The sequence below is a fragment of the Pseudoclavibacter sp. 8L genome, from assembly GCF_902506465.1.
GTDB lineage: Bacteria > Actinomycetota > Actinomycetes > Actinomycetales > Microbacteriaceae > Pseudoclavibacter.
In genome coordinates, this window is record NZ_LR733186.1 from 1,793,780 (window position 1) to 1,838,985 (window position 45,206).

The 45,206-nt window shown below is 69.5% G+C and carries 41 protein-coding genes (1 of these 41 cut by a window edge); 23 read left to right on the top strand and 18 right to left on the bottom strand.

The features are described from left to right. Both GV007_RS15130 and thrC read left to right on the top strand, forming a co-directional pair. A protein-coding gene (locus tag GV007_RS15130) for an amino acid permease (RefSeq protein ID WP_160074354.1) crosses the window boundary here: on the top strand, window positions 1–483 show its 3' portion. 1,008 nt of this gene lie to the left of the window's left edge; the window shows 483 of its 1,491 coding nt (coding positions 1,009–1,491); the start codon falls outside the window, past its left edge; its stop codon occupies window positions 481–483. Window positions 484–545: 62 nt separating this feature from the next. After that, entirely contained in the window at window positions 546–1,970 is a 1,425-nt protein-coding gene (thrC, locus tag GV007_RS15135) for a threonine synthase (RefSeq protein WP_160073848.1), read from the top strand. Between the two features lie 212 nt (window positions 1,971–2,182). On the opposite strand, the gene GV007_RS15140 is transcribed toward thrC, so the two are convergent. The 3 genes from GV007_RS15140 to GV007_RS15150 all read right to left on the bottom strand — a co-directional run bounded on the left by GV007_RS15140 (window position 2,183) and on the right by GV007_RS15150 (window position 5,368). Further along, window positions 2,183–2,755: a YdeI/OmpD-associated family protein gene (locus GV007_RS15140; protein ID WP_160073850.1), complete on the bottom strand. Its 573-nt coding sequence runs from the start codon at window positions 2,753–2,755 to the stop codon at window positions 2,183–2,185. Between the two features lie 184 nt (window positions 2,756–2,939). Next, a complete protein-coding gene (locus GV007_RS15145; RefSeq protein ID WP_160073852.1) occupies window positions 2,940–4,241 on the bottom strand; it encodes an Nramp family divalent metal transporter in 1,302 nt (433 codons plus the stop codon). 191 nt (window positions 4,242–4,432) lie between these two features. Continuing rightward, on the bottom strand, window positions 4,433–5,368 hold the full coding sequence (locus GV007_RS15150) for a dihydrodipicolinate synthase family protein (protein WP_104240141.1): 936 nt from the start codon (window positions 5,366–5,368) through the stop codon (window positions 4,433–4,435). Between the two features lie 177 nt (window positions 5,369–5,545). Here GV007_RS15150 and GV007_RS15155 point away from each other — a divergent pair, with 177 nt between their 5' ends. Further along, the gene (locus tag GV007_RS15155) at window positions 5,546–6,589 is read left to right on the top strand and encodes a LacI family DNA-binding transcriptional regulator (RefSeq protein WP_160073854.1); all 1,044 of its coding nucleotides are present in this window, start codon (window positions 5,546–5,548) and stop codon (window positions 6,587–6,589) included. A gap of 252 nt (window positions 6,590–6,841) precedes the next feature. Here GV007_RS15155 and GV007_RS15160 read toward each other — a convergent pair whose 3' ends face one another. Further along, a complete protein-coding gene (locus GV007_RS15160) occupies window positions 6,842–7,396 on the bottom strand; it encodes a TetR/AcrR family transcriptional regulator (RefSeq protein ID WP_160073856.1) in 555 nt (184 codons plus the stop codon). Window positions 7,397–7,450: 54 nt separating this feature from the next. Between GV007_RS15160 and GV007_RS15165 the strand changes: the two genes are divergently transcribed. Then, window positions 7,451–8,971, top strand: coding sequence for an MFS transporter (locus tag GV007_RS15165; RefSeq protein ID WP_160073858.1), 1,521 nt, complete (start codon window positions 7,451–7,453; stop codon window positions 8,969–8,971). A gap of 192 nt (window positions 8,972–9,163) precedes the next feature. Further along, window positions 9,164–10,192 (top strand): ATP-dependent 6-phosphofructokinase, encoded by a 1,029-nt coding sequence (locus tag GV007_RS15170; RefSeq protein ID WP_160073860.1) that lies wholly within the window; start codon window positions 9,164–9,166, stop codon window positions 10,190–10,192. A gap of 109 nt (window positions 10,193–10,301) precedes the next feature. Here the strand turns inward: GV007_RS15170 and GV007_RS15175 are convergent, their stop codons facing one another. Genes GV007_RS15175 through purS form a run of 3 tightly spaced genes read right to left on the bottom strand, consistent with a single transcriptional unit; the run spans window position 10,302 to window position 11,908 of the window. Then, entirely contained in the window at window positions 10,302–10,808 is a 507-nt protein-coding gene (locus GV007_RS15175; protein ID WP_160073862.1) for a DUF3817 domain-containing protein, read from the bottom strand. A gap of 33 nt (window positions 10,809–10,841) precedes the next feature. After that, window positions 10,842–11,546 (bottom strand): phosphoribosylformylglycinamidine synthase subunit PurQ, encoded by a 705-nt coding sequence (purQ, locus tag GV007_RS15180; protein WP_104240145.1) that lies wholly within the window; start codon window positions 11,544–11,546, stop codon window positions 10,842–10,844. Next, a complete protein-coding gene (gene purS / locus GV007_RS15185) occupies window positions 11,543–11,908 on the bottom strand; it encodes a phosphoribosylformylglycinamidine synthase subunit PurS (protein WP_160073864.1) in 366 nt (121 codons plus the stop codon). The genes purQ and purS overlap by 4 nt, the downstream gene beginning before the upstream one ends. 165 nt (window positions 11,909–12,073) lie before the next feature. On the opposite strand from purS, the gene GV007_RS15190 reads away from it, so the two are divergent. The 3 genes from GV007_RS15190 (at window position 12,074) to GV007_RS15200 (ending at window position 15,694) form a co-directional block, all read left to right on the top strand. Continuing rightward, window positions 12,074–13,477: an AI-2E family transporter gene (locus GV007_RS15190; protein ID WP_160073866.1), complete on the top strand. Its 1,404-nt coding sequence runs from the start codon at window positions 12,074–12,076 to the stop codon at window positions 13,475–13,477. After that, on the top strand, window positions 13,477–14,334 hold the full coding sequence (locus tag GV007_RS15195; RefSeq protein WP_160073868.1) for a hypothetical protein: 858 nt from the start codon (window positions 13,477–13,479) through the stop codon (window positions 14,332–14,334). The genes GV007_RS15190 and GV007_RS15195 overlap by 1 nt, the downstream gene beginning before the upstream one ends. 247 nt (window positions 14,335–14,581) lie before the next feature. After that, window positions 14,582–15,694, top strand: coding sequence for a transaldolase family protein (locus tag GV007_RS15200; protein ID WP_160073870.1), 1,113 nt, complete (start codon window positions 14,582–14,584; stop codon window positions 15,692–15,694). A gap of 323 nt (window positions 15,695–16,017) precedes the next feature. On the opposite strand, the gene GV007_RS15205 is transcribed toward GV007_RS15200, so the two are convergent. Beyond that, on the bottom strand, window positions 16,018–16,731 hold the full coding sequence (locus tag GV007_RS15205) for a TetR/AcrR family transcriptional regulator (protein ID WP_160073872.1): 714 nt from the start codon (window positions 16,729–16,731) through the stop codon (window positions 16,018–16,020). Window positions 16,732–16,824: 93 nt separating this feature from the next. On the opposite strand from GV007_RS15205, the gene GV007_RS15210 reads away from it, so the two are divergent. Further along, on the top strand, window positions 16,825–18,306 hold the full coding sequence (locus tag GV007_RS15210; RefSeq protein ID WP_236558529.1) for an MFS transporter: 1,482 nt from the start codon (window positions 16,825–16,827) through the stop codon (window positions 18,304–18,306). A 20-nt stretch (window positions 18,307–18,326) separates the two neighbouring features. Here the strand turns inward: GV007_RS15210 and GV007_RS15215 are convergent, their stop codons facing one another. The 4 genes from GV007_RS15215 to purD form a co-directional block, all read right to left on the bottom strand. Beyond that, window positions 18,327–18,635, bottom strand: coding sequence for a DUF1905 domain-containing protein (locus GV007_RS15215; RefSeq protein WP_160073876.1), 309 nt, complete (start codon window positions 18,633–18,635; stop codon window positions 18,327–18,329). A 48-nt stretch (window positions 18,636–18,683) separates the two neighbouring features. Further along, window positions 18,684–20,225 (bottom strand): SulP family inorganic anion transporter, encoded by a 1,542-nt coding sequence (locus tag GV007_RS15220; RefSeq protein ID WP_201297719.1) that lies wholly within the window; start codon window positions 20,223–20,225, stop codon window positions 18,684–18,686. A gap of 212 nt (window positions 20,226–20,437) precedes the next feature. Continuing rightward, the gene (locus GV007_RS15225) at window positions 20,438–21,331 is read right to left on the bottom strand and encodes a phosphoribosylaminoimidazolesuccinocarboxamide synthase (RefSeq protein ID WP_160073878.1); all 894 of its coding nucleotides are present in this window, start codon (window positions 21,329–21,331) and stop codon (window positions 20,438–20,440) included. Then, window positions 21,328–22,611: a phosphoribosylamine--glycine ligase gene (gene purD / locus GV007_RS15230; protein ID WP_160073880.1), complete on the bottom strand. Its 1,284-nt coding sequence runs from the start codon at window positions 22,609–22,611 to the stop codon at window positions 21,328–21,330. The genes GV007_RS15225 and purD overlap by 4 nt, the downstream gene beginning before the upstream one ends. Window positions 22,612–22,741: 130 nt before the next feature. On the opposite strand from purD, the gene GV007_RS15235 reads away from it, so the two are divergent. Beyond that, window positions 22,742–23,116 (top strand): sterol carrier family protein, encoded by a 375-nt coding sequence (locus GV007_RS15235; RefSeq protein ID WP_416362270.1) that lies wholly within the window; start codon window positions 22,742–22,744, stop codon window positions 23,114–23,116. Window positions 23,117–23,230: 114 nt separating this feature from the next. Then, window positions 23,231–23,662: a hypothetical protein gene (locus tag GV007_RS15240; protein WP_160073884.1), complete on the top strand. Its 432-nt coding sequence runs from the start codon at window positions 23,231–23,233 to the stop codon at window positions 23,660–23,662. 25 nt (window positions 23,663–23,687) lie between these two features. Here the strand turns inward: GV007_RS15240 and GV007_RS15245 are convergent, their stop codons facing one another. The 4 genes from GV007_RS15245 to purF form a co-directional block, all read right to left on the bottom strand. Beyond that, the gene (locus tag GV007_RS15245; protein WP_160073886.1) at window positions 23,688–24,302 is read right to left on the bottom strand and encodes an energy-coupling factor transporter transmembrane component T family protein; all 615 of its coding nucleotides are present in this window, start codon (window positions 24,300–24,302) and stop codon (window positions 23,688–23,690) included. Window positions 24,303–24,353: 51 nt separating this feature from the next. Beyond that, window positions 24,354–25,055, bottom strand: coding sequence for an energy-coupling factor ABC transporter ATP-binding protein (locus GV007_RS15250; protein WP_160073888.1), 702 nt, complete (start codon window positions 25,053–25,055; stop codon window positions 24,354–24,356). Window positions 25,056–25,106: 51 nt separating this feature from the next. Continuing rightward, a complete protein-coding gene (locus GV007_RS15255; RefSeq protein WP_160073890.1) occupies window positions 25,107–25,739 on the bottom strand; it encodes a biotin transporter BioY in 633 nt (210 codons plus the stop codon). Window positions 25,740–25,883: 144 nt separating this feature from the next. Beyond that, window positions 25,884–27,341 (bottom strand): amidophosphoribosyltransferase, encoded by a 1,458-nt coding sequence (gene purF / locus GV007_RS15260; RefSeq protein WP_104240160.1) that lies wholly within the window; start codon window positions 27,339–27,341, stop codon window positions 25,884–25,886. Between the two features lie 280 nt (window positions 27,342–27,621). Here purF and purM point away from each other — a divergent pair, with 280 nt between their 5' ends. Beyond that, window positions 27,622–28,728, top strand: a complete 1,107-nt coding sequence (gene purM / locus GV007_RS15265; RefSeq protein WP_160073892.1) for a phosphoribosylformylglycinamidine cyclo-ligase — start codon at window positions 27,622–27,624, stop codon at window positions 28,726–28,728. Between the two features lie 656 nt (window positions 28,729–29,384). Here purM and GV007_RS15270 read toward each other — a convergent pair. After that, entirely contained in the window at window positions 29,385–30,326 is a 942-nt protein-coding gene (locus tag GV007_RS15270) for an asparaginase (protein ID WP_236558530.1), read from the bottom strand. A gap of 243 nt (window positions 30,327–30,569) precedes the next feature. On the opposite strand from GV007_RS15270, the gene GV007_RS15275 reads away from it, so the two are divergent. The 5 genes from GV007_RS15275 (at window position 30,570) to GV007_RS15295 (ending at window position 35,928) form a co-directional block, all read left to right on the top strand. After that, window positions 30,570–31,508 carry an ABC transporter substrate-binding protein gene (locus tag GV007_RS15275; RefSeq protein ID WP_160073894.1) on the top strand — a complete coding sequence of 313 codons (939 nt, stop codon included), beginning with the start codon at window positions 30,570–30,572 and terminating at the stop codon, window positions 31,506–31,508. A gap of 152 nt (window positions 31,509–31,660) precedes the next feature. Beyond that, a complete protein-coding gene (locus GV007_RS15280; protein WP_160073896.1) occupies window positions 31,661–33,340 on the top strand; it encodes an aromatic amino acid ammonia-lyase in 1,680 nt (559 codons plus the stop codon). Window positions 33,341–33,386: 46 nt separating this feature from the next. Further along, a complete protein-coding gene (locus tag GV007_RS15285; protein WP_160073898.1) occupies window positions 33,387–34,451 on the top strand; it encodes an ABC transporter ATP-binding protein in 1,065 nt (354 codons plus the stop codon). Continuing rightward, entirely contained in the window at window positions 34,448–35,173 is a 726-nt protein-coding gene (locus GV007_RS15290; protein ID WP_104240165.1) for an ABC transporter permease, read from the top strand. The genes GV007_RS15285 and GV007_RS15290 overlap by 4 nt, the downstream gene beginning before the upstream one ends. Next, complete coding sequence (locus GV007_RS15295; RefSeq protein WP_160073900.1) at window positions 35,173–35,928, top strand: ABC transporter permease; 756 nt, start codon at window positions 35,173–35,175, stop codon at window positions 35,926–35,928. The genes GV007_RS15290 and GV007_RS15295 overlap by 1 nt, the downstream gene beginning before the upstream one ends. 474 nt (window positions 35,929–36,402) lie before the next feature. Here the strand turns inward: GV007_RS15295 and ald are convergent, their stop codons facing one another. Then, complete coding sequence (gene ald / locus GV007_RS15300; RefSeq protein ID WP_160073902.1) at window positions 36,403–37,524, bottom strand: alanine dehydrogenase; 1,122 nt, start codon at window positions 37,522–37,524, stop codon at window positions 36,403–36,405. A 141-nt stretch (window positions 37,525–37,665) separates the two neighbouring features. Between ald and GV007_RS15305 the strand changes: the two genes are divergently transcribed. The 6 genes from GV007_RS15305 to GV007_RS15330 all read left to right on the top strand — a co-directional run bounded on the left by GV007_RS15305 (window position 37,666) and on the right by GV007_RS15330 (window position 44,967). Then, complete coding sequence (locus tag GV007_RS15305) at window positions 37,666–38,148, top strand: Lrp/AsnC family transcriptional regulator (RefSeq protein ID WP_416362272.1); 483 nt, start codon at window positions 37,666–37,668, stop codon at window positions 38,146–38,148. A gap of 328 nt (window positions 38,149–38,476) precedes the next feature. Then, window positions 38,477–39,865: a dihydroorotase gene (locus GV007_RS15310; protein WP_160073904.1), complete on the top strand. Its 1,389-nt coding sequence runs from the start codon at window positions 38,477–38,479 to the stop codon at window positions 39,863–39,865. A 2-nt stretch (window positions 39,866–39,867) separates the two neighbouring features. Next, complete coding sequence (locus GV007_RS15315; protein ID WP_160073906.1) at window positions 39,868–40,710, top strand: IclR family transcriptional regulator; 843 nt, start codon at window positions 39,868–39,870, stop codon at window positions 40,708–40,710. Continuing rightward, on the top strand, window positions 40,703–42,559 hold the full coding sequence (locus tag GV007_RS15320; protein WP_201297720.1) for a urocanate hydratase: 1,857 nt from the start codon (window positions 40,703–40,705) through the stop codon (window positions 42,557–42,559). Before GV007_RS15315 ends, GV007_RS15320 begins: the two co-directional genes overlap by 8 nt. Next, entirely contained in the window at window positions 42,552–43,670 is a 1,119-nt protein-coding gene (locus GV007_RS15325; protein ID WP_160073910.1) for an S-methyl thiohydantoin desulfurase domain-containing protein, read from the top strand. The genes GV007_RS15320 and GV007_RS15325 overlap by 8 nt, the downstream gene beginning before the upstream one ends. Beyond that, complete coding sequence (locus tag GV007_RS15330; protein WP_160073912.1) at window positions 43,660–44,967, top strand: M20 family metallo-hydrolase; 1,308 nt, start codon at window positions 43,660–43,662, stop codon at window positions 44,965–44,967. Before GV007_RS15325 ends, GV007_RS15330 begins: the two co-directional genes overlap by 11 nt. The last annotated feature ends 239 nt before the right edge of the window (window positions 44,968–45,206 follow it).

Below are 45,206 nucleotides of genomic sequence, written 5' to 3' on the forward strand. Positions count from 1 at the left end.
TTCCTCCGCGTCTCCGGAAACGGCGTGCCGTGGGCGACGGTCGCGCTCATGGTCGCGGCGCTCGCGGTCGGCGCGTGGATGAACGCCGTCATCCCCGAGGACGTCTTCCTCGTGATCGCCTCCATCGCGACCTTCGCGACGGTGTGGGTGTGGATCATGATCGTCTGCTCGCACATCGCCATGAAGCGCGACATCGCGCGCGGTGGGCGCAGCGCGTCCGAGTTCCCTGTGCCGCTGTGGCCGTTCGCGTCCTGGGCGACCCTCGGCTTCCTCGTGTTCGTGCTCGGCGTGCTCGGCTGGTTCGAGAGCACCCGCGTGGCGCTCATCGTCGGCGCGGTGTGGCTGGCCCTGCTGCTGCTCGCGTACCGGTTCGCGGTCGGCTCCGCCGGCAAGCGCCGCGCTGAGCTGGTCGACGAGACCACGGCGCTCGAGGTTCAGCCTGGTCGGCAGACGCCGGAAGTCAAGGGCACCTCCCGCGACTGAGCCGCCCCGATACGATGGGAGCGCACATTCCCGGTGAAACACGACGACTGAGGCGAGCGAACTTGCAATACATCTCTACCCGTGGCGGCACGCTCGGTTCCTACTCCGACGTTCTTCTCGAGGGCCTCGCCCCGAACGGCGGACTCGCCGTGCCGGAGCTGCTGCCTCACTTCACGAACGAGGACCTCGAGAGCTGGCGCTCGCTCGACTACGCCGGGCTCGCGACGGCGGTGCTCGGCCTCTTCGCGACCGACATCCCGCGCGAGGACCTCGAGCAGCTCACCGCGCACGCCTACGGGGAGGGCCGCTTCGCGTCCGAGGACGTCGTTCCGCTGCAGAAGCTGGATGCGCAGCTCACGCTCGTCGGCCTGTCCGAGGGGCCGACCCTTGCGTTCAAGGACATGGCCATGCAGTACCTCGGGCAGACGCTCGACTATGTGCTCGGCAAGCGCGACCGGGTGCTCAACGTGCTCGGCGCGACCTCGGGCGACACCGGTTCAGCCGCGGAGCACGCTCTGCGCGGCCGCGAGCGCGTCTCGGTCTTCATGCTCTCGCCGCAGGGCCGCATGAGCGCGTTCCAGCGCGCTCAGATGTACTCGCTGCAGGACGAGAACGTGCACAACATCGCCGTGAAGGGCGTCTTCGACGACTGCCAGAACCTCGTGAAGCGCCTCGCCGAGGACATCGACTTCAAGCGCGGCAACAACATCGGCGCCGTCAACTCCATCAACTTCGGCCGCATCTCCGCTCAGATCGCCTACTACGTGTGGGCATGGCTGCGTGCGACCGATGAGCTGTCGGCGGATGAGCGCGACGGCTTCGAGGTCTCGTTCGCGGTGCCGTCCGGCAACTTCGGCAACATCCTCTCGGGTCTGTACGCGAAGCTCATGGGCCTGCCGGTCCGCAAGCTCGTGCTTGCCGTCAACGAGAACAACGTGCTCGACGAGTTCTTCCGCACGGGCTTCTACCGCCCGCGCAACGCCGAGAACACACTCGCCACGTCGAGCCCGTCGATGGATGTGTCGCGCGCGTCGAACCTCGAGCGGTTCGTGTTCGAGCTGCTCGGTCGCGACGGCGGCCGCACGGCTGCCGCGTGGAGCGAGCTCGCCGAGACCGGCGAGATCGACCTCTCCGTCGCGCAGCACACGTTCGAGCCGCTCTTCGGCATCGTCAGCGGAACGAGCACGCACGCCGACCGTCTCGCGACGATCCGCAGCGTGCACGACGCATCCGGTGTCACCATCGACCCGCACACGGCAGACGGCGTGAAGGTCGCGCGCGAGCACCTCGAGGACGGCGTGCCCATGCTGGTGCTCGAGACCGCGAAGCCGCAGAAGTTCGCCGACACCATCTCGGAGGCGCTCGGCTCGGACGTCGACGTGGATGCGGAGACGCAGGCCCTCCTCGACGCCCCGCAGCGGGTCGTCGAGCTCGACGACGACGAGCAGGCGCTTCGCGCGTTCATCTCGGAGCGCGTGCTCCGCTAGCCGCTGGCCGCTAGCCGCTAGCCGCTGGCTGCTGGCTGCTGGCCGACCCGAACGCATCCGCGATGCGCTCGGGTCGTCGAGCGTGCCGAGAAGAGTGAGGCAGATGCACCCTCCTTGTCCATCGAGGGTGCATCTGGGTGACTCTTGTGGTGGGGAGCCCAGCGCGCGTGCTCGCCCCGCGAGCGTTCGCTCGCCGTGAGCGGGCGGGGCGCCTACTTGTAGTGGTGCTCGCCGCGCGCCGCCTTCTCGACGACATCCTGGATGCGGGCGGCGCGGATCGCGGGTGTCTTGATGCCCGTGATCCGGAAGATCACCTGGAAGCGGGCCTGCTTCTTCATCGCTTCGAAGAAGGCCAGCGCCTCGGGGTTCGCGTCGAGTGCCGCCTGCAGGTCGGCGGGGACAACCGCGTCCTTGACCCGGTAGGCGGCGTCCCAGCGGCCGTCGGCCTTCGCGCGCTCGATCTCCGCGTGGCCGGCAGGCTGCATCCGCCCCTCTTGGATGAGGCGGGCCACGTGCCCGACGTTGATCTGCGACCACGGGCTGTTCTTCCGCCGCGGAGTGAAGGCCTGCAGCATGTAGTCGTCGTCGAATCGCGCCGACTGACCGTCGATCCACCCGTGGCAGAGGGCCACGTCGAGGGCTTCCTGCCAGGTGATGCCCGGCGCTTTCGAGAGCTTCTTGCGCAGCTTCAACCGGACGCCACCGTCGTCGGGGCCGGACGCGAGGAACGCCTCCCACTGCTCGATCGTGAAGTCGTGGATGGGTTTGTCGGCGAAGCTCACCATGCCGTCATCCTAGGAGGGCGCCCGGGGCGACCGGTGCTGTCCGAGTTCCGTGATGGATGCGCCTGCCCGCCCAGGACGACGCCGGGCCCCGGCGAGCGCCGATCGGCCTGGTCACGCAAATCGGCCAGGGTCCTGGCGCAGCATGCTGCCGCGCACGGACCCTGGCCGACGGCCGCCGGAACGCCTATCCGGCGAGGAAGCTCAGGAGGAGCCGAACCGAGAGGGCGAGCACGGCGGCGAGGCCGATGATGCCGAACGCGTTCTGCCACCACCTGTTGCGCATCTCGCCCATGAGCGAGCGGCGGTTCGCCATGATGATGATGAGCGCGGCCAGGATAGGAGCGACCAGGATCGTGAGGGCCTGGGCGAGCACGATGAGCTCGACCGGCGAGGTCTGGAAGATGAGCGTGACGCCGAGCCCGAAGGCGAGGATGAAGCCGCTCGTGAGTCGTGCCGTGAGGGTGTTGGCGGATGCTCCGCGACCGAACGCATCCGAGAGCATCGTGCCTCCGGCGATCGCATTCGGGATCATGGAGGAGAAGGCCGCCCCCGCAAAGCCGAGCGCGAAGATGAAGCCGCCGATGGGGCCGGCAAGCGGCTCGAAGATGGCAGCCAGGCTGGTGATGGAGGTCGCCGTCTCGGACGTCTTCCCCAGGGCGCCGGCCGCGACGATGATGACGAGCCCCGTCATGACGCCAGGGGCGATGATGCCCGGAATGGTGTCGACGATCGTCACATCGCGGTAGTCCTCTTCCTTCCGGCCGCGTTCCTTCGTGCCGTAGGAGGTGTAGAAGGCGGCGTTGATGGAGAAGTTCGTGCCGACGAGCGCCACGATGAGCAGCCATGAGCCTTCTGGCGCCGTGGGGATGAGCCCGCGCCCAGCCGCAGACCAGTCCGGGTTCACGACGAATGCGCTCACGACGAAGCAGATCGCCATGAGCGCGACGATGGCGATGAGCACCTTCTCGATGACGTTGTAGATGCTGCGGATGAACAGCACCGCCGCGACGCCGAGGGTGCAGATGAGGGTCCACATGACGGGCGACGAGCCGTCGACCAGCATGGAGAGGCCGAGCCCGGAGCCCACGGCGTTGCCGACCGAGAAGCACAGCGTGATGAGGAAGACACCGACGCCCGCGACAACTCCGAGGGGCTTCCCGAGGTGGTCCTTGATGGAGGCGATGAGGGAGACCGGCGACTTGATGCCGAGTCGCACGCTCATGTCGGTGAGGAAGATCATGAGCACCGTCGAGACGGCGATGACCCAGATGAGCGTGTACTGGTAGGAGCTTCCGGCCTGCACTGCCGTGGTGAGGTTGCCTGGGCCGAACTGCCAGGCACCCGCGACGAAGGCGGGGCCGATGAGGGCCAGCTGCTGCCAGAAGCGCCGCCGAGTTCGGCGGGATTCGACGATGGTGCGGACTGCTTCGGTCGAGACTCGCGCGTGGCCGGTGCCTGGCGTCGAGTGGAGGCGGGTGTCGCCCATGGGGGTCTCCTTCGTGGAGTGCGGCCGATGGATGGGGTGCATCCGGCCGCGAAGTCGTCATTGACTTGGGGGTCGCACGGGTTCGGGAACCGGTGCTTCCGGTGCCGCGTCTGGGCGGCGTGTGTCGTCGAGCTTGCAGCAGTCGACGCCAAGCGTAGGAGCAGCGACCCTGTTGTCGCTGCCCCTCCCTGCTAGGAGGCGACCGTCACGCGGTCGAGCCCGGCGATGGCGAACGCCTCGGCGATCTCGCGGTCCGCTCCGTCGGCGAGGGGCAGAAGCGGGGTGCGGACCGTGGCGTGGTCGAGGATGCCGCGGTGCACGAGGCCCCACTTCAGCGCGACGGTTCCCTCCATGTGGGAGCCGCGGTGGTAGACGTTCTTCGTGACGGGCAGGAGGCGCTCGTGGATCTCGTGCGCCCTGTCGTAGTCGTGCGCCTTCCCTGCCTCGATGAGCTCGACGAGCGCCTCAGGGGCGATGTTGCCGTAGCCGACGAGCAGGCCGTCGACGTCGAACATGGTCGGGAGCAGGTACTCGTCGTGGCAGGAGAGGATCTGCAGCTCCGGGTATGCGGCGCGCAGCGCCGGGATCTCCGTGTACCACCGACGCATGTTGCGCACGCCGTTCTTCGTCGCGAACACGCCCTCCTGCCCGGCGATCTCGAGCTGCGTGTCGAGGTTGTAGCTGGCCTTGGTGTTGTCGGGGTACTGGAAGAGGATCAGCGGCAGTCCGCTCTCCTCGTAGATGTCGCGGTAGCGCGTCTGCGGGGCGCCGTCCTGGTAGCCGAAGCGCAGCCACCCGTGGGACGGGTAGACGAGGCCGGCGGATGCACCCGCATCCACGGCGCGCTTCGCTTCCTCGGCTGCGACGGCGTTGCCCTCCTGGGTGATGCCGGCGACGATCGGGATGCGCGAGTCGACCGATTCGCGGAAGGCGGTGATGACCTTCGCCTGCTCGGTCTGGGTGAGGAAGGTGCCTTCGCCGGCGTGGCCGAGGACGACGAGGCTCTTGACGCCGTCGACGGAGCCGAGCCAGGAGCCGAGGCGCTGGATGGCGTCGTAGTCGACGGCTCCGTCCTCGGTGAAGGGGGTGACGGGGGCGGGGGAGAGGCCGCGGAGGTCGATCGACATCTTGTCTTCCTTTGCTCATCGTTGAGGTGGTGGGTCCTGCTCGCCGCTGCTCTTCTGAAGTAATGCAAACGTTTGCAGGAACGATTGCAAGTTTTCATGCAAACGTTCCCGATGTCAAGGGTCGAGTCTGGAGATTCCTGCCGGACGGGCGTCGAGGGGCGAGATACACTCCTCCGCATGAGGCGAAACGACAGTGCCGTTGCCCCCGGAGCGGGCGAGCGACGAGTCGTGACCCTCAAGGAAGTCGCAGCCGAGGCCGGCGTCAGCATCTCCACCGTGAGCCGCATCCTGGACGAGCGCACCGCGCAGTCCCAGTCGGCGACCGCAGTGCGTGTCCGTGAGGTCGCGAACGAGCTCGGCTACCGGCGCAACGTCTTCGCATCCCAGCTCCGCCGCGGCTCGACGAGCACGATCGGCGTGCTCGTACCGCGCCTCAGCGACACCGTCATGGCGCTCATGTACGAGGCCATCGAGCGTGCCGCTGCCGCCAGGGGCTACGTCGCCGTCGTCGCCACCACGGGGGACGACGCCGAGGGTGAGCAGCGCGCGGCCCAGGTGTTGCTCGACCGCAACGTGGACGCGCTCATCATCGCCTCGTCACGCCGCGTCGACAGCTTTCCCCAGTCATTGCAGGAGTCGGGCATTCCGCTCGCCCTCGTGCTGCGCACCGACGGCGTCAGCCCCTCGTCGCTGGGTGACGACGAGGTAGGCGGCTACCTCGCCGTGCGCCACCTCGTCGACCTCGGCCACCGCGACATCGCGCTCGTGACGGGTCCCGACTTCACCTCGAGTGCGCGCGACCGCCTGGCCGGCGCCCTGCGGGCGGCGCGCGAGGCCGGCATCGAGATCCCGCCGCATCGCATCGCGGGCGACGGCTTCCGCATCGAGCACGGTGCGGCCGCGGCCGAGCGCATCCTCGCCGCGACCGAGACGCCCCCGACCGCGATCTTCGCCGCCAATGACAACCTCGCGCTCGGGGTCATGGCGGCCTCGCACCGCCACGGCCTGCAGATCGGCACCGACCTCGCGCTCGTCGGCTACAACGACGTCCCCCTCGCCGAGGCGCTGCCTGTTCCGCTGACCTCCGTGCGCACATCGTTCGACCAGATCGCCACGACGGCGCTCGAGCTGCTGCTGACGCCCGGGATAGGGTCCGTCATCCGGCGCGCGATGCCGACGCTCATTCCGCGCGCATCCAGCTGCCCGCCCCCGCAGCGCTGAGTCGCGGCGGCTGGCGAGACGCGGGGCGCTCGCGGCAGTCCTGACTAACATGAGTGCAATATGCGACAGATCTGGCGCGTGAAGCCCATATGGGCCCAATATTGCACGAATGCTGGTCACGTCTTGCACTCAGATGGCCCGCTGCCCGCTTGTGATCCCCGGTGACCAACTTCCGTGATGGATGCACGTCAGCCTCGCCCGAGGGATCCGCCTGACGCGTTTCGTCCCGGAAGCTGGTCGGGCGGGAGGAGGCTAGTCGTCGAGCAGGTCGAGGAGGGTGCGGATGATCTCCTCGCGTTCCTCGTCGCTCGGCAGGAGCTTCGCGGCCTCCGGCAGGCTCTCGCGCGACTCGGTGACAAACGAGCTCGAGTGGTAGAGGCCGTCGCCGAGGAGCTTGGTCATGTGGGCGACGAGGGGGCTGCCGGTCGATTCGAGGATCGCGTCGTGCCAGGAGCGTTCGAGCTCGAGGATGGCGCGCGTCGCGCTCTGGTTGCCGTTGCGGGACAGGTTCATCGCGGCGAGCCAGGCAGTGTCAAGCTCGTCGCCGACGGAGCTGCTCATCTCGATGAAGTGCCGGACGGTCGACGCCGCGTCGCCCTGGAGCTGTTCTGCGCTCGCGCGGGCCATGCCGGTGAAGCGCTCGATGAGGGCGTCCGCCAGTGCCTCCTTGGAGGGGAAGTGGTAGATGAGCCCGCCCTTGGAGACGCCGGCGATGCGGGCGACTGCGTCGAGCGTGGTCGCGGCGACACCCACGGTGGTCAGCGACTCCTCGTAGGCGTCCAGGATCCGGTCTCTAGCTGAACTCATGGCCGCCATCCTACAGTTGCCAACTGTACCGTCTGGTCGGTATAGTCCTCTTTCATGACCACACTGATCGAACAGCGCGCGGGCCGGAAGGAATGGCTCGGCCTCGCGGTGCTGATGCTCCCCGTCCTCCTCGTGTCGATCGACAACACGGTCCTGAGCTTCGCCCTCCCGTACATCGCCCTCGACCTCCAGCCGAGCGCCGCGATGCAGCTCTGGATCATCGACATCTACCCGCTTGTCCTCGCGGGTCTGCTCGTCACGATGGGCTCCTTCGGCGACCGCATCGGCCGCCGCAAGCTGCTCCTCATCGGCTCGACGGGCTTCGCGCTCGTCTCCGTGCTCGCAGCCTTCTCCGTCTCCGCCGAGATGCTGCTCATCTCGCGACTCCTCCTCGGCTTCTTCGGCGCCATGATCATGCCCTGCACGCTTTCGCTGCTGCGCGGCATGTTCCACGACCGCGCCCAGCGCCGCCTCGCCATCGCCGTCTGGGCGACGGGCTTCTCTGCGGGCACGGCCATCGGCCCGATCGTCGGCGGCGTGCTCCTCGAGCACTTCCACTGGGGCTCCGTCTTCCTCATCGCCGTCCCGTTCCTCCTGCCGCTTCTGATCTTCGCGCCGCTGCTCGTCACCGAGTCGCGCGACCCGAACCCGGGCCCCATCGACGTTCCCGCGATCCTGCTCTCCATGGCGGCCCTCGCGCCCATCGTCTTCGCGATCAAGCACACGGCGACCGACGGCATCGACCTCATCTCGGTCGGTGCGCTCCTCATCGGCGTCCTCTCCGGATGGCTGTTCGTGCGTCGCCTGCTGAAGCAGGAGAACCCGATCCTCGACATGCGCCTCTTCGCGGTGCCCGCGTTCACGGGCTCCGTGCTCGTGAACCTCGTGAGCGTCGTCGCGCTGGTCGGGCTCCTCTTCTTCCTGTCGCAGCACCTGCAGCTCATCCTCGGCCTCACGCCCCTGCAGGCTGGCCTCATGCTGCTCCCCGGAACCGTCACGATGATCGTCGCCGGGCTCCTCATCGTGCGCGTCGTGCGCCGCGTGAAGGTGCACATCGCCATGGCGTTCGGCCTGGGACTCGCGTTCCTCGCCTACCTCTCGCTGGCGATCACGGGCGGCTCAGCCCCGTTGTGGATGCTCGTCGCGGCATTCACGCTCCTCGCGGCTGGCATCGCGATCGCCGAGACGCTCTCCAACGACGTCATCATCGCGAGTGTCCCGCCCGCCAAGGCGGGGGCGGCGTCCGCCGTCTCGGAGACGGCCTACGAGGTGGGCGCGGTGCTCGGCACGAGCGTCCTCGGCGGCGTGCTCACGGCGAGCTACCGCTCCGGGATGGTCGTCCCGGAGGGGGCGACGGCCGAGCAGGCGCATGCCGCCCGCGAGACCCTCGCCGGTGCCGTGAACGTCTCGAACGAGCTCGAGGCCGGCGGCATGACCGCGCAGGCGCAGACACTCCTCGACTCGGCGTTCCACGCGTTCGACGCCGGCAGCACCGTCACGTCGGCCGTCGGGGCCGTGCTCATGGTGGGCGCGATCATCCTCGCGCTGCGCATGGTCGGCAAGGCCACGGCCTAGCCGACGGCGCGCGCTGCGGCGTCCTCATCCGGTCTCCGAAATCGCGCAAGCCACCCGGACCCGGTACTGTCGCTGTCGAGCCGTCTTCCAACGCAGGAATCCGCTTCTGCACTGAACTCGTTTCCGTGGGGTGGGCTACTCGACCGTGATGGCTGTTTGCGAGATTTGCCACACCCAGAGGAGAGCGAACGCATGAAGATCGGACTGCTGACCAGCGGCGGCGACTGCCCCGGACTCAACGCTGTCATTCGCGGCAGCGTGCTCCACGGCATCAAGACCTACGACAACGAGTTCGTGGGCTTCCGTGACGGCTGGCGTGGTGTCACCGAGGGCGACATCATGGATCTCCCTCGCACCAAGGTCCGCGGCCTCGCGAAGCAGGGTGGCACGATCCTCGGCACGTCCCGCACCAACCCCTTCGACGGGCCGAACGGCGGCCCCGAGAACATCGCCGTGATGCTCGAGCGTCACTCGGTGGATGCGCTCATCGCGATCGGCGGAGAGGGCACCCTCGCGGGAGCCAAGCGCCTCGCTGACGCCGGCATCCCCGTCGTCGGCGTGCCGAAGACGATCGACAACGACCTCCAGGCCACCGACTACACGTTCGGCTTCGACACGGCCGTGCAGATCGCGACCGACGCCATGGACCGCCTCCGCACGACTGGCGAGTCGCACCACCGCGTCATGGTCGCCGAGGTCATGGGTCGCAACGTCGGATGGATCGCCCTGCACTCGGGAATGGCCGCTGGCGCTCACGCCGTGCTCATCCCGGAGCAGAAGGTGCCCATGACGCAGGTCGCCGAGTGGGTCTCCGAGGTCCACCAGCGTGGGCGTTCCCCGCTTGTCGTCGTCGCCGAGGGCTTCATCCCCGAGGGTATGGACGACGTGCTGTCGCAGGGCACCGAGGTCTCCGGGCGTCCGCTGCTTGGCGGCGTCGGCGACTACGTGACCGCTGAGCTCGAGAAGCTGACGGGCATCGAGACCCGCAACACGACGCTCGGCCACATCCAGCGCGGCGGGGCCCCGACCGGGTTCGACCGCGTGCTCGCGACCCGCTTCGGCCAGTACGCCGTCGACATGGTCAATGCGAAGCAGTGGGGCAACATGGTCGCCCTGCGCGGAACCGAGATGCAGACGGTTGCCTTCGAGGAGGCGCTCGACGGCCTCAAGACCGTGCCGCAGGATCGCTGGGACCAGGCGAAGATCTTCTTCGGCCGCTAGGCCAGAGGCCCGAGGGCCGAGACGAGCGAAGAGGGCGGATGCGCGTGCATCCGCCCTCTTCGTGTCGTTTGGGTGTTGGGAGCCGTCTGCTTCCGCCGGTCGAGTGGGCCTAGTGGGCGCCGGTCGGGCCGACGAGGGCGCCGCTGAGGGAGCCCGTGAGGATGACCACGGCCAGGACGATGACGGCCGCGCTCATGGTGATGGGGCGGTCGACGAACCAGCGCACGATGCGCTGCAGCGAGAAGCCCTTCGACGGGGCCTCGCGCCAGCCGCCCTCGAGCGCGCCGCGCCGCTCTGCCCACCAGTCGTAGAGGAGCGTCGCGAACGGCGGGATGGCGGCGAACCAGCCGAGCCCGAACATCCACCACGGCCAGCGCTGGTTGATGCCGACGAACGCGGTGACGACGAGGTAGACCATGAACATGGCGCCGTGCAGTGAGCCGCCGACTGAGACGAGGACGTCGGTGGTCTGCGTCACGTACTTCAGGAACATGCCCGTGAGCAGCAGGGCCCACGTGATGGCCTCGCCGATCGACACGGCGCGCAGGAGGACCCGCGGGGTGAGTCGCCGGTCGTCGGCGGTGGTCTCGTGCGAGGGCACCTGGGTCTGCGTCATCGGCTGCGCTGCGCTCTCCGTCTGCGACAAGGTCTAGACGCGCGCGAGCAGCGCCTCGACGGCGCTGCGGAAGATCGGGAGCCCATCGAGGCCCGAGGCCATGTGGGTTGCCGTGTCCGGACCGAAGCCGAGCTCGACCGCGTGCTCGGGGTGCGGCATTAGGCCGACCACGTTTCCGCGCTCGTTCGTGAGACCGGCGATGTCGTTGCGGGAGCCGTTCGGGTTGACGTCGACGTAGCGGAACGCGACCTGGCCCTCGCCCTCGATGCGCGCGAGGGTCTCGTCGTCGGCGATGAAGCCGCCCTCGCCGTTCTTCAGCGGGATCGTGATCTCCGCGCTCTTCTCGTACGCGTTGGTCCAGACGGTGTCGTTGTTCTCGACGCGCAGCACCTGATCACGGCAGACGAACTTGCCATGGTCGTTGCGGATGAGCCCGCCGGGCAGCAGGTGCGCCTCGGTGAGCATCTGGAAGCCGTTGCAGATGCCGAGCACGGGCAGGCCCGCGTTGGCGGCCGTGATGACCTCGGCCATGATCGGCGAGTGGCTCGCGATCGCGCCGGCGCGGAGGTAGTCGCCGTAGCTGAACCCGCCCGGGAGGATGATGGCGTCGACGCCGTGCAGGTCGTGCTCACCGTGCCAGAGCGCGACGGCCTCGCCGCCCGCAAGGCGAACGGCGCGCTGGGCGTCGCGGTCGTCGAGCGAGCCGGGGAAGGTGATGACGCCGATGCGGGGGCTCATGAAGCGGAGCCCTTCGACTGCACCTCGGCGGCGATGACCGATGCGAGGGAGTCCTCGGTCTCGACCGCGGCGGCGTCGTCGAGCTCGTCGGCGTCTTCCGGCGTCTCGGTGCCGTCGGGAAGCACGTCGATGGAGATGACGTCCTCGATGACTCCGTTGGCGAGGAGCTCATCGGCGACCTGCGAGATCTCCTCCATGAGCTCGGCAGTGACCTCGCGGTCGGTGGTGATCTCGAAGCGCTTGCCGACGCGCACGTCGTGCAGGTGGTCTTTGCCGAGGCGCGAGAGTGCGCCCGCGACGGCCTTGCCCTGCGGGTCGAGAAGTTCCTGCTTCGGCATGACGATGACGACGATCTTGGGCATCGGGAGCGGCTCCGATTCGATGGAGGAAAGAGACGCCCCCAGCTTACCGTCAGGCGCGGATGCGCGAGGCTCGTCCACAATGTCGGTGCACACGCATAGCCTTGTCACATCTTCGCGACGGCGGGCGCCTCCGCCGGTCGCCTCACCGACCTTCTGGGAGCATCCATGAGCGACAAGCTCAAGCGCCTCTTCGGCCGCGACAAGCCAGCGGCTCGCCCTGCGCTGCCGGCCCCCTCCGCATCTTCCGTGGCCGCCCAGCTGGCGGCGCAGTCCGCCGGGTCGGTCGAGCACCTCGAGGCCCCCGCACGAGACGAGGTCATGGTCGGCGGCAGCGCCGTGCAGGCGTACGCGCCCGACGACGGCGAGGGCCGCGGGCGCCGCCCGACGAGCGTCGGCGTCATGTGGACCGACCAGCTCGGCCGAGTCGCCACTCGCGCGCTGCAGGGGCTGGTCATCGTTGCGGCCGCGACACTGCTGATCTTCGCGGGGCTGCAGGTCACGATCGTCGTCATCCCGGTGCTGCTGGCGCTCATCGTGTCCGCCGCCGCGTGGCCCATCATCAAGTTCCTCACGTCCAAGAAGTGGCCGCCGGCCTTGGCGACCGTCACGGTGCTGCTGGCGATCATCGTCTTCCTCGGCGGCGCGCTCACGACGGTCGTGCTGCTCGTGCGGAACCAGTGGTCCGAGCTCTCCGAGCAGGCCGTCCAGGGGTTCAACCAGGCCATCGAGTGGGCCAACAACACGCTGCCGTTCACGATCAACCAAGACCAGATCAACGAGTGGATCGGGCAGGCTCAGGACTTCATCTTCACGAGCCAGTTCGGCAACGCCGCGGCGAGCGGCCTCACCGCCGGCATCTCCGGCGTGACCACGTTCATCACGAGCGGCGTGCTCTTCGTCGTCATCCTCTTCTTCTTCATGAAGGACGGCCCGCTCATCTGGGGCTTCCTCACGAAGCCGCTCAAGGGCGCCAACCAGCGCCGCGCGCGCCTCATGGGGTCTCGTGCGGTGGAGGTCATGGGCGGCTACGTGCGCGGCACGGTTATCGTCGCGCTCGTGGATGCGGTGTTCATCGGCATCGGGCTCGCCATCGTCGGGGTGCCCCTGGCCTTCCCGCTCGCTGTCCTCGTCTTCATCCTCGCCTTCATCCCGATCGTGGGAGCGACGCTCGCGGGTATCCTTGCGGCGCTCGTCGCACTCGTCACGAACGGACTCGTCCCGGCCGTCGTCGTCGTCGGAATCGTCGTGCTCGTCAACCAGCTCGAGGGCAACTTCCTCCAGCCGGTCGTGCTCGGCAAGTCGCTCAAGCTGCACGAGCTCGTCGTCCTCATCGCGCTGACCGTCGGCACGATCCTGGGAGGCATCATCGGCACGCTGCTCGCGGTGCCGGTCGCTGCCGTCAGCTGGGCGCTCATCCGCGCCTGGTACGAGCCCCTCGAGAAGCTGCAGGAAGACGAGGCGGTTCCCGACGACATGCGCACGCGGCTGCCGTGGCGCAAGGGCCTCGGCGAAGAAGACGCCGCTGTCGGCGCCGCTACCGACGCCAAGGGCTCGAACACCGACGCCTGATGTGGAGCCAGCTCACCCGGGGGATCCGGGGCAAGGGGATGCTCGCCGAGCTCAGCTCGGCGGGCATCGCGGTGGCGGTTCTCGTCGGCGTCTGGACGCTGTACACGATCGCCGACATCACGCAGTTCCCTTACGACGGCTCCGCATGGGCCTACGCGGGCATGGGGGCTCCCGCGCTCCTCGGCATCTGGCTGATCGTCGAGCTCCTCAGCCTTCCTGACACCCCGGACCGCCCGCTGCTCGGGCGCTTCATGGTTCGAACGATGGTGGTCGGGCCGGTGCTGTTCACGGCCGCCTGGCTGCTCGGTTCGCTGCTCCTGCTCGTGCTGACGCTGACTGGCGGCATCGTCCCGGAGCTCAACGAGACGGAATCACCGGTCGCCGAGCTCCTGCTCAACGCCTTCCTCACCTGGCTGGTCGGGTTCGCCGCCGTGCTCTGCGGGGCGCTTGTCGGCCTCGTGTTCGTGGTACTTCCGGTCCTGTCCTGGCGTGATCCCGCGCGGGCGGCGTCGATCAACGCCGAGCCAGCGCCGAAGGGAAGCATCGCCAGGGCCCGGCTCGAGCGGATGACCTTCGCGGGCATGCTCATGCTGATCTTCCTCGCCCCGTCGCTGTGGGTGTCTGGCGAGAGCAACGCTCGCGGAAGGAACGCCGTCGAGGCGTTCCAGAACACCTGGCTCGCGATCGTCGACTTCGAACCTTCCTGGTGGGACCGCTACCTGTGGGACGTGCTCTGGGTGCTCGGAATGCTCAGCGCCCTCCTGCTCGTCGCGTCCGTCGTCGCAGTCGTGGTCATGCGGAAGCCGCAGAAGAGCACGTCGCCGAAGGGGCGCGCCGCCGACCGTGGTGGCGAATAGCGGCCCTGCACACCTGCACGTAGGCGGGCTCCTGCTCCCCGGCTGCGACAAGCGGACCTCTGGCGCATCCAAAACCTGTTGTGATAATGTCAGGACATATGCGGCAGGTGGGTATCGGCCGACACGGACTCGAAGGCGAGCATCCACGTCGGTGATGGCCCGCGAGGCCTGACGCCTCGGACCTCGGGGTGTGCGGCCGCCGCGGCACCGGCGAACCCGGCCATCCGCCACCGATGAGGAGATCAGCATGACCCTGCTCGACACAGCGCCGTCCAGTGACAACGGCACTCCAGCCACGAAGCTCGCACCCCTCGCCTGGGCGGCGCAGAACACGAAGACCGCCCTCTGGAACGACTCCGCAGACCCCGACGAGCTCACGAGGTCCATCGAGTTCGGCGCGGTCGGCGCCACCTGCAACCCCGTCATCGCCTTCGCGGCCATCAAGAAGCGCCCTGACGTCTGGGGCCCGCGCATCAAGGAGATCGCGGCGCTGAACCCCACCTGGGGCGAGTCGGAGATCGGCTGGCAGGCCGTGCGCGACCTCTCGATCAACGCCGCCCTCCTCCTCGAGCCGGAGTTCGAGCGCAGCGGAGGCCGCAACGGCCGCCTCTCCATCCAGACCGACCCGCGCCTGCACCGCGACGCGGCTGCCCTCGCCGACCAGGCCGAGGAGTTCTCGAAGCTCGCGAGGAACATCATCGTGAAGATCCCCGCCACGAAGACGGGAATCGAGGCCATGGAGGAAGCGGCCTACCGCGGCGTCAGCATCAACGCGACCCTCAGCTTCACCGTGCCGCAGGCTGTCGCGGTCGGTGCTGCCCTCGAGCGTGCCCTCGAGCGCCGAGCCGCCGACGGTCTCCCCGAGCAGGAGTTCGGGCACGTCGTCACCATCATGGGTGGGCGCCTCGATGACTGGCTCAAGAAGTGGACGACCGCCAATCGCATCCTCGTCACTCCGGGCATCCTCGAGTGGGCAGGTGTCGCGGCGCTCAAGCGAGCGCACGCCGTGTTCCAGGAGCGCGGCTACCGCAGCCGCGTGCTCTCGGCGGCGTTCCGCAACCAGCTCCAGTGGTCGGAACTCGTGGGCGGAGACCTCGTCGTCTCGCCGCCGTTCGACTGGCAGGCGCGCATCAACGAGAACGACATCCCCGTCGCGGATCGCATCGGCGTCCCCGTGGAAGCCGGGATCCTCGAGGAGCTGAACACCCTCAGTGAGTTCCGCCGGGCCTACGAGGTTGAGGGCATGACTCCTGAGGAGTTCCAGGACTTCGGCGCGGCACGCAACACGCTCCGCCAGTTCCTCGACGCGGATGCGCAGCTCGACGCGCTTGTGCGCGACATCCTGGTGCCCGCCGCGTAGCGAGCGCAGGTCTGCCGTATCCGCTTCCTGAACTGAGTTCGGCCGCACCGAGTCGCGAAACCCGGAGCGTGCCGAGCTCATCCCGCCTGCTGCTCAATCAGTGGGACGGCGCAGGGGAGGGGCCGTCGTTTTCTCGCGAGGAAAGCCCAGGCGCCTCCCCTTCTGCGCGCCCCGCGCATGCGCACCCCTGCTTTCGGAGCGCCCCGGATCCGTCTGCCCTCTCCCGCCCCTTCTCCTCCCCAGAACCGCAACAAGAGTGAGGGAGACGCAGGCTTCTCGCCTCGGGCGGGTGCTTCCGGCTGACTCTTGCGCCGGGCGGAGGCTCAGCTCGTGGGTGCGCCGCGCTGGGCGGCCGGCAGCACGACGTTGTCGATGATGCCGATGAGGAAGTCGCGGTCGGGGGAGCGGTGCAGGATGAGCGTTCGGAAGGCGGCCATGGCCGGCGCGATCATGCTCAGGGTCTCGAGGTCGACGTCGGCGGAGATCTCCCCGCGCTCGATCGCCCGCTCGAAGATGGCGCGGTTGGCGGCTGCCCTGGGCGCGACGATGGCCTCGTGGGCTGCCGCGGCCATCTCGGGGTCGCGGGCGATCATCGAGACGACGCCCGTCATGACGTTGAGCTTGCGCTCGGCGTCGCGGATGCTCGGTGGGCGCACCATCGCGACCAGGTCGCCGCGCAGGGAGCCCGTGTCCGGGAGGGCGGCGAGGTCCAGGTCCTTCGACTTCATGCAGGCGACGGCGTCGAGCACGAGGTCTGACTTCGAGGCCCAGCGCCGGTAGAGCGTCGCCTTGCCGGCTTTCGCGCGGGTCGCGACCATGTCGATCGTCATGCCGTCGTAGCCCGTCTCGGCGAGCACATCCAGTGCCGCTTCAAGGATGTCGGTGTCTCGCGTGTGGTCGCGCTTGCGGCCGAGTCTTGGCTTCTTCTCGGCGCTTGCCGGGGGCTGCGAGGTCGGTGCCTCGGGTGCGGTCGCCGCTCCTGTCGCCTCGGTCGCCGGTGCTGTGGGGGAGCTGTCGGCGAGGTCAGTCTGCGTCATCGAAACCACCTCTCGTCGTGGTCACAGCCTAGCTCGCGACATTACGAAACTCAAGGTATCCGAAACGACTCAGTCTCGTATATGGTGAGCCGCATGACCGAAACCTCAACCCCTGCGACCGACGGTCGCCGCTGGCTCACGCTGATCGTCGTCGGCCTCGCCCAGCTGATGGTGGTCCTCGACGCGACTGTCGTCAACATCGCCCTGCCGTCGGCGCAGGCCGACCTCGACTTCTCCGACGGCCAGCGACAGTGGATCGTCACCGCGTACTCGCTCGCCTTCGGAAGCCTGCTGCTGCTCGGAGGTCGCCTCTCCGACCTCATGGGCCGCAAGCGCACGTTTGTCATCGGCCTGATCGGCTTCGCCATCGCCTCAGCGCTGGGCGGTGCCGCGCCCTCGTTCGAGCTGCTCGTCGCTGCACGAGCACTGCAGGGAGTCTTCGGCGCACTGCTCGCCCCCACCGCCCTCGCCGTGCTCACCACGACCTTCACGATCCCGAAGGAGCGCGCCCGCGCCTTCGGTGTGTTCGGCGCGATCGCCGGTGCAGGCGGAGCCGTCGGCCTGCTCCTGGGTGGCGTGCTCACCGAGGCGTTCGACTGGCGCTGGAATCTCTACATCAACGTCGCCATCGCAGCGGTCGCCCTGGTCGGCGCGGTCATCTACGTTCCCTCCATCTCGCGATCCGGCCCGCGCCCGAAGCTCGACATCCCGGGCACCCTCCTCGTCTCCGGCGGCCTCTTCGGCCTCGTCTACGGCTTCTCGAACGCCGAGACCGACGGCTGGGACTCCCCGCTCACGTGGGGCATGCTCGCAGGCGCCGTGGTGCTCCTCGCGGCGTTCGTGCTCTGGCAGACGCGTGCCGGGCATCCGCTGCTGCCGCTCTTCATCGTCCGCGACCGCAACCGAGGTGCCGCCTACCTGTCGGTCATGATCGCCGGTGCTGGCATGTTCGGGATCTTCCTCTTCGTCACGTACTACCTGCAGCTCACGCTCGGCTACTCGCCGATCCAGACCGGTCTCGCGTTCCTGCCAATGATCGGGATGCTCGTGCTCGCGGCTCAGCTCGGCACGAACCTGCTGGTGCCGCGCTTCGGTCCGAAGGTGCTCGTCCCGATCGGCATGTCGCTCGGCGCGAGCGGCATGGTGTGGCTCACGTTCCTGGATGCGTCGAGCACGTATGCGGGGCACGTCATGCCGCCGCTCATGCTCATCGGGTTCGCGATGGGCACGATCATGCCGGCGTCGATGCAGACGGCGACGCTCGGCGTCGACCGCCAGTTCGCGGGCGTCGCGTCGGCCATGGTCAACACGAGCCAGCAGGTGGGCGGGTCGATCGGCACGGCCCTGCTGAACACGCTTGCCGCGACCGCCGCCGCCGACTACCTCGTCGAGCACGGGCCCGCAGCGGTCGGCGACTCGATGATCGCGAGCTACGCGGCCGCCTACTGGTGGGGTGCAGGCTTCTTCGCGGTCGGGGCCGTGGTCTCCGCGCTGCTGTTCCGCCGCCGCGGTCAGGGCGCATCCCTCAGCCAGGAACCGGCGGAGGTGGGGGCAGCTCCCGTACTCGCGCACTAGGAGTGCGGCTGGATGCGCCCCTACTGCTGCGGGGCCTTCACATCGACGAGGCGCACCTTGCCGACGACGGGCGCATCCAGTTCGAGTCCCTCGGCATCCCGCACGGCCTTCTTGATGGGCAGGATGTAGGTGGCGTCGCTCGGGAAGATCGAGGTGCGCCACGTGGATCCGCCGACGGTCGCCTCGACCCGCACCGAGCCGAAGCCGTGCGTGAAGCGCTCCGTGGCCGCGGCGATCCTGTCGGAGGCGTCCTCGCTGAGGCTCACGAACGTCCACAGCTCGCGCCGCTTCTCCCAGCGCCACAGCGGATTCGAGAACGAGAACTCCATGCGTCCATGATCGCGCACGGGGCGGCTCGCGGCGAGCCCTGAGCGGCTCTAGTGCCCGCCGCCCGGCAGCACGTCGCGCATCCGCTGCAGGCGGGTCTCGCTCTCGTCGTTGAGGCCGACGACCTCCACGGAGGCGCCGTGCTTCTCGTACTTCTCGATCACCGCGTCGAGGGCGGCGACCGTCGACGCGTCCCAGACGTGCGCCGCGCTCAGGTCGATGACCACGAGTGCCGGGTCGGCGGCGTAGTCGAACTGCGCGTACAGGTCGTTCGACGAGGCGAAGAACAGCTGCCCCGTCACCGCGTACGAAGCCAGGGTGCTGTCTTCCGAGAGCGTGCGGCGCACCTGCACGACGTGTGCGACGCGGCGCGCGAAGAGCAGCACCGCACACAGCACGCCGGCGCCGACGCCGATCGCGAGGTTGTGGGTCGTGACGGTCGCGACGACCGTCACGAGCATGACGGCGGTCTCGCTCAGGGGCATGCCGCGCAGCGTCGACGGGCGGATCGAGTGCCAGTCGAACGTCGCCCAGCAGACGAAGATCATCACGGCGACGAGCGCGGCCATCGGGATGAGCGCCACCAGGTCGCCAAGCAGCACGACCAGCAGGAGGAGGAAGACGCCGGCGAGGAACGTCGAGATGCGCGTGCGAGCGCCGGACGCCTTCACGTTGATCATCGTCTGCCCGATCATCGCGCAACCGCCCATCCCACCGAAGAAGGCGGTGATGATGTTCGCGGCCCCCTGCCCCCACGCCTCCCGCGTCTTGCTGGAGCGGGTGTCGGTGATGTCGTCGACGAGCTTCGCCGTCATGAGCGACTCGAGCAGCCCGACGAACGCCATCGCGAGCGCGAAGGGGAACAGCAGCTGGAGTGTCTCGAAGGTGAGGGGCACATCCGGGATGAAGAATCCGGGCAGCGTGCTCGGCAGCTCTCCCTTGTCGCCAACGGTCGGCACGGTGACCGACGCGAGCACCGTGATGAGCGTGAGCACGACGATGGCGACGAGCGGGGCCGGTACGGCGGTCGTCAGCCGAGGCAGGCCGAACACGATGACGAGCGCGAGCGCGGTGAGCGGATACACGAGCCACGGCACCCCGAGCAGCTCCGGCACCTGCGCCAGGAACACGAGGATCGCGAGCGCGTTGACGAAGCCGACCATCACCTGGCGCGGGATGTAGCGCATGAGCTTCGCCACCCCGAGCACTGCGAGGAGCACCTGCAGGACCCCCGCGAGGAGGACTGCGGCGATGAGGTAGTCGAGGCCGTGTGAGGCCATGAGGGGCGCGATCACGAGGGCGACGGCGCCCGTCGCCGCGGAGATCATGGCGGGCCTGCCGCCGAGGATCGCGATGGAGACCGCCATCGTGAAGGAGGCGAAGAGGCCGACCCGAGGATCGACGCCCGCGATGACCGAGAAGGCGATCGCCTCGGGGATGAGCGCGAGAGCCACGACCAGTCCACCGAGCACCTCGACCTTGAGGAGGCGCGGCGACCGCAGGGTGCGGAGCACCGACTGGCGTTGCTCGGGGGAGAGCGAGGCCGGGGCCGCCGAAGCTGCAGCGGGCGCGGAGGCGTGGGAGGAGGTCACGGCGGAGTTCCAGTCTCGAAGGGAGGAGTGCGAAGGGAACGGCCGGTGCGGGCACACGCGGATGCGCGTGCGGGATTCCAGGAGGGAGTCCGGGTCGTCAAGCCCAGCGGAGGGCGGCAGTGCGTGCGCCGCCGACGGCGATTCTACGACGAGACGAGCAGGCGCCCAAGGCGGAGCTGCGTTCCAGGGGCGTCGGACGGACCTAGGCGGGCCTAGGCGCGGACGCCCAGGCGGTCGAAGAGCTCCGCGTAGCGCGCCTGCGTGCGCTCGATGACCTCGGCGGGAAGCTCAGGCGGCTGCCCCTGCTTGTCCCAATTCGCGGAGAGCCAGTCGCGAACGATCTGCTTGTCGAACGACGACAGGCGCTGCTTCAGCGGCAGGCTCTCGTCGGCGTAGAGCGTCGCATCCCAGTATCGGGACGAGTCGCTCGTGAGTACCTCATCGCCGATCGTGATCTCACCGTTGGCTGGGTTGCGCCCGAACTCGAACTTCGTGTCGGCCAGAATCACTCCGCGATCCTCGGCGATGGCCGATGCCTCTCGGAAGATGCGCAGCGAGAGATCGCGCAGCGCGACGGCGTCGTCGAGGCCGACGAGCTCGATCATCCTCTCGAAGCTGATGTTCTCGTCGTGCTCACCCTGGGGCGCCTTGTACGCGGGGGTGAAGATCGGCGTCGGCAGCCGGTCGCCGTCCTCGAGGCCAAGCGGCAGCTGGATGCCGCACACGGTGCCGTGCTCGCGATACTCGAGGAGTCCGGAGCCGGTCAGGTAGCCGCGCACGACGCACTCGACGGGGAACATCTCGAGGCGCACGACACGCATGGAGCGTGCCGCGGTGTCGGCCGGCAATGCGGTGCCCCACCCGGACGGCTCGCGGAGGTGGTTCGGCACGTCGATGCGATCGAACCACCACCGGCTCAGCGCCGTCAGGCGTGCGCCCTTGCCGGGGATGCCGGGGGAGAGGATGTGGTCGAACGCGCTCACGCGGTCGCTCGCGACGACCAGCAGTACGCGGTTGTCGTCGGCGGTCTCGTACACCTCACGGACCTTGCCGGACGACACATGCGACCAGCCCTCGAGGGCTGGAGCGTTGGCGGCGTCGGTCACGACTGCTGCTCGCGGGCGGCGAGCTCCGCGATATCCGCGCGGTACTGGGCGCCGTCGATGTGGATGCGCGACAGGCCCTGGTAGGCGAACGCGCGAGCCTCGGCGATCGTCGCTCCGGTTCCGACGACGTTGAGGATGCGGCCGCCGCTCGTCACGAGGGTGTCGTCGTCGCGCTGCGTGGTCGCCGCCTGCAGCACCTTCACGTTCGGCTCAGCCAGTGCATCCGGAACCCCGGCGATGGTGCGGCCCGACTGCACGTCCTCCGGGTAGCCCTCGCTCGCGAGCACGATCGTGACCGCCGCGTTGTCGGCGATCGCGAGCTCCTCGGGCAGGTGCCCGAGGGTGCCGGTCGCGGACGCGTAGAGGAGCTCGGAGAGCGGCTGGTCGAGACGCTCGAGCACGGCCTGCGTCTCGGGGTCGCCGAAGCGAGCGTTGAACTCGATGACGCGGATGCCCGCGCTCGTGACGATGAGCCCGCAGTAGAGGAGCCCGGCGAACGGGGTGCCGGCGGCGCGCATTTCGTCGACGACCGGCTTCGCGACCTGATCGACGACGAGCTTCGAGAAGGCGCGCTCTCCGCCGAAGCGCTCGTTGAGGAACGGGACGGGAGTGTATGCGCCCATGCCGCCGGTGTTCGGCCCCTCGTCACCGGCGAGGAGGCGCTTGAAGTCCTGGGCAGGCGGGAGCGCCCGCACGTTGACGCCATCGGAGAAGACGAACTGCGAGACCTCCTGGCCGTCGAGGAACTCCTCGACCAGCACGGGCCCGGCAGCGAGCCAGTGCTCGGCGTGGACAAGCGCATCCTCGCGACTCTCGGTCACCATGACGCCCTTGCCCGAGGCGAGGCCGTCGGCCTTCACGACGTATGGCGCACCGAACTCGTCGATGGCGGCGGCCACCTCGTCGAGCGTCTCCGCGAGGCGCGCGCCACCGGTGGGGACACCGGAGCGGGACATGACGTCCTTCGCGAACGTCTTCGAGCCCTCGATCGTCGCGGCGGCCTTCGACGGGCCGAAGACGGGGATGCCGGCCTCGCGCAGGGCGTCGGCGACACCCGCGACGAGTGGGGCCTCAGGTCCGATGACGACGAGGTCGAAGTTCTCGTCCTTGGCGAAGTCGGTGACAAGCGACGGGTTATTCACGTCGAGCCGAATCACCTCAGACTCAGCGGCGATGCCGGGGTTGCCCGGGGCCGTGACGATCGAGTGTGCGCGCTCGCTGTGGAGGGCGGCAACAATTGCGTGCTCGCGGGCACCGGATCCGAGGACGAGAATTCTCACCGCACCAGCCTAACCGGGGACGACGGCTCGCGCCGCCGCGTGAACGCAGATGACCGCACGGCGACACCTGGCCGCCACGGACGGCACCGCGTTCGCACCCTGCGCGCCGGGCCTGTCGCACAATGGGGGTGTGCCGAAACCCCGAATCGCCGACGCCGCAGGGCTCGGAGCCATCACCGCCTGGAGCGAAGCCCGCGCCGCGGGTCGCCCAACGCTCCGCGCCGACGCCGCGATGGCCGTCCGCTACACCCTGCAGGCTCTCGAAGACCGTGCCCCGGGCGCGAGCGTCGAGGTGCGGGTGCCGCCGTTCGGCGCCGTGCAGTGTGTGGAGGGCCCAGGCCACACCCGCGGCACGCCGCCGAACGTCATCGAGCTCGACGTCGACACCTGGCTCGAGCTCGCCACTGGCCGCGCGAGCTGGCAGGAGGCGTTCGAGGCGAACCGGGTGCGCGCATCCGGAACCCGCGCCGACGTCTCTCCCTGGCTGCCGCTCGTGCGCCGCTGACAAGCGCGTCCCGCCTGCACGGTCTGCCCGCCCTGCCCGCCCTGCTCGCTGGAGCTCCCCGGCGCTCCATCGGAGTCTGCGAACGCTCCCCGCGAACTGCGCGACAATGGATGCATGCTCCGCGAGAACGAACCCACTCAGTCGCGCCCCGAAGAGGGCGCCGACACCATGGCAGGCCGCGAGGTCGACGCCGGACGCGAGTTCGAGGGCTACGACGCTGAACTCGCCGAGTTCGAGGAGCAGGACGAAGACGTGGACGACGGTGTTCGGGAGATGGCGGCGAGGGTGCACCACGTCCCTCGCATGAGCAGCTTCCTCGTGCTCGGTGCGATCGTCGGCGTCGTCCTGGTGACGATCCTCACCTTCGCGTTCCCGCCCAACGAGGTGTTCTCCCGCATCCAGGTGTTCGCGTTCCTCCTCGCATTCACGGTGCCCGTCACGCTCGCGCTCGGCGGCATCGCCGGGTACATCGCGGGCCGCGTGTCCGCGAAGCGCTCGGTCGACGCGCGCTTGATCCGCGCAGACGAGGTCGAGAACCGCTCCTAGCGCACCAGCGGTAGGCGGGCCATCGTCAGTCGTCGAGGCCCCTTGCGTGCAAGGCGTCGGACATAGCGTCGGCACGACGCAGCGCCCGAACGACGAGTGGCACGGCAAAGGCCCGCGGGCTGCCGCGACGGCCCCGCGCGTACTGTGCCTGCCTCGCGGTCTCGGCGAGCTCGGCGACGAGGGGCACCGCGCGCACGCCGAGGGCGAGCTGCAGGGCGACGCGGTCGGGGTTCATGCCCACTCGACGCAGCGGCGCGAGCAGCCAGACGATGGCGTCGATCATGTCCGTGGTGCGGGTTGTGAGGCTCACGAGTGTCGCCGCGAGCACCAGAGCGACGATCGAGCCGACGACGCCGACGGCCCGAGACAGGTCGGCGGTCCACCACTGGAAGGCGAAGATGCCGAGCAGGAAGATCCAGGTCGGGCGCACGCCGCGCCACGCGTATCGAGGGCCAAGGCGCGCCGCCGCGAAGCCGAGCGCCGCGACCGCGACGGCGATGCCGGCGGAGAGCGGTGAGCCGAGCGCGAGCACGGCCGCCCCGGCGGCCACGAGCGCGAGCAGCTTCAAGCCGGCCGGCAGGCGATGGATGACGGAGCCGCCCGGCACGTAGACGGCCAGCGCTGTTCCTCGGTCAGCCACGAGCCGTCGCCGTCGCCGTCGCCGTCGCGGTCGCGGTCGCGGGAGGGGGAGTCACAGCCCGCCCTCGAGGGAGACAGCAGCGCGATAGGCGGAAACCGCATCCCGTGGCGGACCGTCGAAGTGGAGGCGCCCCTCGTGCACCACGAGCACGCGGTCGAAGCCCTCCAGGATCTCGAGATCGTGCGTCACGAGGACCACCTGCTGGGGGAGCGTGGCGATGCGCGCCGCGATCGCGCGCGAGTTGCGCAGATCGAGGAGCGTCGTCGGCTCGTCGAGCACGAGGATGCTCGGCTCGGTCACGAGCACGGCCGCGAGGGCGAGCAGCTGCTTCTGCCCTCCGGAGAGCAGATGCGCTGGATGGTCGGCGCGGTCGGCGAGACCGACCTGCTCGAGCGCCGCAGCCGTGCGTGCGGCGATCTCCGCCCTGCTCAGACCGCGCCGACCGAGCCCGAAGGCGACATCCTCGCCCACGGTTGGCATGATGATCTGCGAGTCGGGGTCGGTGAAGCAGAACGCCACCCGTCGCCGCACCTCCCTGCCGGCGCGCCTCGTGTCGAAGCCCTCGACCGAGACGGTCCCGCTCGAGGGCAGCAGCAGCCCGTTGAGCAGTCGCGCCAGGCTCGACTTCCCGGAGCCGTTCGCGCCGATGACGCCGATCCGCTGCTCGCCGAGTGTCACGGAGATACCGTCGAGCACGGAGCGACGCTGCGCGCCTTCGCCGAAGCTCACGCTGACGTCGCGCAGCTCGATCATGCGCGGCACCGGCTCAGGAGGCACCCGCGGGGTACGACGACGGCCCCGGCCTCACGCATCCACTGCCGGTGCCGTTGCCTGGTCGGGCGAGGTCGGCCGGTCGCGCCGCCGCCGGTCGGGGAGCAGCCCCGGGTAGGCCTTGTGCACACCTCGCGCGATGACCGCCGCGATGACGGCCTTCGCGAGGTCGCCCGGCAGGAAGGCGAGTGCCGACAGCGCCGCGGCCCCGAAGCCGATCTTCGCCACGAGGGCGACGCCGATGATCCCGGGCAGGTAGAGCACGAACACGCCCCCGACGGCCGTCGAGACGATGCCGGGGAGGATGCGGAACGGGCTGCCGAAGCGCTCGACGAGCCAGCCGACCGCGAACGCCGCGATGGGGAAGCCGATGAAGTAGCCGACCGTGGGGCTCGCGAGCACCGCGAGCCCACCCCGGCCGCCCGCGAGAAGCGGGAGCCCGGCGAGCACCAGGACGTCGAAGAGCAGCAGCGCCGAGAAGCCGCGCTTCGAGCCGAGCACGGCGCCGGCGAGCATGACGCCGAGCGTCTGCAGGGTGATCGGCACTCCAGGGCCGGGGATCGTGATGGCCGGCACCACTCCGAGCGCGGCCACGATGCCGGCGAACACGGCGACCTGCGTGAGGTCGCGCGTGCGATTGCGGGGTGCGGGGTGCGCGTCGGTCATGCACGGGACTCTACCGGCGCGCAGACCTGCGCACCGACCCCGTCGCTGCAGTCGAACCGCATCGAGCATCCCCTTCGGAACCTATGGAAAACGCATGCTCGTCGTGCAACGAACATGCGTTTCCCGGAGGTCTGTCCCGCCCGGCTAGCTCTTCGTGTTGAGCTCGAGCCAGGCCAGGTACTCGGGAGTCACGGTGCCCGTCACGTACTTGCCGTCGAAGCAGCTCATGTCGAGCTCCTTCACGTCGGAGCCCTCGGTGATGGCCGTGAACAGGTCTCCGACCTCCTGGTACACGAGGCGGTCGGCGCTGATGACCGACGCGATCTCCTCGATCGACCTTCCGGAGGCCACGAGCTCGCCGCGCGACGGCATGTTGATGCCATAGACGTGCGGGTAACGCACCGGGGGAGCAGCGGACGCGAACGTCACCGAGTTCGCGCCAGCCTGACGCGCCATCTCGACGATCTCCTTCGACGTCGTGCCGCGCACGATCGAATCGTCGACGAGCAGCACGTTCTTGCCGCGGAACTCCGTCGGGAGCGCGTTGAGCTTCTGGCGCACCGACTTCTTGCGCACCTTCTGCCCTGGCATGATGAACGTCCGGCCCACGTAGCGGTTCTTGTAGAAGCCCTCGCGGTAGTCGATGCCGAGGGTCTTCGCCATCTCCATCGCGGTCGGTCGGCCCGAGTCCGGGATGGGCATGACCACGTCGATGTCGCCGGCGGTGATGCTGCGCTCCACCTTCGAGGCGAGGGTCTTCCCCATGCGCAGGCGCGACTCGTAGATGGAGATGCCGTTCATGACGGAGTCGGGGCGGGCCAGGTACACGTACTCGAACGAGCACGGCACGAGGCGCGGGTTCACGGCGCACTGGCGCGAGTACAGCTCGCCGCCCATCGTGATGAAGATGGCCTCGCCCGGCTCCACGTCGCGGACCAGGTCGTAGCCGCCGGACTCCAGCACCAGCGACTCGGACGCCACGACCCACTCGTCGCGGCCGTGCTCGTCGTCGCGTCGACCGAGCACGAGGGGGCGGATGCCGAACGGGTCGCGGAACGCGAGCAGTCCGTGTCCGGAGAGCAGGGCCACGGATGCGTAGGAGCCCTCGACGCGGTCGTGCAGGCGCGAGATCGCGTCGAACAGGTCATCCGGCGTGAGCTCGTCCCCGTTGATGCCGTGCTGCAGCTCGTTCGCGAGGACGTTGAGCAGCAGCTCCGTGTCGCTCGACGAGTTCAGGTGCCGGCGGTCGACGTTGAAGAGCTCCTTGCGCAGCTCTCGCGTGTTCGTCAGGTTGCCGTTGTGCACGAGGACGATGCCGTAGGGCGCGTTCACGTAGAACGGCTGCACCTCGTCGTCGCTCTTCGCGCTGCCGGCCGTCGCGTAGCGGACGTGGCCGAGGCCGACGTTGCCGAGCAGGTTCCGCATGTCGCGGGTGCGGTAGCCCTCCCGCACCTGGCCCTTGACCTTCGCGATGTGGAAGGTGTCACCGTCCGCCGTCGCGATGCCGGACGAATCCTGACCGCGATGCTGCAGGAGCAGGAGGGAATCGTAGATCTGTTGGTTGACGGGACTGGTCGAGACGTGACCAACAATGCCGCACACGCTGGGGGAGCTCCAAGCACAGGTAAGCGGGCCCGCGAGGGCCACGGATTTGACCGGGCCCGCGAGGGCCACGGATTTGACCGGGCCCGCGAGGGCCACAGTTTCGACGGGGCCCGCGAGGGCCACGAGTGTGATGAGGCACCGAGGCGCCCTGAACGATTTTCCGATTTTGTCACAGCTCGCGGATCCGCGCGCACCCGCGTGTAGAGGGTTCGCTTCCGGCGTCACGTTCGCGGCGCACTAGGCTGTTGGGCGCATCCCCCCGAGGAAAGGGCATTCTGTGTCAGGCAACGACCTCTACGCCGCCGCTGGCGTCGACACCCGTGCGGGTGACACCGCCGTCGAGCTCATGAAGCGCGCCGTCCAGGCGACCCACGGACCGGAAGTGCTCGGGGGAGTCGGCGGTTTCGCCGGCCTCTTCGACGCCTCGCGTCTGACCTCGTTCACGAAGCCGATCCTCGCCACGTCGACAGACGGCGTCGGCACGAAGGTCGCGATCGCGCAGGCGATCGACAAGCACGACACGATCGGCCAGGACCTCGTGGCCATGGTCGTCGACGACATCGTCGTCGTGGGCGCCGAGCCCCTCTTCATGACCGATTACATCGCCTGCGGTCGGGTCGTGCCGGAGCGCATCGCCTCGATCGTCGAGGGCATCGCGAAGGCGTGCGCCGAGACCGGCACCGCACTCACGGGCGGCGAGACCGCAGAGCACCCTGGCCTCCTCGGCCCCGACGACTACGACGTGGCAGGCGCCGCGGTCGGCGTCGTCGAGGCTGACCGGATGCTCGGGCCTGAGCGCGTGCAGCACGGCGACGTCGTCATCTCGATCGCCTCGAGCGGCCTCCACTCGAACGGCTACTCGCTCGTGCGCCGCATCGTCGCCGACCAGGGCCTCGCCTTCACCGACACCTCCGCCGAGCTCGGCGGCGTCGTCGGCGAAGTGCTCCTCGAGCCGACCCGCCTCTACACCGGCCCCCTCGTCAAGCTCCTCGCCGAGCCTGCCCTCGACGGCGCCGTGCACGCCTTCAGCCACGTCACCGGCGGCGGCATCGCCGCCAACCTCGCGCGGGTCCTCCCGCAGGGTGCCTGGATCGAGCTCGACCGCGGCGCCTGGTCGCCGAACGACATCTTCCGCGTCCTCGCGGGGTTCGCTGGCACCGACCTCGAGTCGACGGAAGGCACCTGGAACCTCGGGATCGGGATGTTCGCCGTCGTCGACGCCCAGCGTGCATCCGCGGTCGTCGAGTGGCTCGAAGCCGCTGGCCTACCGTCGTGGGTTGCCGGCACGATCTCGACCGAGTCGCGTGACTTCGAGGGCTTCGAGCAGGGCGCCAAGGGCGTCGATGGCGGCGCGGTGCGCCTCGTCGGCAGCTACGCCAGCTAGGGCAGAACGCGAGCCGCCGCTTCTCGCCGACAGGTGAGGTGGTGGCGGCCACCCGGCGGCATCCGCCCGCGAGGCGGCCAACTTGCGTGATCGACGCGTGCGTTGAGCAGGTTTCGGGACTGCGGACGCCGTATTCTCACGGATGTTGGTCGCGCCGGCGCTGGCGCTGGCTCGGCGTCATGCGCGGGCGGTGGTGCGGCGGCGCAGCGAGCCTCAGCGCGGCGATTGGCGCGGTGGCTGGCTCAGAGGCGGCTCAGCGCGGTGGCTGAACAGGGCGGTGCGGCGGGGCCGTGACCAACTTGCGTGCAATACACGTGCGTCGAGCCGGTTTCGGGGCCACGGGCGCCGATATTGCACGGATGATGGTCATGCGGCGGCGGTGTCACGGCGGCAGAGTAAGACCCAGCGAGGCGGATGACTCAGCGAGGCGGAGGACCCAGCGAGGCGGATGACCCAGCGAGGCGGCTGCGGCGGTCGTGCGCGCGAGCGGTGCCCCGGTGGCTGAACAGGGCGGTGCGGCGGGGCCGTGACCAACTTGCGTGCAATACACGTGCGTTGAGCCGGTTTCGGGGCCACGCGCGCCGATATTGCACGGATGTTGGTCACGCGCCAGGGGCCGGCTGGCGCGGCGGGCGGCCCCTGGCGGCGGCGCGGCGCTACTCGGCGGCGAAGGCCGCAGCGATCTCCTCTGACGTCGCCTCGTTGGCGATGAGGGCGGCGAGCAGGATGCGCGCCTGACCGGCCCGCAGGACGGCCGCGTGGATGGCGCCGACAACCGCGAGGTCGTGTCCGCCGCCGCCCCCGCCGTAGCTGGCCTTGAGCACGCCGAACGGCACGCGGCTCGACACGACGAGCGGGATGTCCGATGCCTGGCATTCCCAGGCCGCCGAGACGACGCTCTGGCTCGCATTGCCTGAGCCGAGGCCGACGAGGACGATGCCCTGCACGCCGGCCTCGAGGCTCGCGTGCAGGTGGGTCGCGTCGGCGCCGGGGCTGACCGCGACGGTGTCGACGCGCATGCCGGCGACGGGCGCGGGAAGGTGCAGGCGGCGGGCGGGCTTGTCGGTGACGCTGCGGAACGCGTCCGCGCGGTCTGCTGAGGCCTTCGTCAGCCCCCACGACTTGAGGAGCCTGCCGCCGAACGCGATGAGCACGCCTCGGCCGCGGTTCTTCGGGTCGAGTGCGGCGGCGAGGGCTGCCGCGACGTTCGCCGGCCCGTCCGGCGACTCCGACTCGGCCGTGAACTGTGAGCCGGTGAAGACGACGGTCTTGTCGCTCTCGAGCTGCAGGTCCGTGAGCAGCGAGGTCTCCTCCATCGAGTCGGTGCCGTGCAGCACGATGACGGCGCTGACCTCGTCGTCCTCGACCTGGCGCCGCACCTCGTCGCTGATCGACTGCATGTCGGCGAGTGTGAGGCTCGACGAGTCGACGGCCATGAGGTTCACGGCGCGCAGCTCGGCGCCCTGCGCCGCGGTTCCCTCGAGCAGGGCATCCGCCCCGAGGCTCGGCGTGGTCGCGCCCGATGCCGTCGTCGTGCTGGCGATGGTGCCGCCCGTCGCGATGACGGCGATGAGCGGGAGCGAGGATGAGGTCGTCACGTGGTCATTTCTACCCGGTTTGGCTTCCGCGCGCGCTGAGGGTTGACTTCCCGCATTTCGTGCGAATGTACTGAGGATGCGCCGCATCTGGTTCGGGAACACCGGGCCGGTCCGCGACGTTGCGCACGTAACACAGAGTTAATTCGCGCTATCCGGGAAGCGCGCTCCGAATTCATGGGGCACATTCCTAAGATGGCCGAACTCACTGATGTTCTGGCTACCGCCGAAGATAGGGGAACCCCAATGCAGAAGAAGCGTCTGATTACCGGAGGCGTCGCTGCACTCGCAGCGATCGGCCTCCTCTCGGCCTGCTCCAACCCGACCGCTCCCGACGCTGGCGGCACCGACGCTGGCGCAGCATCCGGCGACACGATCGTCGTCTCCTCGGCCAACTTCCCAGAGTCCGAGATCATCGGAAACCTCTACGCGGAAGCGCTGAAGGACGCCGGCTTCACCGTCGAGACGCAGTTCAACATCGGCTCGCGCGAGGCGTACATCCCCGCGCTGTCGGACGGATCGATCGACCTCATCCCCGACTACACGGGCAACCTCCTCATCTTCCTCGACCCCGAGGCAGAGACGACGGACGCGGAGACCATCAACACGAACCTCACCGCGGCACTCGAGACGGAGGGGCTCACGGGCCTCACCCCGGCCGACGCCGAGGACAAGGACGCCGTTGTCGTCACGAAGGAGACCGCTGAGAAGTGGAACCTGACGACCATCGCCGACCTGGCCGCCCACAACGCCGAGATCACCTACGGTGCCCCGGCCGAGTTCCAGGAGCGCCCGCAGGGTCTGCCTGGTCTGAAGGCGAACTACGGCGTCGAGCCTGCAGCGTTCACCCCCATCGCCGATGGTGGCGGACCGGCAACGGTCGACGCGCTGGTCAGCGGACAGGTGCAGGTCGCGAACATTTTCACGACGTCGCCTGCGATCGTCGAGAACGACCTGGTCGTGCTCGAGGACCCGAAGAACAACTTCCCGGCCCAGCAGGTCATCCCTGTCGGCAACACCGAGAAGCTCACCCCCGAGGTCGCTGAGGTCATCGACGCCATCTCGGCGCAGCTGACGACCGACGAGCTCATCGCCCTCAACACGCGTGTCTCCGGTGACGAGAAGGTCGAGCCCACCAAGGCCGCGACCGACTGGCTCACCGAGAAGGGCCTGCTCGGCGCCTAGGCTCCGCTTCCCCATCACGCGGTGACGCTGCGAGGGTGGATGCGGGCGAGTCCCGCCGCATCCACCCTCTCGGCAGCAGCACCCTGAACCATCGACTCCCCCCCCCGCTTTCCTCACCTCCAGCTCCAAGATCTACGAGAAGCGAGTTCCGGATGCAGCAGCACGCAGACGCCGAACGGCCGCACGTGCGACCCACGATGCGCCCCAGCAAGCGGGCAGCGCAGGGCAAGCGGTCGGTCACGGATGCATCCTCGGCCGGAGTCAACGCACTCGCGGGCACCAGCGCAGAGGGGTCGTTGCCGCTGACGAGCTTCGTCATCGGCCGCGACCGGATGACGCCGCGGATCCTGGAGCGGCTCGCCGTCACGGTCGGCCACCTCGACGTCGACCCGGACGTCAGGGTCCGGCTCGCGGAGGCGCGGGGCGTGATCGAGAGCGTCATGGCCCGCGGCGAGCCCGCATACGGCGTGAACCGCGGCCTCGGGCCGCTGCGCGACCAGGAGATCCCGGAGGAGCTGCAGCACGCGTTCCAGTTGTTCGTGCTCGCCTCCCACGACGCGGCGGTCGGCAAGAACCTCACCCCCATCGAAGCGCGAGCCGTGATGCTCGCGCGCCTCGCCGTCATGGCGCAGGGCAACTCCGGCGCCACGACGGCACTGTTCGAGGGCCTGCGCTGCCTGCTCGAGTGCGGCGTCACCCCGGCCATCCCGTCCGAGGGGTCCGTGGGTGCCGCCGACCTGTCCATGCTCGCCGCCGTCGGCAACGTTCTCGTCGGCCGCGGGCGCGTGCTCGATGAGACGGGCACCCAGACCGTCCCCGCCCGCGAGGCGCTGGCGACGGCCGGTCTCGTGCCGCTCGAGCTCGCCGCGAAGGACGGGCTCGCGCTCGTCGGGGCGAACGCCGCCTCCGTCGGTATCGCCGCCCTCACCTCCGTGCGGCTCGACCGGTTCACCGCATCCGCTGACCTCGTCGTCGCCCACACCTTCGACGCCCTCAACGGCAGCGTCAAGGGCTTCCAGGAGAAGGTCGTCGCGGCCAGGCCCCACCCCGGCCAGATCCGGGCGGCCGCACGCTTCCGCTCCCTGCTCGGCTCGAGCCGCGCCTACGGGCCGGCCACGGCGGGCTCCCTGCAGGACCCGCTCTCCATGCGCACCGTGCCGCAGGTGCACGGCACCCTCATCGAGCAGGCGGATGTGCTGCGAGAGTCGGTCACGGTCGAGCTGAACGCGCGCAGCGAGAACCCGTACATCGACATCGACAACGACGTCATCATCTCGAATGGCAACTTCTCGACGATCCAGATGGCCATCACGGCCGACTCCGTGCGCCTCCTGCTCGCGCACTTCGGCATCATGAGCGAGCGGCGCTGCTCGCTCATGATCAGGCGGCTCCGCTCCGAGCGGTCGCTCGTCGAGCAGGTGCTGTCGATCGACGACGCCGACCATCCGTTCGTGCCCGTCATCCTCGCCAACACGGCCTCGTCGCTCATGGCGCGCCTGCAGCAGCTCGCGGCGCCCGTCTCGCACCTCGGCGGCGTCGTCGGCGACGGCGTGGAAGACCACAACGCGCAGGGCTACCTGGCCGTGCGGCTCCTCGAGGACAGCCTCGAGGCGGCCGAGCGACTCCTCGCGATCGAGGGGCTCCTCGCCGTCGGCGTGGGCGTCGCCGCACCGGCCCCGAGCATGAAGGACCGCGCTCCGCTTGTGGTGCAGCTCTCGAAGCGCATCCGCGAGACCCTCGCCCTCAACGACCCGGCGATCATGACCTCTCAGCGAATCGACCGCGTGCGCGCCGACATCGCCGAGTTGAGCGAGCACGTGCAGGACGCGTGAGCTCCACGCTCGCCCCACGACCACCCGTCACCAGCCAAGGAGCAGCATGATCACCTTCGAGAACGTCACCAAGACGTATCCGGATGGCACCACGGCGGTGAACGACCTCAGCCTCAACATCGAGGAGGGCTCGTTCACGGCCTTCGTCGGGCCGAGCGGATGCGGCAAGACCACGTCGATGCGCATGATCAACAAGATGATCGACGCGTCCAGCGGCCGCATCACGGTGGCGGGCAAGGACGTCGCGGACGTCCCCTCGACGCAGCTGCGCCTCGGTATCGGGTACGTGATCCAGAACGCCGGCCTCTTCCCGCACCGCACGGTGCTCGACAACGTCGCGACGGTGCTGCGCCTGAAAGGGGTCCCCGCGAAGGAGGCCAGAGCGAAGGCCATGGATGCCATCGAGCGCGTCCGCCTCCGCCCCGAGCTCGTCCACCGCTACCCGGCCGACCTCTCCGGCGGCCAGCAGCAGCGCGTCGGTGTGGCCCGTGCCCTCGCGGCAGACCCGCCCATCCTGCTCATGGACGAGCCGTTCAGCGCCGTCGACCCCGTCGTGCGCGACGAGCTGCAGCAGGAGATGATCCGCCTGCAGCGCGAGCTGAAGAAGACGATCGTGTTCGTGACGCACGACATCGACGAGGCCCTCATCCTCGGCGACAAGATCGCCGTCTTCGGGCCGGGCGGCGTGCTCCACCAGTACGCGGCAGCCGAGGAGGTCATGACGAGGCCCGCCAACACATTCGTGTCGAGCATGATCTCGAAGGACCGCGGCTACCGCGCCCTCACGTTCCGGGACGCCTCCCTCACCGCGGAGCCCCTCGCCGACGCCGTCGCCGGCATAATCGGCCTCGACGGGCATACGGCCGAGTGGTCGCTCGCGGTCGACGACGACGGACGCCCCGACGCGTGGCTGCACCGCGCGAGCTCGCTGCGCGTCCCGGTCGGCGCCGTCGTGACGCTCGACGACAACCTGCGTCGCTCCCTGGATGCGGTGCTCGCATCCCCGGCCGGCCTCGCGATCGTCGTCGACCAGGCCGGCGTGGCCACCGGGGTGGTGCGCGGCGAGGCCGTCTTCGCCCGCGTCGCGGACGCGAGCGGCGACCGGTCATGAACTGGCTCATCGCGAACTGGGAGACGGTCTGGCCGATCATCATCCAGCACACCGTGCTGTCGGTGGTGCCGACGGTGCTCGGCCTCGTCATCGCCCTCCCGCTCGGGATGCTCCTCGTCGGGCGACCGCGCGGACGCGGCGTCGCGATCATCGTCGCGAGCATCGTCTTCACGATCCCCTCGCTCGCGCTCTTCGTCGTGATCCCGTCGATCGTGGGCACGCCCATCATCAGCCCGCTCAACGTGATCATCGCGTTGACGCTGTACTCGACGGCGCTGCTCATCCGCACCGTGCTTGAGTCGCTCGACGCGGTTCCGGACGATGTGAAGGACGCGTCGAGCGCCATCGGCTACTCGCCCATCAAACGTGTCATCGCGGTCGAGCTGCCCCTCGCCATCCCCGTGCTCGTCGCCGGGCTCAGGGTCGTCGCGGTCACCAACGTGTCGCTCGTCTCCGTGGGCGCCGTCATCGGCGTCGGCGGCCTCGGCCAGCTCTTCACCGCCGGGTTCCAGCGCGACTACCCTGACCAGATCTTCGCGGGCATCATCACGATCCTCGTGCTCGCGTTCATCTTCGACCGCGTCATCGCGATCATCGGCGTCGCGACCACCCCATGGCTGCGCAGCGACCGGGTGAAGGCGAAGCGGGCGTCGAGGCGCACGCCGAACGAGCGCACCGAGACCGCCATGCTCGACACCGTCATCGCGAAGGGGGACATCTGATGTTCAACGAGATGCTGGCCTACTTCCTCGACCCGGCCAACTGGGCGGGCTCCTCGAGCATCCCAGCCAGGGTCGGCGAGCACCTCTGGTACTCGCTGCTGGCGGTCGCGCTTGCCGCGGTCATCGCGTTCCCGCTCGGTCTCGTCATCGGCCACACGGGCAAGGGGACGACGTTCATCGTCGCCACCGCCAACGTACTGCGAGCACTCCCCAGCCTCGGTCTCATGACGCTGCTGGTGCTGCTCATGGGCCTCGGACTGTTCCCGCCGGTGATCGCGCTGGTCGTGCTCGCCGTGCCCCCGCTCCTCGCCGGCGTCTACTCGGGTGTCGCGAACGTGAGCCGCGCGACCGTGGACGCGGCGCGCGCGATGGGCATGACCGAGTGGCAGATCGTGTGGCAGGTCGAGCTGCCGAACGCGATGCCGCTCATCGTCGCGGGACTCCGCAGCGCGGTGCTGCAGGTCATCGCCACGGCGACCATCGCCGCCTACGTGAACCTCGGCGGCCTCGGACGCTACATCTTCGACGGCCTCGCGGTCACGGACTACGGGCGCGTGCTGGTCGGCGCTGTCCTCGTCACGGGGCTCGCGCTGGTCGTCGACGGCCTGCTCGCGCTGCTCGGGCGACTCGTCGTCCCCGGCCGCACGAAGCGCGGGTCGAAGGGTGCCGGGGCTGAGGTCGGTGCCGGTTCTCGTGCCGGCGCCGTCTCCCGCCCGACCGCCGCATCCACGAGCACGGCCACGGCGAGCGCGTAGCCCCCGGGCGCCCCCGCCACCTCGCCCTCGCCTCGCTCCGCAAGCAATCGCTGCCCGGCGTTTCGCCCTCCAGGAACCGTTCTGGAGGGCGAAACGCCGGGCAGCATTCGCGTTGCCGTTTTGCTCCGGGGTTCCGGATCGCGGGGAGCCGCCGCTGTGAATTCAGCTCAAGCTTCGGTGATGGCTCGACGGGGTGAGTCCGAAAAGCGGGACCAGCATGCGATTCGCCACCGAAACTCGCAGCGCACTCGAAAGCGTCGCGCAAGCTAACCCCACCTCGCCTCACGCCAGCTCACCCCGCCTCGCCTCGCTCCGCAAGCAATCGCTGCCCGGCGTTTCGCCCTCCAGGAACGGTTTTGGAGGGCGAAACGCCGGGCAGCGATCGAGGTGGGCGCGGTGCGGCGCGGGTGCGGGCGCGGGACGTCGCGGGCTGGCGGGCGCGGGCGGGTGTGCGGCGCGGCGCCGGGGAGCGAGCTACTCGGCGGCGAGGACCTCGTCGACCGGGCGGTATGCGAGGCCGAGCGCCGTGGCGACACCTCGGTTGGTGATCTGCCCGCCGTGCACGTTGAGGCCGAGCGCGAGGGCAGGGTCCTCCTGCATGGCCCGCTTCCAGCCCTTATCGGCGATGGCGGTCACGTACGGGAGCGTCGCGTTCGTGAGGGCGCGCGTCGAGGTTTCCGGCACGGCACCCGGCATGTTGGCGACGCAGTAGTAGATCGAGTTGTGCACGGGGAACGTCGGGTCATCGTGCGTCGTCGGGTGGGAGCCCTCGAAGCATCCGCCCTGGTCGATTGCGATGTCGACGAGCACCGAGCCCTTCTTCATGCCCGCCACCATCTTGTCGGTGACGAGCTTCGGGGCGGCGGCGCCAGGGATGAGGACGGAGCCGACGACCAGGTCGGCCTCGGCGAGCTGCGCCGCGATCTCGTACGCCGAAGATGCCCGCGTCTGGATCTTGCCCTGGAACTGCACCTCGAGCTCTCGCAGGCGCGGGATGTTCAGGTCGATGATGGTGACGTCCGCGCCCATGCCGACGGCGTTCGCAGCGGCGTGCTCCCCGGCGACGCCACCGCCGATGACGACGACCTTCGCCTTCGGGGTGCCGGGCACGCCGCCGAGCAGCAGGCCGCGTCCGCCCGCGGCCTTCATGAGGTGGTAGGCCCCGACCTGGGTGGCGAGGCGGCCCGCGACCTCGCTCATGGGCGTGAGCAGCGGCAGGGAGCGGTTCGGGAGCTGCACCGTCTCGTACGCGATGGCGGTCGTGCCTGCGCCCGCGAGCGCCTCCGTCTGCGCGCGGTCGGCCGCGAGGTGCAGGTACGTGAAGAGCACCAGCTCGGGGCGCATGTGGCGGTACTCGGACGCGATGGGCTCCTTCACCTTGAGCAGAAGCTCCGCCGTGGACCAGACCTCGTCTGCGGTCGCGAGGATGCGCGCACCCGCCGCCTCGTAGGCGGTGTCGGCGATAGCTGAGCCGAGGCCTGCCCCCGCCTCGATGAACACTTCGTGGCCGTGGCGTTCCAACTCGTGGACCCCGGCGGGCGTGATGGCCACGCGGTTCTCGTTGTTCTTGATCTCCGTCGGGACCCCGATGCGCATGATTACCCCTTTGTGTTCGTGCTCGTTCGGTGTTTCTCTCCGGCAATCATGCGCAGAACGTGCTTCAAATACGTTACGTACCGAAGAAACATCGGCACATGAGGGAGAATCGGGAGAAAACTGCGATGAAGGAGCACGCGCGTGGGTGAAACGCCGAAGGAACTACGGGCAGTCGATGCCGGAATGCTCGACGAGGTCGACCGCCGTCTTGTCGAGCTGCTGCAGGCCAACTCGCGGCAGTCGAACACGCAGCTCGCGACCGCGGTCGGCATCGCCCAGTCGACGTGCATCGCGCGCGTGCGCTCGCTCGTCGATCGCGGCATCATCACGAGGTTCACAGCGGATGTGGGCCTGCCGCAGCTGGGCCTTGCGCTGCAGGCCCTCATCAGCGTCAACATCCGCTCGGGGCAGCGTCAGGAGCTCGCTCACTTCGCGGAGGAGATGCGTGCACTGCCCGAGGTCGTGCAGATCTTCTTCCTCGGCGGCTCGGAGGACTTCATCGTTCACGTCGCGGTCCGCGATTCGAATGACGCGCGGGAGTTCGTGGTGGCGAACCTGTCGACGCACCCTGCCGTCGCATCCACTCGAACGAGCATCGTCTTCGACCACCACCGCATCCGCTGAGCGGCCGCGCCGTCGTGCCGCACGCCAAGATGTCGGCCTCTGGCAGCTTCACGGAGGTGACGACCTGCGGATACCCCGGGCCTGCGAGCGCCGTGGCCGTACCCCGCGCAGACTTCGGGGATACGCAGGCGCGGCGTCGCGCAAACCTGCGCGAGGCCGAGGTCTGCGGCGTCGGGGTGCGCCCGTCCAACAGGGCCTTCACCTCAACGCCGGCCCTGCCCACCCACTGCTTCCCGTCGCCGCAGCGGCCTGCACCTGCACCCGCAGCTCGTCCCGCGATCTGAGAACGCAGTAGCCGAAACAGTCGTGACGTTCTTATTCTGTGTGCATGGATCCAGCAGCGCAGGCGCAGGACAACCTCGTCGCGACCCTCATCGTGCGCGGGAAGATCCGAGACCCGCGCGGTGTCTGGGGGCCAGGCGAGGTGTGGGCGGCGGGGCCGCGCATCGTCGCGGTGCACACGGGGCGCTCCCGCACTCCGGCGCCCGCTGGTGCACGCATCGTCGACGTCGGCGACGCCTACGTGCTGCCCGGTGTGGTGGATGCGCACGTGCATTCCCTCTCGCACGGCGGCGAGGGCATCGCGGTGGCGACGAGGGCCGCTGCGGCCGGCGGCGTGACGACGATCGTCGAGATGCCCTATGACGGCACCGGCCCCATCAACAGCCTCGACAGGCTCCGCGCGAAGCAGGACCTCGCGAACGATGAGGCGCACATCGACGTGGCGCTCCTCGGCACGCTCGCGCCCGGCGGTGGCTGGCGCGCGGCCGGCGAACTCGCCGAGGCTGGTGCCGCCGGCTTCAAGGTGTCGCTGTTCCACACGCACGCGACGCGCTTTCCTCGCATCGACGACCGCGAGCTGCTGAGCGTCATGGCCGCGGTCCGGGACGCGGGACGCACGCTGTGCACGCACGCCGAGAACAACGAGATCATCCAGGCACTCCTCGGCGAGGAGCGAGCGGCGGGCAGCAGCGACCCGCAGTCGCACTCACGTTCTCGTCCGCCCGTCTCGGAGACGCTCGGCGTGCTGACGGCGCTCGAGGTCGCCGCCGACACGGGGGCCAGGCTGCACGTCTGCCACCTGTCGCTGCCCCGCAGCGTCGACCTGGTCGACTGGTACCGGGCACAGGGCGCCGATGTGACGCTCGAGACCTGCCCGCACTACCTGACCTTCACCCAGGACGACCTCGAGACGCAGCGGGGGCACCTGAAGATCAACCCGCCGTTGCGTGACGCGGAGGCGCGCGACGGGCTGTGGGATCGCCTCGGCAGGGGCCTGGTGAGCGTTGTCAGCTCGGACCACGCCCCGTGGTCGAGGGAGCTGAAGGACCACGACGTCATGCTCGACAACAGCTCGGGCGCTCCGGGCGTGCAGACGCTCGTCGCCGCGACGCTGGGCGGCGCGCTGCGTCGCGATCCGTCCGGCACGTTGCTGGCGCAGGCTGTGGATGCGCTCACGATCAGTCCAGCGCGCCGGTACGGTCTCGACGCTCGCAAGGGGTCGCTCGAGGTCGGCAAAGACGCCGACATCGTCGTGTTCACGCCGGGGGACGCATCCATCGAGCTCGACCGGATGCTCTCGAACGCCGGCTGGACGCCTTACGAGGGCATGTCGCCCGGCGGAAGCGTGACGCACACCTTCTCGCGCGGCGAGCTCGTCTACTCCGACACCGCTGGGCTCCTGGCCCGCGCGGGCCGGGGAGAGGTGCTGGTCTGACCATGAGCGACCTGCGACCACAGGCAGACCCGAACGGGCGGCCGATATCAGGGGGAGCGGCCGCCTCCGGCGGGGGCGGCGGCACCGGGGGAGCCGCCTACAAGTCGCTGCACCGAGGCCTCGAGATCTTGCAGCTGATCCAGGGCCGAGGGCGGCTCAAGATCTCGGAGATCAGCAGCGAGCTCGGCATGCCGCTGTCGACCGTGTACCGCTACGTGACCGTGCTTCGAGACGCGGGCTTCGCGATCGAGATCGACGGCTATCTCATGCCGTCGAGCCGCCTTGCGGAGAGCGATGACGCCTCCCCGCACCTCGTGCGCTACGCGGCACCCGTGCTGCGTCGCCTCAGGGAGCTCACCGGCATGACGGCGATCCTCGCCGTGCGCGTGCACATCACGGCCGTGTGCCTGGAAGTGTCGTACGCGCATCCGCAGCACCGCATCCCCTTCGGCCGCGGGAAGGTGCGCAGCCTGTACGCGGGGGCGACGGCCCTGCCTCTGCTCGCGTACGCGCCGAAGAAGGTCGTGCGCGAGCTGCTCTCCGGTGGCCTCCGCGCGTACACGACCGCGACGATGAGCCCGGAGATGATCGAGCCGTACCTGCGGCAGGTGCGCGCCGAGGGGCACGCCGTCTCCTACGGGCAGATCACCCCGGGCATGGTCGGTATCGGCGTGCCCGTCTTCGCGGGCGGCCGAGTGCTGTGCTCCCTGTCTCTTGTCGGTGACGAGCGGCAGACTGGGGTACTGGATGAGCGCGTCGCGCTCCTCAAGCAGGGAGCTGCAGAGCTCGCCGCGAAACTGCCGTCGAACGTCGACCTCGAAGTCTGGAGCGACCAGAGTGCCTGAAATCGCCGCGAACCCCGCAGCCCCATCCCCCGCGTTCGAGGAGTCCGCGCCGCCCGTGTCCGGGCCGCTCGTGAGCCCCATCCTCGCGCGTGGAACGCAGCCGATCACCGCGCAGCGCGGCACGAAGCTGCGCGCGAGGAACTGGCGGGCCGAGGGCCTGCTGCGCATGTTCGAGAACGTGCTCGAGGTGGGCGAGAACGCGGCGGAGCTCATCGTCTACGCGTCGCTCGGCAAGGCTGCCCGCAACTGGGACGAGGCCTGCCGCATCGTGAACTCGCTGCTCGAGCTCGACGAGGCCGAGACGCTGATCCTGCAGACGGGCGCCGCGGTCGGCGTCATGTCGACGAAGCGCGACTCGCCCATGGTGCTCTCCGCCGTCAACAACACCGTCGGCAACTGGGCGAGCAGCGACCGCTTCTACGAGCGGTATCGGGCCGGGCAGACCATCTGGGGCGGGCTGACGGCAGCCGCCTGGCAGTACATCGGCAGGCAGGGCGTGCTCCAGGGCACGTACGAGCTCCTCCGAGAGGTGCTGGTCCAGCACTACGACGCGCGGGCAGAGGGCCGGTGGATGCTCACGGCCGGACTCGGGGGCATGGGCTCCGCCCAGCCCATCTCGGCGCGCATCCTCGGCCTGTCGTCGCTGACCGTGGAGATCGACCAGGTGAAGATCGATCGAGCCCTCGCGGTGGGCGGCGTCGATGTCCTCGCGCCCTCGCTCGACGATGCGCTGGCGCTGCTCGAGGCGGCCCGCGCCGAGGGCATCCCCGCCGCCGTCGCGCTCCGCGCCAACGCGGCGGCCGTCTTCGAGGAGCTCGCCTCGCGCGGCGTCACCCCGGACATCGTCACCGACCAGACCGCCGCGCACGACGCGCGCTACGGCTACGTGCCCCTCGAGTACACGCTCGACGAGTGGGTCGCCGCCCGTGAGTCCGAGCCGGAACGCGTCGAGGCACTGGCACGCGCCTCCATGGCCAAGCAGGTCGAGGCCATGCTCACGCTGCAGGAACGCGGATCCATCGCCTTCGAGAACGGCAACAACCTGCGCGTGAAGGCGCTCGAGCACCTCGGCGAGAGCGAGACCGAGCGGGTCAACCGCATCCCCGGGTTCATGGAGGCCTACCTCCGGCCGCTCTTCGCGCGCGGCATCGGGCCCTTCCGCTGGGTGTGCCTGTCCGGCGACATCGAAGACCAGCTGACCATGGATGCACTCGCATCCTCGCTCTTCCCAGACCGGCCCGAGGTCGCCGAGTGGCTCGCGCTCGCGGGCGTCCACGTGCCGCAGCAGGGCCTCCCCGCGCGGTCCTGCTGGCTCGGGCACGGCGAACGCTCGCGCCTCGCGCAGGCCGCGAACGAGCTCGTCGCCGACGGCCGGCTCACTGCTCCCGTGCTCTTCAGCCGCGACCACCTCGACTCCGCCGGCATGACCCATCCGCGCATCGGCACCGAGGGCATGCGAGACGGCTCCGACGGCGTCACCGACTGGCCGCTCCTCGACGCCATGCTGCTCTCCACCGCCGGGGCCGACCTCGTCGCGATCCACTCGGGTGGCGGCGGCTACACCGGGTGGATGCAGTCCGCTGGCGTCTCCATCGTCGCCGACGGCAAGCCGGATACCCTCGAACGCCTCCGCCTGGCTCTCGACCTGGACACGGGGCTCGGCGTCATCCGCCACGCCGCCGCTGGCTACGAGGAGGCAGCGTCCGCCATCGAGCGGAACGGCGAGACGGGCGACGCCCCCATCGCCGCCCTCGGGCTCGCCGCGCGCGGTGCCTCGGCGACCGCCGAGCAGGCGGCCGAGCAGGCAGCATCCACCCCCACCGACCCCGAAGGGAACGCCCGTGCGTGAACTGACCCAGGAAGACGCCGTCCACGGAGTGCTCGGGGGCGGTGTGCTCGCGTGTGGCGGCGGCGGGTGGAAGCACCACGGCGAGCTCATGGGCCGCATGGCGACCGAGCTCAACAGGCCGGTGCTCGCGAGCATCGACGAGCTCCCGGAAGACAGCTGGGTGGCGACGGTCACCGCGATCGGCGCGCCAGCCGCGAAGAACTGGGAGATCCGCCCCGTCGACTACGTGCACGCCCTGCAGGAGCTCATCAAAGCGACCGAGGTGCCCATCTCGGCCGTCATGACGGCCCAGAACGGCTACTCGACGACCCTGAACGGCTGGATCCAGTCGTCCGTGCTCGGCGTCAAGGTGCTGGATGCGGCCGGAGACGTGCGCGCGCACCCGACGGGCAAGCTCGGCTCGCTCGGCCTCGCCGAGCGAGAAGGCTACGTGGCGACGCAGGTCGTGTCGGGCGGCAACCGTGCCCTCCACGGCCACTTCCTCTCCGTGAACCGGGGCACGATCAACACGTGCGACGACGTGCTGCGCGACATCTCGGTGCGCACGGGCGGCTTCATCGCCGCCGCCCGCAACCCGGTCGAGCTGAGCTACGTGCGCGAGCACGCCGCGCACGGGTCCATCTCGCTCGCCCTCGACCTCGGCAGGGACATGGCGGCGGCGCTCAGGAAGCGCGGCGCCGGCAAGCAGGAGGCGTTCGTGCAGGCAGTCGTCGAACGCCTCGGCGGCACGGTCGTCTCGCGCGGGCCGCTCGGCCTCGAGGTGCCGACCGACACGCACGGAGGCTGGGACCACGGCACCTTCCGCATCGGCGACTTCACGGTGCCGTACCTCAACGAGTACATGGCCATCGAGTCGGACGGGGAGCGCATCGCGACCTACCCGGACACGATCATCCTCCTCGACCCGAAGCTCGGAGAGGCGGTCGCGGTGAAGGATGCCGCCGAGGGCCAGGAGGTCGTGCTCGTGTCGGTGCCGGCCTCCGCGCTGCCGGTGTCGTCGTCGGCGATCGACGAGTCCGGGCTCGCCGAGATCGAGCAGATCATGGGCATCGACTTCCTGAAGTACCGCGACTCCGGCCTCGTCGGCGGAACGGCCGGCTATGTCGGCTGACACCGCGGATGTGCTGCTCGGCGCCGTCGACCCGTCGCGTCTTCGCCCCGACCAGCAGCGGGTGCTCGCCGACCTGACCGAGCTCGCCGGCCTCATCGAGAGCGCAGAGCCAGGGTTCTCCCGCAGGGTGTTCTCCGATGCGTACCGTGCGGGGCGCGAATGGGTGCGAGACCGGATGCGCGCATCCGGTCTCGACGCGCACATCGACCCGGCGGGCAACGTCGTCGGGGTGCTGCGCGGCGCGAACTCGTCGCTGAAGCCGCTCATGACCGGCTCGCATACCGACACCGTGCACGCGGGCGGACGCTACGACGGCATCGTGGGCGTGCTCGGCGGCATCGAGGTGGCTCGGCGGCTGCGCGAGGAGGGCATCACGCTCGCACGCGACCTGTACGTCGTCGACTTCCTCGGCGAGGAGGCGAACTCGTTCGGCGTCTCCTGCATCGGCTCGCGCTCCATCGCGGGGCTGCTCCTCCCCGGGCACCTCGAGCGAACGAACGGCGACTCGGCGCTTCGGCTTGGCGACGCCATGACGGGGTTCGGCCTCGACACGAGCGGTGCGCTCGGCCAGGCCTGGGCTCCCGGCTCCCTGCACGCCTACCTCGAGCTGCACATCGAGCAGGGGCCGCAGCTCGAACGCAGCGGCAAGCAGGTCGGAGTCGTGACGGCGATCGCGGGCATCGAGCGCCTCATGGCCGCGTTCTCGGGCCGAGCGGACCACGCGGGCACCATGCCCATGCAGGGCAGGCACGACGCGCTCATCGCGGCCGCCGAGGCGATCCTCACCATCGAGCGGGAGGCGTGCGGGGCCCCCATCCACGGCGTGTCGACAACGGGCCGTATTGAGTCGTCGCCTGGCTCCTTCAACATCGTTCCAGACGAGGCGCGCATCTGGGCGGAGATGCGCAGCGTGGATGCGTCGTGGCTGCACGGCGCGAAGCGTCGCGTCGCCGAGGACATCGCGTCGGCGGCCGCGCTTCGCGGCGTCGAGACCGCCATCGAGTGGCTCAATGACCAGGATCCGGTCGCGGCCGACCCCCACGTGCAGCGCCTCCTCGGCGAGGCCGCTGACGCGCTCGGCTACACGTGGGAGGCCGTGCCGTCCGGAGCAGGCCACGACGCGGCGCACCTGGCGCACCTCGGACCAATGGGCATGATCTTCGTGCCATCGGTCGGCGGGCGCAGCCACGTGCCCGAGGAGTTCACCGAGGCCGACGACATCGCGGTCGGCATCCACGTGCTCGCGACTGCGCTCGTCGCGGCCGACCGCAGCGAGCGCCCCCTCGCCGTGAGCTGACCGCGCCGGCCGCGACGCCGACCTCCGGGCCGGCCCGGTTGCCCGGCGCTGCCCGTCCTGCCTGCCCGCCCTGCCTGTCTGCCCGGTTGATCTCGCTCCCGCCGTTTCCGGGGTTTCGGGATGGAAAGGTCCCTTCGTTGGGGGAAGTTTTCCAGCAGGGAGTGACTTCGCCAGCCCGAGTCGTGGCCTGGGGTGGGCTGGGGTGGGTTGGGTTTGGCTGTTCTCGGCTGGTAGGGGTG

Bases quoted from the DNA above. Each gene is read 5' to 3' on its own strand.
- GV007_RS15175 (WP_160073862.1), bottom strand. From the start codon at position 10,808: ATGACGCAGACCCAGGTGCCCTCGCACGAGACCACCGCCGACGACCGG.
- GV007_RS15200 (WP_160073870.1), top strand. From the start codon at position 14,582: ATGACCCTGCTCGACACAGCGCCGTCCAGTGACAACGGCACTCCAGCC.
- GV007_RS15205 (WP_160073872.1), bottom strand. From the start codon at position 16,731: ATGACGCAGACTGACCTCGCCGACAGCTCCCCCACAGCACCGGCGACC.
- ald (WP_160073902.1), bottom strand. From the start codon at position 37,524: ATGCGCATCGGGGTCCCGACGGAGATCAAGAACAACGAGAACCGCGTG.
- GV007_RS15290 (WP_104240165.1), top strand. From the start codon at position 34,448: ATGAACTGGCTCATCGCGAACTGGGAGACGGTCTGGCCGATCATCATC.
- GV007_RS15255 (WP_160073890.1), bottom strand. From the start codon at position 25,739: ATGACCGACGCGCACCCCGCACCCCGCAATCGCACGCGCGACCTCACG.
- GV007_RS15195 (WP_160073868.1), top strand. From the start codon at position 13,477: ATGTGGAGCCAGCTCACCCGGGGGATCCGGGGCAAGGGGATGCTCGCC.
- GV007_RS15250 (WP_160073888.1), bottom strand. From the start codon at position 25,055: ATGATCGAGCTGCGCGACGTCAGCGTGAGCTTCGGCGAAGGCGCGCAG.
- GV007_RS15160 (WP_160073856.1), bottom strand. From the start codon at position 7,396: ATGAGTTCAGCTAGAGACCGGATCCTGGACGCCTACGAGGAGTCGCTG.
- GV007_RS15295 (WP_160073900.1), top strand. From the start codon at position 35,173: ATGTTCAACGAGATGCTGGCCTACTTCCTCGACCCGGCCAACTGGGCG.
- GV007_RS15310 (WP_160073904.1), top strand. From the start codon at position 38,477: ATGGATCCAGCAGCGCAGGCGCAGGACAACCTCGTCGCGACCCTCATC.
- GV007_RS15280 (WP_160073896.1), top strand. From the start codon at position 31,661: ATGCAGCAGCACGCAGACGCCGAACGGCCGCACGTGCGACCCACGATG.
- purQ (WP_104240145.1), bottom strand. From the start codon at position 11,546: ATGAGCCCCCGCATCGGCGTCATCACCTTCCCCGGCTCGCTCGACGAC.
- GV007_RS15285 (WP_160073898.1), top strand. From the start codon at position 33,387: ATGATCACCTTCGAGAACGTCACCAAGACGTATCCGGATGGCACCACG.
- GV007_RS15165 (WP_160073858.1), top strand. From the start codon at position 7,451: ATGACCACACTGATCGAACAGCGCGCGGGCCGGAAGGAATGGCTCGGC.
- GV007_RS15275 (WP_160073894.1), top strand. From the start codon at position 30,570: ATGCAGAAGAAGCGTCTGATTACCGGAGGCGTCGCTGCACTCGCAGCG.
- GV007_RS15210 (WP_236558529.1), top strand. From the start codon at position 16,825: ATGACCGAAACCTCAACCCCTGCGACCGACGGTCGCCGCTGGCTCACG.
- GV007_RS15145 (WP_160073852.1), bottom strand. From the start codon at position 4,241: ATGGGCGACACCCGCCTCCACTCGACGCCAGGCACCGGCCACGCGCGA.
- purS (WP_160073864.1), bottom strand. From the start codon at position 11,908: ATGCCCAAGATCGTCGTCATCGTCATGCCGAAGCAGGAACTTCTCGAC.
- GV007_RS15215 (WP_160073876.1), bottom strand. From the start codon at position 18,635: ATGGAGTTCTCGTTCTCGAATCCGCTGTGGCGCTGGGAGAAGCGGCGC.
- GV007_RS15140 (WP_160073850.1), bottom strand. From the start codon at position 2,755: ATGGTGAGCTTCGCCGACAAACCCATCCACGACTTCACGATCGAGCAG.
- GV007_RS15155 (WP_160073854.1), top strand. From the start codon at position 5,546: ATGAGGCGAAACGACAGTGCCGTTGCCCCCGGAGCGGGCGAGCGACGA.
- GV007_RS15315 (WP_160073906.1), top strand. From the start codon at position 39,868: ATGAGCGACCTGCGACCACAGGCAGACCCGAACGGGCGGCCGATATCA.
- GV007_RS15190 (WP_160073866.1), top strand. From the start codon at position 12,074: ATGAGCGACAAGCTCAAGCGCCTCTTCGGCCGCGACAAGCCAGCGGCT.
- GV007_RS15170 (WP_160073860.1), top strand. From the start codon at position 9,164: ATGAAGATCGGACTGCTGACCAGCGGCGGCGACTGCCCCGGACTCAAC.
- GV007_RS15150 (WP_104240141.1), bottom strand. From the start codon at position 5,368: ATGTCGATCGACCTCCGCGGCCTCTCCCCCGCCCCCGTCACCCCCTTC.
- GV007_RS15240 (WP_160073884.1), top strand. From the start codon at position 23,231: ATGCTCCGCGAGAACGAACCCACTCAGTCGCGCCCCGAAGAGGGCGCC.
- GV007_RS15330 (WP_160073912.1), top strand. From the start codon at position 43,660: ATGTCGGCTGACACCGCGGATGTGCTGCTCGGCGCCGTCGACCCGTCG.